Genomic DNA, 44,567 nt, shown 5'->3' on the forward strand with positions numbered 1-44,567 from the left:
GACTCAGCACCCTACCTGAACCGTTGCCGCCTGTCAAGATTTTCTTTCAAAAATTTTTCGAGGCATTTTGCAGTGGCTCGATCCGGAGATCGTGCCCGAAGGACTGTCAGAACACCGCGAGGTGCTTCTGTGGCCCTTCTTCCTGCCGGCTCAACTATTTGGTTGCAAAGAACGTCGTGACTGCGAAGCTCAACTTTATAGCAAAGGCCGTTTCGGCTGTCAATGCTTTTTTTGTTGGCCGCTGCCGGACAAAGTGTCTCGTTCGTCAGCGGAGGGTGGTTATAGCAAATGGCTTCGACTGCGTCAACGGGTTTGTTGTTTGTTTTTGTTAACAGTGACCGAAGCAACTGTTATGGCTGAAGGAGCGGCTTTTGGTGGACACTGGTGGACACTGGTGGACACTGGTGGACACTGGTGGACACTGGTGACACTGGTGGACACTGGTGGACACTGGTGGACACTGGTGGACCCGGTGGACCCGGTGGACCCGGTGGACCCGGTGGACCCGGTGGACAATAGTGGACCGGGCAAGCTAAGAAACAAAAAGGGCGATGCTTGCGCATCGCCCTTCTGCTTTTACTAGCCTGCCGCTGAGCTAGGCTTGGGCGGCGTTGAGCGCTTGCTCTATGTCGGCAATGATGTCCTTCACATCTTCTATGCCGACGGAGAGCCTGATGAAGTCGGGGCTGACACCGGTCGCCAACTGCTCGGCAGCACTCAGCTGCTGGTGCGTCGTGGATGCCGGATGGATGACCAGACTCTTGGCGTCGCCGATGTTGGCCAAGTGCGACAAGAGCTTCACGTTGTCGATGAACTTCTTACCGGCCTCCAGCCCGCCCTTGATGCCGAAGCCGATGATGGCACCGGCGCCGTTCAGATACTTCTTGGCGTTGCCGTGATCCTTGTGGCTCGGCAGACCGGGATAGTTCACCCAGCTTACCAGCGGGTTCTGATCGAGCCACTCGGCCACCTTCTGCGCATTCTCCACGTGTCGCTGCATCCTGACGTGCAAAGTCTCGATCCCCTGCAGGATCTGGAACGCGTTGAACGGAGAGATGCACGCGCCCATGTCGCGCAGCAACTCTACCCTCATCTTGATGATGTAGGAGATATTGCCTAGGGCATCCCAGAACTTGAGGCCATGATAGGACGGGTCCGGCTCGGTGAACTCTGGGAACTTGCCGTTGTTCCAGGGGAAGGTGCCGCCGTCGACCACGCATCCGCCGATGCTTGTGCCGTGCCCGCCGAGGAACTTGGTCAAGGAGTAGACGACGATGTCGGCGCCGTGCTTGAGCGGCTGAAACACAAACGGCGTGGCCGCCGTGTTGTCCACGATGTACGGGATGCCTGCGTCATGTGCCACCTTGGCAATCGCCTCGAAGTCGTCCACGTTGTTCTTGGGATTGCCGATCGCCTCGCTATATACCAGGCGGGTGTTCTCGTCGATTGCCTTGCGGATGTTCTCCGGATCGGAAGAATCGACAAACTTCACCGTGATGCCAAGTTTCGGCAGGGTGTAGTGGAACAGGTTATAGGTGCCACCGTACAGGTAGCTCGTGGAGATGATGTTCTGGCCGGCGCTGGCAATGTTCAAAACCGCATAGGTGGTGGCTGCCTGTCCGGAAGCGACAGCAAGGGCGGCGACACCGCCATCCAGTTCGGCGACCCTCTTTTCCAGCACGTCGGTGGTGGGGTTCATCAAGCGGGTATAGATGTTACCGAACTCTTTAAGCCCAAACAGGTTGGCAGCGTGCTCCGAACTTTTGAAGACATAGGATGAGGTCTGGTAAATCGGTACGGCACGGGACAGGGTGGTCGGATCTACAGTCTGGCCGGCATGAAGTGCAAGGGTGTCAAAACCTAATGTTTTTTCTGACATAGTTCTCTCCCGTCCTTTTCCGAAGCTTTTTTATAAAGAATACACACTGTATCCTCTATACAAAAACTGCAGCCGCACTGTCAACAAATTTGCCATTAAAAACTCTACCGATTTAGTCTGGCAGTCGTCCATAAAGCTCGGTAGCGCGTGCGAGTTTTGTGGCCAGCCGTCCGGAAAACGCATCGGCCGGGCAGCGCCAGCTCCAGTTGCCTCCCGCCACGCCGGGAACGTTCATCCGGCCACTGCTGGGGAGTTCCAAGAGGTCCTGCATGGGGATGATGGCGTAATCAGCCACGGAGGAGAGTGCACACTTCACCATCTGCCATACGATATCGTTTCCGTCCCGATCGAAATAAGAAAGCACGCCCTTCTGCTCTTTCGCCTTGAGGGAATGGAACCACCCGGCGGTGGTGTCATTGTCGTGGGTCCCCGTGTAAACCACGCACGACCTGACATGGTTGTGCGGCAGGTATGGGTTGTCCGGGCCGGACCCGAAGGCGAACTGGAGGATTTTCATGCCCGGCAGCCCGAACTGGTCTCTCAGCGCTTCCACTTCGGCGGTGATGATGCCCAGGTCTTCGGCGATGATGGGCAGGCTCCCGAGCGCGTTGCGCAGCGCGTGGAAGAGCGCTTCGCCCGGCCCCTTGACCCAGCGGCCGTTGATGGCGGTCTTCTCCCACATTGGCACTTCCCAGAAGGCCTCGAAGCCACGGAAGTGGTCGATCCGCACCATGTCGTAGAGGGAGAGGTCGTTGCGCAGCCGGGCGATCCACCACCCGTACCCCTGCTCGGCCATCTTGTCCCAGTTGTACAGCGGGTTGCCCCACAACTGGCCCGTCTTGCTGAAGTAGTCGGGGGGAACGCCGGCAACGACGATGGGGACCCCTTTCTCGTCCAGGTGGAAGAGGTGGGGATTGGCCCAGACATCGGCGGAATCATAGGCGACAAAGATGGGGAGGTCGCCGACGATGGAGATGCCGAGGACATTGGCATAGGTTTTCAGCTGCTTCCATTGGCGGGAGAACTGCCATTGCATGTACTTCTGTTCGCCTATGGCCGTACCCAGTTTTTCGCTCCAGGATGAAAGAGCTTCGGCGTCCCGGTTCGCCAGCGCGTCCGGCCACTCCTTCCAACTCACCTCCTTGAACTGTTCTTTCAGCGCCATGAACAGTGCATAATCGTGGAGCCAGAAGGTCGTGTCGCAGAAATGCCAGAATTCTTCCTTGCGCTTTTGTGGAGCCTCTACGAAGAATCGGGCAGCAGCCTCTTTGAGGCGGGCCTTCTTGTACGTTTCCGTGGCGCCGTAGTCCACGCGCTCGGAGTCGAGTTCCGCCCCTGCCTCTTCCGGCAACAGGTCGCCCTCTGCCTGGAGCATCTCCAGGTTGATCAACAAGGGATTGCCGGCGAACGCGGAGTAACAGGAGTATGGCGAATTGCCATAGGCGGTAGGACCAAGAGGTAGTATCTGCCACAGGGACTGCCCTGACTTGTGCAGAAAATCAACGAATCTCTTTGCTTCTTCACCGAAAGAACCGATTCCTCCCGGGCCAGGCAACGAAGTGGGGTGCAACAGGACCCCACTTTTTCTCTTTCTCACCATGTAGACCTCGATAACATTGAAATGGGCAGCAATGAGATGGTGCCGGAAATGAGTAGGCACTACTATGACATAAATCCCTTGTAATGCAATGATGCAAAGCCTTTACGGCGTCGCCGGCAAATGGTATAGTGCCGCCCATGGAAACCATTAAGACAGCATCGTTTGAGTCCCTGATTGAGTTGGCGGTACCCGATGGGGATGGGTACATCTTCACGCTGGATGGCGAGACGTTCCGGATCAAGGACACCCTCGAAATAACGGGGATCGCCAGCAGGAAGGGCTACATCATTATCTACTAGGGTGGACCTCTGACTGGTCTGACTGGTTGAACGGTGGACTGGTGCGCGCGGGCCGGTAACAGGTCAGGCGGTAGCCAGGATCTCGTCTACACGCTCGCCGTTTAGAGTCTCTTCTTCCAATAGGGCGTTGGCCAGGGCATTGAGCTTGCTGCGGTTGCCGCTGAGCAGTTCCGTCGCCTTCCCCTCCGCAGAATGGATCAGGCTCGCTATCTCCTGATCGATCAACCACGCCATCTCTTCCGAGAACGTCTTCTCTTCAGCAAGCTTCATCCCCAAAAACGGATGTTCCTCTCCGCGCGGAAAGGTCATGGCGCCGATCTTCTCGCTCATTCCCCATTGGCAGACCATCTTCTCGGCCAGTTCCGTCACGTGCTTCAGATCGCTCTGCGCACCTGAAGATACGTCGTTGAACACGATGCGTTCGGCCACGCGCCCACCCAGCGCCACGCAGAGACGGTTCACCAGGTAGGCACGCGGGTAGTGGTAACGATCATCCTCGGGGAGTTGCTGGGTCACGCCCAAGGCGCGCCCCCTGGGGAGGATGGTCACCTTGTGCACCGGGTCGGTGCTGGGCAGCAGCCGCGCCACCAGGGCATGCCCGGCCTCGTGGTAGGCAGTGATCCGCTTCTCGTCGTCCGAGATCACCATGTGGCGCTCGCCACCCATGAGGATCTTGTCCTTTGCCCGCTCCAATTCCTCCAACCCCACCACGAGCTTGTTGTCACGCGCGGCGAGAATGGCCGCCTCGTTGACCAGCCCCTCCAGATCGGCACCGGTCATTCCTGGGGTTCCCTTGGCGATTACGGAAAGATCGACTTCGGGGGTCAACGGGATGCGCCGCGTGTGAACCTTGAGGATCTTCTCCCGGTCCCGCCAGTCGGGGCGCTCGATCACCACGTTACGGTCGAAGCGGCCGGGGCGCAGCAAGGCCGGATCGAGCACGTCGGGGCGGTTGGTCGCCGCGATCACCACCACCTCGGTATGCGGGTCGAAACCGTCCATCTCCGACAGCAACTGGTTAAGGGTTTGCTCACGTTCGTCGTGGCCTCCGCCGAAACCGGCGCCGCGGCTTCTCCCCACCGCGTCCAGTTCGTCGATAAAGATTATGCTGGGGAGCATCTTGCGAGCGCTGGCGAAGAGGTCGCGCACCCGGCTGGCGCCCACACCGACGAACATCTCGATGAAAGCGGAGGCGGAAATGGAGAAAAACGGGACGCCCGATTCGCCGGCCACGGCCCTGGCCAGGAGGGTCTTGCCGGTTCCCGGGGGGCCTACCAGCAGCACCCCCTTGGGGACCTTGCCACCGATCTGCTGGAACTTCCTGGGATCTTTCAGATATTCGACTACCTCGCGCAGTTCCTGCTTCGCCTCTTCCATCCCCGCCACGTCGGCGAAGGTGACGTCGATCCGCTCGGAGGTGTAGGCCTTGGCGCCGGAACGGGCGAAGCCCCCCATCATGCCGCTCGGCCCCTGCTTGCGCATCCCTCTCATGACGAAGAGCCAGACCCCAATGATGATGAACCACGGCAGCAGGTACAGGACGATGGAACCCATGGTGGAGCCTTCGGTGGAAACGACGTTGACGTCGACGCGCCTGGCGCTCAACTCAGGCAACAGGGTGGGATCTTCGATGGATGGGAGGGTGGTACTGAAGTTGGTAACGTCGACGTCCTGCCCTTTCTGTTCGACGCTCACGGCCGGCACCTTGATGGCGGTGCGGAACTGTCCCTTGGCGCTTTTCCCCCTCAAGGTCAGCTTGATTATGTTATCGGCGGCAAGTTCGGCGCGGAAGCGACTGTAGGTTATTTCCGCCCCACGTTCCGCCGTCTGCTTCACCATCGTCCCGTAAAAGAGGTCGAGCAGCAAAACAAACAAGGCGGTTATCAGCAATGGCCTCCAGAATGTGTGTGCCATGACCATGCTCCTCCGACTCGGGCTGAAAAAGACACTTCCGAATTCTAACCAAGAAGGAGGCTATTACAAGATTCTAATTATCGAAGAAAGGCGTAGTTCCCCTACCCTTCCACGCGGTAGCAGCCGAAGCCGAACGAGGCGCCTTTGCCGAGATGGGTGGCGGTCCCCAATTGCAGCAACAGGTGGAATGGCTCCAGATCGCCGGCAAAGCGGGCAGTGCCGATGATGCCGGCCGGTCGGCCGGTCCAGGATACGAAGCGGCAGTCGGACTCGACGGTCCGTACCGCCTCGCTCTGTTCGGACAGCCACCGGTAATCGAGGGCGGGCTCGGCCCCTTCGTAGTGGTACGCGAGCGAGGAAACGCGGCGCATGAGGGTGCGTGCGAAGTCGGCAAAGGTGAAGGCCTTGAGCAGGCGGCCTTCCCGTACCAGCTTCAGTGGAGTCAGAAGGCGTAGCGCCACTGTCTCGGTCGGCAGCGGCCCCGTGAAGGCCGGATCGAGGGAGCCGAGCAGCGGCAGGGAAAGAGAACCGTCACCGGCATAATCGGCGCGCGCTCCCCCGGGAGACTCGGCGGCCACGCCGACGACGACGCCCCCCTTGCTCTCGATGAGGAGCCGTACCGCCGCGAGGTAGGCAGGCAGGTGCTGGACGGAGTTGCCGACCAGCGTGAGAGCAAGCTCGCAGCCCTGTCCACGGTTGGGGCTCGGCGGGAGCAGCGGGAAATTGAAGATGAACGGGAGGGGTGGTTTCTGGTGACGCCGAACCGCTTCCGGATCTTGCGCAATCTGCTGCGAAAAAGTCGCTGCAAAGGCGCAGTCGCCCCGCCGGCAGCCGGCACAATCCCCGCGCTTGCAGGAAACGGCGGTACGGAAAGCGGATTCGAAGTCGGCACGGGAGGCGTAGAAGGCGTACGGATCGCTTACATCATGCTTCAGGGTAAAGCTGAACCACAGCTTCGCGTAATGCAGTTCCACGGGTGTTTCCTCTTGGTCGCGGGATCACTCCGCGGCGTCGCGCAGCTTCCCGTCGAGGTGGCAGCTTACCTGCGCCAGAACATCAAGGACCTCCCGGTCCCGGGGAAGCATGGCGCGGAAACGCTCCAGCACGGACCGCTCCCGGATCAGCCGCAGCGTCGCGGGATAGTTGATGTCGTAGATCCAGGAGACCTGAAGCAATTTAAAGTCGTTGAGGCTTTTCAGGGTGGAGAGTTGCACCATCCGACCGGCGGCCACGGCAGCCAGAGGTTCGGCGGAGCAGCCGGGGAGATCTGGGAAGCCAAGGCCGGCACCGGAGGCGCGTTCTGCCTCGGGGGCGTTGAAGTACTCGATGAAAACGCGCCAGATGTCGAGTTTGTCGGCATCGCGCAGCAGCCTGAGCAGATCCTCGGTCACGGCGGGGAGTCCTTGCGGCACGAGGAAGGCGTTGTGCATGCGGACGGCGACCTCGATGCAGCCGCGCTCCTCATCGGGAAGAAAATCGAGCACATGGTGCTGCTTCATGATGTGCGCAGAGAGGTGGGCGTGGTTCAGCGATTCGCTGTCCTTGAAGGTGTGGTAATCCCTGAATTGCGGAAAGCGGCCGAGATCGTGGCAGAGTGCGGCCACCTCGGCCAGCATCTCGAACCGCGGCCCCATGCCGTGTGCGATGAGCAAGGCATCGCGGCAGACATTGCGGGTATGCTCTTGCTTCAGGTCGAAGTTGCGCTGCACCTCCAGGTCGGAAGTGCGGAAGGAGTCGCAGTAGGAGCTGAACCAGTCGCGCAGCGGCGCCAGGTCCGGCAGGGATGCAGCATCATTCATCATGCATCTTCTTGACCACGTACTCCGAGAATTCCGCCATCACCTTGGACTCGTCGCCACCCTGGTAGGAGATGATGCTGCGCAGGTGGGCAAAGGACTCGACGTCCATCTTGTCAAAGGCGCAGCCGAGGCCTCCCTCGACCAGGCGCGCCACCGTCCCTTTTACATTGATGACGACCGGGTCGGGAGCCGCGGAAAGGTAGATGGTCACCTCGACCGGCGTGCCGACCGGGATGCGCTCCTGCGTCTCCATGTAGAGGCCGTGCAGACTGACGTCCGTCACCTCCCCCTTGACTGCCACTCCCTCCGCCTGCAACAACGCGGAGACCCTGAAATCGACGCGTGAAAAGTTACGCCTTTCTGTCGTCATCGTATTCCCCCTTCAAAAAGCCAGCTACAAAAGGGGGCACGAGGCCCCCTCCTGATGTTTCTCAGCTTGATGGTGATGCTAGTCCTCGAAGTTGCCTTCGGGCCCTTTGTCTTTGGAAAGCCCCTGGGCCTGTTTGTGCAGTTGTTCCTTGGTCCACTCCGCCGGGTTCTCGATGCGCTTACCTTTGGGGCCCAGGTCGTAGGAACCGGCCTTGAGGATGGCATCGATGGCAAGCGGCGCGGTGTCGGCGGCGTTGAAGACGTTGGCGATCAGGTTGTAGGCGAAATCCTCAACCCTCTTGCTCATGCGCTCGCGCACTTCCTTGGTCTGTGCCAGCAGCTTGTTCTCGAACGGGAGGTTGAGGTTCTTGTAGTCGCCCTTTTTCCACCCCTTGGAGTCGGCGAAGGCCACCATCTCGGCCCACAGCTCCTCGGACATCCCCTCGCCCTTCACCTTGATGAAGTTGCCGTTCTCGTCGAGCTTGGCATTGCCGTAGTCGTTGACCTCGAGGCCCCAGGAGACGAACTGCAGGGCGGTCGCCACGTTGGCCTTGGTGGTGCGGGTCTTCCGGGCGATCTCGCGCAGGCGGTCGTAGCTGTTGCCGGAGGTGCCGTGCTGGGCGCCGTTGACGCCGTACTGCTTGATCGCCTCGTGGATCTGTGCGGTCAGCTCCACCTGGATGCCGGCGTCGGAAGCCTCGATGCCGTGGGTGGTGCCGTTGTTGAGGGCGATCCAGTCCGGGAAGATGCCGTGGGCGTTGAGGCCGCGGATCAGGAAAAGCGCCTCGGGAACGGTGGAGAGCCCCTCCTTACCCTTGATCTCGCCCACCTCGGTCTCGAGGCCGGCCCAGGCCGGGATGATGTTGTTGAGCTCGATGTTGGCGAGGAGGTTTTCCTCGTCGGGGAGGTGGGAAGCGTCGATGGCGATGGAGGTGATGCCGGCATCGAACATGCTCGGGATCTCGACCTTGGCCGACTTCACGTCCGCCTCCCCCTTGATGCCGTAGTGGTCGGCGTGGATGGCAACCGGGATGGTGATGCCGAGCTCGTTGGCGACGGCGTCCACCTGGCGGGCCATGTTCCAGTAGTTGACCGGGCAGTATGCCTTCTGGCCGCCCTCGCTCTTGGCGATCTCGATGATGACGGCGGCGTTGGCCTTCTGGGCCGCGGCGAGCACACCGCGGATGACGAAGTGGTTACGGCCGTTGGCTGCCAGGGCCAGGGCATGTCCCTTGGCGTTCATGGCACGGTCGATGACCTTGCCGCTGACCAGGAGTGCTTTGGAGTTGGGGAAGAGTTTCGCTACGTTGGGGGGACGCCCTACTTCCAGCGCTTTGACGAAGTCTGAAGATGTTGCAGTCATATCTCCTCCTTTTGGTGGGAATAACAGATCACATGGCAAAAAGCCGCTTCCTTATAGCATCTTAATCATACAAAGGCAAGGATGTTCGCTACTGCCCCAGGGAGAACCCGGTGCTCCCTCCCCCGGAGAACGGGGCGCTGCCGATATACTCTCCCTTCCAGTACAAGGCGGCCTCCCCGGGTGGCAGCCCCGCCTCGACGGGTGCGAAAGAGAAGCGCTCCGGAGGCTGCGGCCCGACGGCAGCGGTGGTATTGAGCGGGTAGCGGGCAAGAACCGGAAAATCACCCCGCGCCGGCTCGACTGCACCGGGCTTCGCCGTCGTCCCACGCACCACCTGGTACTGCACCCCTTTCTCGCGCGGCGGCAGCTTCGCGTGCAGCAGCAACTCGGCGTTTCCCTCCCCGGAAAAGCGGAGGTCGTACCTGGGGGTCCAGCGCTCGTTGCCGACCAGGTAGGAGACCTGCGCCTTGCTGCCGGTGACCCAGATGCGCGCCGAGGCGACCCCCTTGGTGGCCGTTGCCAGCTCCCGTTCCACGGCATCCAGCGCGAGGCGGCATTTACGCTTGCTGCGGTAGACCACTTCCATCTGGTTCAGGGCGAATTCGGTTCCCTGCTGCAGCGTCACCACCGGATCGGGATTGGCCTTGGTCTTCCTGGGCGCCTTGCCGCTTTGCGACCTGGCGGCAGCGGAAAAGATCTCCTCGCGCCGGTTCAGGGCGTCCATGCGGTCCTGCAACTCGCCCCGGCGTTCCCGCAGGCGCACCAAATCGGCCGAGCGTCGCCGGTCCTGTTCCGCGGGGACCAGCTCAACCCTCTGCACGGTCCCTCCCGGCGCCTTCACCCGGAGCGACCCCGATGCGTAAGCGTCCGGCAAAGGGAGTTCCAGGTAGCCGCCGGAGACGGGAAGTTCCTGCTCCACCCGCGCACCGTCCAGAAACAGGGTGACGCTCTTCTGTCCGGCCAGGGCCTGGGAACAGACCAGCACCGGGAACAGCAAAAAGGCCAGCGGTAACAGGCGCATGGGGCACCTCGCAACGGGGACCGGGGCTGAAAAAACGCAAAGGACAACTTTACAGCGCCCCGGCACCATTGCAAGCAGCCGGTATGATTACTTCTCTACGTCGAGAAGCTCCACTTCGAAGATGAGGGTGGCGTTGGGGGGAATCACTCCGCCGGCGCCGTTGGCCCCGTAGCCAAGCTGCGGCGGAACGACCAGCTTCCTCTTCCCCCCCACTTTCATGGACATGACACCCTCGTCCCAACCCGGGATCACTTCACCGGCGCCGATCCTGAAGATGAAAGGCTGGCCGCGGTCGAGCGAGCTGTCGAACTTGGTGCCGTTTTCCAGGGTGCCGGTGTAGTGCACCTTGACCCCCTTGCCCGAGGTCGGGGACGGCCCGGTCCCGACCACGAGGTCGGTATAGGAAAGGCCGGAGGGGGTGGTCACCGCCCCGGCAGCGGCCTTGGCTGCGGTTTTCTCGGTTGCCGGCTGCTTGGCAGGATCCTTCTGGGAGCAGGCGGGAATGGCTATCGCCGCCATGAGCAGCAAAAGCACGAGGAACTTCTCAACGTTGCGCATCAATTTCCTCCGTCAGGTTTCTATGAGTTGTTAATCCAACAAGTGGATGAAGAGGCCACTTCTGAGCTTCGGTTCGAACCAGGTCGACTTGGGCGGCATGATCTTGTCCACGTCGGCCAGCGCCATCAGCTCCTCGATCGAGGTCGGGAACAGCGAGAAGGCGACCATGTACTCGCCGGAATTGACCACCCGCTCCAGTTCCTCAACGCCGCGGATGCCGCCGACGAAGTGGATGCGCTGGTCGGTGCGCGGGTTGCGCACGCCGAGGACCGGGCTGAGCAGGTTGTCCTGCAGGATGGAGACATCCATGGAGGCGACCGGATCGTCCTCGGGGAAAGAATCCTCGCGCGGGGTGAGTTCGTACCACTTGCCCCCCAGGTACATGCCGAACTGGTGCCGCTCACCGGGCTTGACCGCGGCGGCAACCGGGGTCACCTCGAAATGCTCGCCGACGCGCGCCATGAACTCGGCGACGCCGCGGCCATTCAAGTCCTTGACCACCCTGTTGTAGGGCATGATGGTCATCTCGTTGTCCGGGAAGATCACGGTGAGGAAGTAGTTGTACTCTTCGCGGCCGGTGTGCTTGGGGTTGGCGTCCTTTCTAAGGTCGCGCACCCGGCTGGCGGCGGCGCTGCGGTGATGGCCGTCGGCGACGTAGAGGGTCGGGATGGCGGCGAAGCTCTTGGTGAGGGAATCGATCAACTTCGGGTCGGCGATGTCCCACAGCGCGTGGGAGACGCCGTCGTCGGTGGTGAAGTCGTACAGCGGTGCCGCCTTGGTGACCTTGTCGATGGTCGCAGTGAGGGCCGGGTCGTTGCGGTAGGTGTAAAAGACCGGCTCGTCGTTGGCGTTGAGCGCGTCGATGTGCTTGACGCGGTCCTCTTCCTTGTCCGCCCTGGTCAGCTCGTGCTTCTTGATGGTGCCGGTCTGGTAGTCGTCCACGCCGGCGCAGACTACGAGGCCCGTCTGGGTGATGTTGCCCATCTTCTGGCGGTAAACGTAGTAGCGCTCGGTCTCGTCCTGCTGCAGCACGCCCTCCGCCAGGAATTTTGCCAGGTTGTCGCGCCCCTTCACGTACACCGGATCGGAATGCACATCGATGTCGCGGGGGAGATCGATCTCCGGGCGGGAGATGTGCAGGAAACTCACCGCGTTGCCGGAAGCCATCTCGATGGCCTCATCCGTGTTCATCACGTCATAGGGAAGAGCCGCGACCTTCTCGGCCAGCTCCTTTTTGGGGCGTACCGCCTTGAACGGCTTGATAAATGCCATAACTGCTCCTGTCTCTTTGTAATTCGAGTTCTACGTTCTATGTTCTACGTTCTACGTTAAAGGCTCAGGCCCGAGGGGACTGGCTCCGAAGGTGCCTGTCCCCCTTTTACTCTGTGTCCGCCTTTGCTCTGTCCCCTTTGCCCTACCTTTGCCCGGCTTGGACCTTATCGGCGCGGAGGGGCGAAAGTATTAAAAATACCGTTTGGCTCCGACGAACCTTTTTTGGAAGTAGGAGTCGTCCATCGAGCTCACCTTGATGTCATCGCCGCGGCGCGGCGCGTGAACGAAACGGCCGTTGCCGACGAAGATGCCGACGTGATTGATCTCGTCAGCGGAGGCGCCGAAGAAGACCAGGTCGCCGTCTTTCAACTCTTCACGTCCGACCGCATCCCCCACCCGGTACTGCTCGCGCGAGGTGCGCGGGATGTTGATGCCGCACAGGTTGTAGACTGCGCGCACGAACCCGCTGCAGTCCATGCCGTCGACCACGGTGTCCCCGCCCCAACGGTAGGGGATGCCGACGAAGCGCTCGGCGGTGCGGGCGGCGATGTTGCCCATGTCACCGCGGTCGCGTTTGACCGGCTCCTCTTTCTTCTTGCCGGGCGGCACGGGCTTGGTGGGCTTGGTGATGGAGGGGGCCGGGGCCTTCTCGATCACGGTCTCCCGCACCAGCACGGTGCGGTCGGGCTGCGGCGGCGCGATGAAGTAGGAGCCGATAGTCTTCTCCTTCACCAGCTTCTGGGCCACCTTGCGCGCGTCGTCCCGCTTGGCGAAGTCACCGAAACGGACGGCGTAGATGCCGTTTTCCCGTTTGAAGTAGAAGGCCTCGATGCCCTGTTCCTGCAGTTTCCTGGTGAGGCGCTCAGCGTTTTTCACGTCCGAGAAGGCGCCCACCTGGATGGCGAAGCCGACGCTGGAAAGCCCGGCGCGCTGTGCCGCGCAGCCGGTGGCCGCCGGCGCGAGCAGGAGGAGATATATGATCAACAGTCTTACTGCTTTGTGCATTGTCTATCCTTGTTCCCTAAATATCCTTGGTCTCCCGACGCACTCCCATCAGGTACGGGACCACGAAGTCGTCCAGCGCGCCGTCCAGGACGTTGTCCGGGTTGCCGCTTTCCACGCCGGTACGCAGGTCCTTGACCATCTTGTAGGGATGCAGCACGTAAGAGCGGATCTGGCTACCCCAGCCGATCTCCTTCTTCTCGCCCGCGATGTCGGCCGCCTTGGACTCGCGCTCCCGGACTTCCATCTCGTAGAGCTTGGAGCGGAGCACCTTCATGGCAGTGGCCTTGTTCATGTGCTGGCTGCGCTCGCTCTGGCAGGCCACCACGGTCCCGGTGGGAAGGTGGGTGATCCTGATGGCCGAGTCGGTGGTGTTGACGTGCTGTCCGCCGGCCCCCGAGGAGCGGTAGGTGTCGATCCTCAGGTCGCTCTCCGGGATCTTGATCTCGATGTCGTCCTCCTCGATCACCGGGAAGACAAATACGGAGGCGAACGAGGTGTGGCGCCGGGCGCTGCTGTCGAAGGGAGAGATGCGCACCAACCGGTGAATGCCCGCCTCCGCCTTGAGGTAGCCGTAGGCGAACTCGCCGGTGACCGCGAAGGTCACCCCCTTGATCCCGGCCCCGTCGCCCTCCTGGTAGTCGGTGATCTCGGTCTTCCACCCCTTCTTCTCGCAGTAGCGCAGGTACATGCGCAAAAGCATCTCGGCCCAGTCCTGGGACTCGGTGCCGCCGGCGCCGGAGTTGATGGAGAGGAAGGCGCCCGAGGCGTCGTGGGGCCCGGAGAGCATCCTGCGGAATTCCGCCTGGCTCACCCCGGTCTCCAACTGCTCGTTCATGGCATGAACCTCGGCGAGGGTCGCTTCGTCCTGTTCTTCACTCCCCAGCTCGATCAGTTCCTGGATGTCACGGGCCTGGCGCTCCAGATTCTCCCAAGTGGTGACGTCCTTCTCCATCGCCATCCTGTCTTTGAGCACCTTCTGCGCCTTGTCGGCGTCGTTCCAGAAGTCGGGGCGGGAGGTCTGCTCCTCGAGCTCCTGCATCCGCTCCCTCTTGTCATCTACGTCAAAGAGACCCCCGGAGTTTGTTGATTCGCTCGGCAAGGTCCTCTATTTTGGCAATTTCTTCTCTGAACATCTGAAAACTCCTTATGGTCGCATCGCCGGTGCGGCGATCATTGTTATTGGCAAAAAGTCAGCTGCGGCGCCCGCGGTAGCAGGCGATGCCCATGCCGATGCTGCCGGAGAGGCAGATCAGGGCGAAGAGGTCGCCGAAGCGGTTGTAGAAGGTCCGCCCGGTGCCGGGCCTCACCTCGCCGCTCAAGGTCACCTCCTGGAACAGCGGGGTCATGCCCCGGATGTGCCCCTTGCTGTCGATCACCGCGGAGATCCCGGTGTTGGCGGCCCGCACCAGGGGAACCCGATTCTCCACGGCCCGGAACACGGTCATGGAGAGGTGCTGGTAGGGGGCGGAACTGCGTCCGAACCAGGCGTCGTTGGTGATGTTCACCAGCACCTGCGCTCCCTTTGCGACATAGGCGTTGGCCACCTCCGGGAAGATCCCTTCGAAGCAGACCAGCACGCCCAGTTTCCCGGTGGAAGCCGGCAGCACCACGGCCTCCTTGCCCGGGGAGAAATCGCCGATCCCGGTCACCACCTTGTTCACGAACGGCAGCAGCGGCGCCAACGGCACGTACTCGCCGAAGGGAACCAGGTGCAGCTTATCGCTTCTCCCGGCGATGGTGCCCTGCTCGGTGAAGAGGAACGCGCTGTTCAGGTAGCGCACCATCCCCTCCTGCTGTTCGTAGGCGGGGCTCCCCACCACCAGCGGGCTCTTCAGCTCGACAGCCAGGGCGCTGACCCGGGCCGCGTAGGCCGGCTCGCGCTGCAGGAAAAACGGCAGGGCACTCTCCGGCCAGACCACCAGGGTTCCCGGTTCCTTGCACCCCTCCCGGGTCAGACGCTCGTAGGTCTTCAGCGTCGCGTCCTGGAAAGCGGGGTCCCACTTCTGGTCCTGCGCGATGTTGCCCTGCACCAGCAGCACCCTGCGCGGCTCGCCCCTGTCGCTGCGGGTCAGGGCGGCGACGCCGTAGACCATGGTGGCCGCCATGAGCAGCACCAGGAGCAGCAGGGCACGCACCGGGTAGGGTTTGCGGTGGCGCATCGAGACCCAGATCCGGTAGAAGACCACGTTGGCCAGGGCGATCAGGAAGCTCACCCCGTACACCCCGGTCAGGTCGCTGATCTGGATCAGCGGCAGGGTGCGGTACTGAGAATAGCCGAGGCTTGCCCAGGGAAAGCCGGTCAGCACGTAGGAGCGGATCGCTTCACCGGTCACCCACAAAAGCGGGAAGGAGCAGAGCAGCGGAATCCGGCTCCCTTCGCAGCGGCGCACCAGCCAGAGCACCGCGGCGGGATAGAGCGCCAGGTAGCCGACCAGGATGAGGTAGAGCGTCACACTCACCGTCCAGTGCAGCTTCCCGTAGTTCATCATCACCACGTTGAGCCAGTACAGGATCCCGGCATAGGCCACGCACCCGGCCGTGAAGCCGAGCCGGAAACCGAGCCGAGGGGTGGCGCGGTCGGCCGCCAGGAAAAGCGGCACGAAGGCAACCCACGCCAGGACCGACACGCCCGGCAGCGGGAAGGAGAGTGCCAGCAAAACACCGGAAAGCAGCGCCAGCAGGTAGCGCCCTACCGTCGCCTCGCCGGCCATGGCCGATCGCGCGGTCACGATTCCTCAGACTCCCCGACCGGCTCCTGTTTCTTGGCGATGTGCACCTTGGCGATGCGCCTCTCGTCCGCCTCCAGCACGGTGAGCACCAGCGAGTCGCTTTCGATGACGTCGCCCGCGACCGGAATACGCCCGGTCAGGTGGAACAGGAGCCCCCCCACTGTCTCGAAGTTGTCCTTTTCGATATCGACGTCGAACTGCTCTTCCAACTCCTCGATGGGAAGCCTGCCGTCGGCGACGATGGAGCCGTCCCCCTGCACCGAGAGGCGCTCGGTCTCCAGGTCGTACTCGTCCTGGATGTCCCCCACGATCTCTTCGAGCAGGTCCTCGATGGTGACCAGGCCGGCAGTGCCGCCATACTCGTCGATGACCACCGCCATGTGCACCCGCCGCTTCTTGAAATCGTGCAGCAGCTCCTCGAGATTCTTGGTCTCCGGGATGAAGAACGGGGGACGGATCAACTTCCTGAGCTCGATGGCCTCGTCGGGCTCACCCCAGTACCTGAGCAGGTCCTTGGCGTAGATGAGGCCGATGATGTTGTCGATGGTTCCCTCGTAGACCGGGAGCCGGGAGTGGCCCGAGGCGATGATAGACTTCAGCACCTCGCGCACCTCGAGTTCGATGGAGACGCAGGCCATCTCCATGCGCGGCAGCATGATCTCGCGCACCATGGAATCGCCCAGGGTCAGGATGGAACGGATCATCGCGTTCTCCTCCTGGTTGATGACCCCTTCTTCCTCGCCGGCGTCCATGATCTCCTGGATCTCCGCCCCGGTGACTTTCTTTTTGCCGTACAAGAGCCGGGTCAGGGATTCCATGAGTCCCTGGCCCTTGCGTCCGTTACCCTCTTCCAAGGATGTGTCTCCTTAATGTTTCAGCATTGTCCGTCACAGCCCGCCCTGCCAGAACACGCGGAACAGCAGGTGCACTGCGAAGGTGATGCCCACCCCCACTACCGCACCCAGCACCACTTCCCGGGGACGGTGGATCCTGAGCAGCAGGCGCGAGTGGCTCACCATGGCGGCCAGGATGAAGCAGAAAAGCGCTATTAGCGGGTCCTGGGTGTGCAGCGATATCGAGGTGGCGATGGAGAAGGCAACCGCCGCGTGGCCGCTGGCGCCCCCCCCTTCGAGGGGCTTCCCGGTCCCGGAGCGCGCCTTGAGGATCACCACCACGATCAGCACCAGGACCGCAGACACCACCATGCCCAGTTCCGACTCGGTCCCCACCATCTGCAGCCCCAGCCTCTGCCAGGGAAGCACGTACTTGGAGAGCACCAGGTACCCCATGATGGCGGTGCCGAAGGCGGCCACCAGCACCGCGCCCGCCGCCACGTCCTTGGCGAGCTTGGCCATGGGGTGGTATTCCGGCGAGATCATGTCCACCACCACCTCGATGGCGGTGTTGAGCAGCTCGGCGAACAGCACGAAGCTGATGGCCAGGGCCAGCAGCATGAACTCCATGGAGGAAACCCGCAACAGCAGTGCCGCGAACAGCACGGCAAGCGCCGCCAGGAAGTGGTAGCGCATGTGCTTCTGCGTGCGCGTGGTGTGGAGGATCCCCTCAATGGCGCAGTTCACGGAGTCGATGAAGCGGGTCGGCTTCATAGCGAGCCTCCGGCCTTCGCCAAGGCTTCGGCCGGCAAGCCCCTGCCCCGGCTAGACAAGCCCTTCCTCGACCAGCAGGGAGAAAATCTCCCGCTCCTTGGCCTCCATGCGGGCGGCCTCGGCCTCGCCGCTTCTTTCATGATCGTAGCCGGTGATGTGCAGGATGCCGTGCATAAGCAGGAAGTAAAAGCGCTCCAGGAAGGTCTGCCCGGACTCCTCGGCCTCGCGGGCCGCGGTGTCGACGGAGATGACCACGTCGCCCAGGACGTCGGGATTGACGGCGCCGAACTCCCCCTCCTGCATGGCGAAGGAAATCACGTTGGTGGCCTTGTCCCGCCCCAGGTACTCCCGGTTCAGGACGCGGATGGCCCGGTCCCCGACGATGCTGACGGAGAGTTCCGCCTCAGGACATCCCAAGGCGTCTAAGATCCTCTGCGCCACCTTTCGCAGCTGCGTCTTCGCGACCGGTATCCGCCTTTGGCGGTTCGCTATCGATATCCTCTGGCTTCTTGGCAATCGTCTTCTCCTTGTAGGCAGGCTCGGGGTAATCGATGCGCTGGTGATAGATCCCCGCAAGTATCTGGTTGAAGCTCTTGGCTATCTCATGCAGGTTCTTCAGGGTCAGCTCGCACTCGTCCAGCTGGCCGTCGATGAAGATGTTGTTGATGATCTTCTGCACCAGCCCCTGGATCCTGGCCGGCGTCGGGTCGGTGAGGGTGCGCGAGGCGGCCTCCACGCAGTCGGCCAGGAGCACGAGGCCCGCCTCCCTGGTCTGGGGCTTCGGTCCCGGGTAGCGGAAGTCGCGCTCATCCACCGGGGGTGAGCCGGGTGTCTCCAGCCCCTTCGCCTTCAGGTAGAAGTAGTTGATCAGCGAGGTGCCGTGGGACTGCCGGATGATCTCGATGATCGGCTGCCCGATGCGGTGCTCCTTGGCGAGCTCGACCCCATCCTTCATGTGCGAGATGAGGATGAGGGCGCTCATGCTGGGGGAGAGCTTGTCGTGGCGGTTCTCGCCGTCGCGGATGTTCTCGATGAAGTACTGCGGCTTCTTCAGTTTGCCGACGTCGTGGTAGTAGGCGGCGACGCGGGCCAGAAGCGGGTTGGCGTTGATCGCCTCGGCGCCCGCCTCGACCATGTTCCCCACCAGCACGCTGTGGTGGTAGGTGCCGGGGGCGCGGATCATCAGCTCGCGCAGAAGGGGCGAGTTGAGGTTGGCAAGTTCCAAAAGCTTGACGTCGGTGGTGTACTGGAACAGCGCCTCGATGAGCGGGATGGTGCCGGAGACGTAGACCGCGTTGATCAGGCCGCCCAGGAAGGCGAAGATGATGCAGTACAGCGGCTGCAGCGAGAGCGGACTGTCGTTGTAGACGTGGAAGCAGACCGCCAGCGCCATGTTCACCGCGCTCACCTTGAAGCCTGCGCTGTAGATGGTCCCCCGCTCCTTGCACTGGCGCACCCCGTGGGCGCCCACGATGCCGCCCAAGAGGGCGTAGACCACCACCTGGAGCGAGTTGTTCAGCATGATGCCCGTCAACGGAGCCGTGATGGCGCAGTAGACCAGGGCCACCTCGGAGTTCAGGATGATCCTGACGATGATGGCGGAGGCCGCGAACGGGAAGAGATAGAAGTAACTCGCCGTGTCGATGGAGGGGAAAAGTCCGCCGAGAGCGGTGGAAACGGCAGAGACCAGCTTGAGGACGGCGAAGTTGGCCACCGTCAACAGCGACAGCAGCAGGATGTCCTTGTTGGTCGGGTTGAACTTCCTGATGTTCTTGCGGCCGAAGCGGTACGGGGCATAGCAGAGCACCAGGATCAGACCGAAGATCCCCAGGCCGGTGAGGATGGGGGTACTGTTCTTGGTCTTGAAGATCTTCTCCAGCTTCATCGCCTGCTCGGAGCTCACCCGCTCCCCGACCCGGACGATCATCTCGCCGCGCTTCATCTTGAAGAGCACCGGGCGCACCGCGGCGCGCGCCTCGCTCTTCTTGGCGTCGGTGCCGTTGCGATCGAAGGAGAGGTTGGGCGCGATCATGCGCAGCGCCAGGCCTTTGAGAATTTCCAGGTCGTGGGTCGCCGCCCCCTGGGTCAGGGTGGCCTGGGAGAAGATACGGCGCGCGGCAGGGAGGTCGATGCTCGCGCTGTAGTCCCCGCCGGCGACGTCCTGCCTGGTGGCATCGTCGACCACCACGATGCCGTGGCGCAGGTCCGCGGCGAAGTGGGCGCGGTCGGAGACGATACGCTGCCGGTACAGGGGCGCCAGCTGCCGTCCCAGGTCGGCGAGGAAGGCCCTCTGCTGCTTGACGCGGGAGAGCGCGGCGAGTTCCTGGGGCGAGATGTCGACGCCGAGGACGGCGACTGCCGCCTTGCGCCTGGCCTCCCCGTGCAGGGTCGGATCGTCCACGACGTCCATCGCATCGTCGAAACGGCGCACCAGCTCGATGTTGCCGTTGGCGGCGAGGGTATAGACGAAGGGCGCGGCCCCCTCTGCCTCCGCCCGCTTCTTCTCGGTCAGCAGCAGGTCCTCGATGAGGTAGTCCTGGGTGGCACGAATATCGGAAGTGGCGATATCACCTTCGCGATACTGCACCGACAGGAACTGCGGACTCGGAATGATGAGCAGGGTGAGGAATAAGGCGGTGAGGAACAGCATGATGAAGCGGCTGCGTTTCTCATTCCTGTCACAGGTGAGACCTTGGGCAACCGCTTCCATCCAGCTGTCGCAGAGCCGGATCAGCGAACTCTTCTGAATTGTCTGTTTGTCGCCGCTTTCGGTGGGCATTATCTTCAATGGTTCCCGTGTCGTAAGGACAGAGACTGCAAGAATAGCAGCAAGGGGACAATATATCCCGTTTATTCCAGCACTGTCAATCTAAACCAAATGTGTTGGGAACCGTTGTGGCTTCGCCATGTTAGCAAAAATTTACAAAACCTTCTTCCCTTTGGGGGCAGTTATGTTATATAACGAAGGCTCCATTAAGACGGGCGGCGTAGCCCGTTCACAATTAAATTTCATTCCAGGGGGGTAGAGATGAGCCAGATAACCGACGTTTACGCCAGGGAAATACTTGATTCCAGAGGGAATCCGACACTTGAGGTCGAAGTGTTCCTGGATTCCGGTGCTATGGGTAGAGCCGCGGTTCCCTCCGGCGCCTCCACCGGCGAGCGCGAAGCGCTGGAACTGCGTGACGGCGACAAGGGGCGCTACCTCGGCAAGGGCGTTGAGAAAGCCGTTGCCAACGTGAACGACATCATCGCCGACGAGATCACCGGCATGGACGCCACCGACCAGGTCGGCATCGACAAGAAGATGCTGGAGCTTGACGGTACCGAGTTCAAGAGCCGTCTGGGCGCCAACGCCATCCTCGGCGTCTCCCTCGCCGTGGCCAAGGCCGCAGCCGACGAAGTCGGCCTGCCGCTATACCAGTACATCGGCGGCTCCAACGCCAAAGAACTGCCGCTGCCCATGATGAACATCATCAACGGCGGCGCCCACGCCGACAACAACGTCGACATCCAGGAATTCATGATCATGCCGGCCGGTGCCAAGAGCTTCAAGGAGGCCCTCAGGATGGGCGCCGAGATCTTCCACGCGCTGAAATCGGTCCTCAAGGCCAAGGGTTACAACACCGCCGTCGGCGACGAGGGTGGCTTCGCACCGAACCTGAAGTCCAACGAGGAAGCCCTCGAGGTGATCATGGAGGCGATCGTGAAGGCGGGCTACAAGCCGGGCGAGGAAGTGCTCCTCGCGCTCGACGTCGCCTCTTCCGAACTCTTCGAGAACGGGGTGTACACCCTGGAGAACGAGGCCGAGTCCAAGAAGACCGCCGACCAGATGGTCGACTTCTACGAGAACCTGGTCAACAAGTACCCGATCATCTCCATCGAGGACGGCATGGCCGAGAACGACTGGGACGGCTGGAAGAAGCTCACCGACCGCCTGGGCAAGCGCATCCAGATCGTGGGTGACGACCTGTTCGTGACCAACCCCTCCATCCTCAAGGAAGGGATCAAGAAAGGGATCGCCAACTCCATCCTGATCAAGCTGAACCAGATCGGCACCCTTACCGAGACCCTCGACGCCATCGAGATGGCCAAGCGCGCCGGTTACACCTGCGTCATCTCGCACCGCTCCGGCGAGACCGAGGACGTCACCCTGGCCGACCTGGCCGTGGCCGTCAACGCCGGCCAGATCAAAACCGGTTCGCTCTGCCGCACCGACCGCATCGCCAAGTACAACCAGCTCCTGAGGATTGAGGACGAGCTGGACGAAGTCGCGCTGTTCAGGGGCGCCGACGTCTTCTACAACGTGAAAAAGTAGGGGGCGAATAATCATTCGCCCGCCTTGGATGTTTAAAGGGCGCACCCCCACGAGGGTGCGCCCTTTTTTCGTCCCCCCCTCGCCCTCCGGGAGAGGGGCAGGGGTGAGGGCACTGCAAAGAAATGACATCGACGCCCGTAGCGAGAGCCCTCACCCGGCCGGTACGTACCCTCTCCCGGAGGGCGAGGGTACGTACCGGCCGGATTCCCTTGCGCCTTCTTCCTCATGAAGGTATACTCCGACCCATGTTAACCTACGAAATATCGGCCCAAGACCACCTGCGGCGCGTGGACAGTTTCATGCGCAACCTCCTTCCCAGCGCGCAGTTTTCCTACATCAAGAAGCTGATCAACTCGGGACACCTCAAGGTGAACGGCGCCCCCGCCGAACCCGGCGACCTGCTGCGTTACGCCGACCAGGTGACGCTCAAGGAAAGCTCCAAGACCGCCGCCTTCCTGGCCCGACTCACCCCGGAACTCGACATCCTGTTCGAGGACAGCTGGATCATCTGCTTCAACAAGCCCGCCGGCCTCGCCGTGCACCGCACCGAGGACCCGGAAGAGATCACCCTGGTCGACCTGGCCGAAACGCTTTTGAAAAAACGCGACGGCGTCGGCAGGCTGCGTCCCGTGAACCGGCTGGACAAGGGGACCTCCGGGGCCATCATCCTGGCCAAGAGCGCGGTCGCCGCGGGCATGTTCGGCAAGATGGTGCAGGAGGAAGGGCTCGGCAAGCTGTACCTCGCCATGGTGGAGGGGAAACTGCAGAAGCAGGGGACCATCGATGCGGCACTGGACGGCAAGGAATCGCAGACCAGTTACGTGAGGCTCTTCCAGGGGGGCGGCGTCTCCCTGCTGGCGGTGTATCCCCTCACCGGGCGCATGCACCAGATCAGACAGCACTTCAAGTTGATCGGGCACCCGATCCTGGGTGACAAGCGCTACGGCGGCAGGAAGCTTTCCGGCTTCACCGGCCACGCGCTGCACTCCTTCAGGACCACGCTGGTGCACCCCGCCACCGGTGAAGAGATCGACATCCCGGCACCGTTGCCGGAATCGCTACTGCGGCTCGCCACCCGTTGCGGCGCGGTGAGCGACGAGTCCTTCCTCAAAACCCTGAACGACGTCCCCGCCGCCGAGACGCTGGCACTCTCCTAGTCCTCCCACCCCTGCGCACCGATCAGCGGTACGAATCGGACCGCGCAGAGGGTTTCCCCGTGCAGGCTGCCGCTGCGGTCCCTGCGCACCCGCACCAGGTCCTGCAGGTGCGGCGTAGGGCCAACCGGGATCACCAGCCGCCCCCCCGGGGCCAACTGCCGTGCCAGCTCTTCAGGCACGTCGGGCGCCCCGGCGGTCACCACTATGGCATCGTAGGGGGCATGATCCTGCCACCCCAGCGTGCCGTCGCCGACATGCACCGTCACGTTGCGGTAACCGAGCTCCCGCAGCCGCTGCGAGGCCAGGTACGCCAGGGACGGGAGCCTCTCTACCGTATAGACCTGCGCCGCGCACAGGCTCAGGACGGCTGCCGCGTAACCGGAACCGGTACCGATCTCCAGAACCTTCTCGCTCCCTTGCAGTTCGAGCGCCTCGATCATGTAGGCAACGATGTAGGGCTGCGAAATGGTCTGCCCGTCCTGGATCGGCAACGGCCCGTCCTCGTAGGCAAGGTGCTCCATGCCCGGCGGCAGGAAGTCTTCGCGCGGCACATCGCGCATTGCCCTCAGCACCGCCTGGTCTACGATGCCCCGACCCACCAGGTGCTGGCCCAACATGCGCTCCTTCCTTTCAGCCAATTCTTTTGTCGCAGCGCTGTTCATGGCTCCTCCAGAAAGTTCAATGCTACCACGGCACCTATCGGCCACAAGCCCGGTGCCGGAGCGGGACCATCCGCATCCAGGATTCTCAGTACAGTAACAGCGGGCCGCCTATGACATTAAAGCCCTCCAATACAGTATCAAAAGCACCATACATCAACCTGTTGACTCTTATTCGGGGCAGGCGTACACTTAAATCGTAGCAAAGAGTTGTTCTTTGAAAACAGCTCTGGGGTACAGGTAGAGGTGGCGTGAGGTACCCTGATTATTCCACACTTCGTATTTCTCAGGTTTCAGACGTGGTGTGCAGGTCCAGATGCTTCCAAGGAACTGCCTAAAGCGTTTTCCGGGGAAATGATTTACAAAAGAGCGTGGTCTCACATAAACCTGTACGGCACTCTGGAGCTCGTAGCTGGCGCTTAAGGAGATCAAGCCGATTGGCCTATAATAATCTCATCCGTCATGCGCGTAACAACCGCTTCAAAAAGGGGAAGGAACCGCGAGAACGGGTGACATGGTCCCGCCGGAGCATGTCTCTACGCCGCGAGGAACGACTTCCACCGGCGGATAGGGGTAAAGGATCTCAAGATTTAAGCGCCAGTTACATTTTTCAGGAAAGGCCCGGTTGCATCAGCATCCGGGCCTTTTTCATGTCCGCGGTCTGCATGACTAGCAATGCCGGGACCGCGTCCCCTTGATGACATTCTTTCCACCCAGTATCGGCTTCCCCTGTTAGGCGGGAGTGCTATACTTAGCCCGTGTTAATTTCGACCAATCAAAACAACGGAGGTCGCCATGCCACGCGGATCCAGAATAACCATGGAAGAGAAAGGAAAGATGACCACCCGTAGCGTCGAGCCGTACCTTCCCAAGCGCGGGCTGCCGGAGGGGACCGTGTGCAAGGGGTGCGGCATCGTCTACCACAACAAACGCTGGCAAATCGAAGGCGCATCTACTGCAGCGCCCAAGGGTGAGATACTCTGCCCCGCCTGCCAGCGCATCGTGGGCGAGGATCCGGCAGGCGTGGTCACCCTCAGCGGGTCCTACCTGGCGCAGCACAGGGAAGAGATCCTGAACACGGTGAGACGGCAGGAGAGCAAGCACCGGGAGAAAAACCCGCTGGGGCGGATCATGGAGATCAAGGAGGAGAATGGCGGCATCGTCGTCACCACGACCGAGGATAAACTGGCCCAGAAGATCGGGCGCGAACTGTACAAGTCGCAGCGCGGCGAACTGCACTACAAGTGGAGCCACGACCAGCGCATGGTCCGGGTGGAGTGGAGCCGCTGAGCGCTGGCCTCTCGGGCGTGAAATGCAAAGCCCCCCTTGCCTTGCGGCAAGAGGGGCTTTTTGTTTTGGAGTGGCTAGCGATCAGCGGTGCAGCAGCGGACCAAACAGGTACTCAAGGCCGTTGGCCTTTATTTCGTACATAGACTCGAGCATGGCTCCCAGTTCACCTTCGGGGAACCCCTTCTGCCGCATCCAGACCAGGTACGGCTCGGGGAGATCCACCAGCAGTGACCCGGCGTACTTGCCGTAGGGCATCCGGGTGCGGGCCAGCTTCAGCAGTTGGGCGGGGTCGGGGAAAAGATCCTCCAACGCTTAGCCCTTCAGCTTCGCCTTGAGCAGATCGCCCAAGGTACCCATACCCTTGGGGGCCTCGGCCACAGTCTTCTTGTAGGCGTCCATGCTCTGGGCCTGCTCCTCGGCGGCGCGGCTGACCGAGGCGAGGGCGAGCGAGATCTTCTTGGCTTCGCGATCCACCGCCTCGACCTTCACTTCGACTTCCTGCCCTTCGGAGAGAACCTCTTTCGGGTGCTGGATTCTCTTGCCCGCACCGAGCTTGGAGATGTGGATCAGGCCGTCGACGCCGCTGGCGAGGGTCACGAAAGCGCCGAACGGGGTGAGCCTTGCCACCTTGCCGCTCTGGTAGGAACCCTCGGGGAACGCGCTCGCCGCTTCTTCCCAGGGATCAGCCAGGGTGTCTTTCAAGGAGAAGGAGATGCGGTTCTTCTCCCAGTCGATCCCCTTCACCACCACTTCTACTTCCTGGCCGGCGGTGAGGACCTCGCTGACGTGGTTGACACGGGCCCAGGCAACCTCGGACACCGGCAGGAGCCCTTCGACGGCACCGATGGAAACGAAGGCACCGAAGTCGCGCAGCGAGGTGACGGTACCTTTCACGCGGTCGCCAACCTTGAGGGTCTCTTTAAGGGCATCCTTCTGCTGCTGCAGTTCTTCCTCGAGCAGAGCCCGGTGGGAAAGAACGATGTTGCGGCCTTTCTCGGAGTACTCCGTGATCTTGAAGGACATCTGCTTGCCCAACAGGGCCGCGGTGTCCTCCACCCTTCTCAGGGCGATCTGGGAGAACGGGCAGAAGGCGCGGGAACCGGCCACCTTCACCTCGAAACCACCTTTTACTTCCTTTTCGACCACGCCCTGCACCGGGATGCCGGCGGCGTAGGCCTCTTCGAGTTGCGCGTTGCCGGCGGAGTGGCTGCTCCCTGCGCCAAGCTTGGTGGTGAAACGCATCTCGTTGTTGCGCGAAGAGACGAACCAGGCGGTGACCTTGTCACCGACCTTGACGCTCACGTTGCCATCGGCGTCAAGGAGTTCCTTGATATCGAGGATCCCTTCGCCTTTGCGGCCGGTATCCAGAAAGACCCAGTCCTTGGCGATCTGCAGTACGGTCGCCTCGACCTTGGCGCCCGGCTCCAGGCGGCCGGCATCCTTCTGGCTCCGCTCGAACAGATCGGCAAAGCTCTCCTCTTCGGTTTCCATCTCTTCCCTGTGATCGTTATCCATTTAAGTACCTCTTCAACGTAGTTGTTGCGCGCTTTAGCACCCATGGAGCATACAGGGGACCCCGTACCCTTGTCAACTACTTGAGCCGCTGACATTCGATGTTTGTGACTGGTACTGACAAAACTTTCTTCAGGTCGCGACGAAAGATTCCGATAGGTATTGCATCTGTAAAGTTCACGGATGGATACCGGAGGAGACAACAATGGGCGTACTGGTCTGCTATGACGACTTTACCTACGACGTGATCAACGACTACTTCCTGGACCACCTGGTATCGACCGGGTGCATCGTCGGTTTTGACAGGTCCGAGCATTGGGTGAAAAAGGAGGACACTACTCAGCCCTCCCCGTCCCTGTCACGTCGCCTTCCGGCCTGACATACCGCCACCAAGAGCAACGGCAGAAGCTGCCCACCTTACTGCCAGGAGACGGGCCGCCACAAACCGCTCGCCCCTTTCCCCGCCCTCCTCAAAACCCGCCACTCCTCCCGCGAAGCAACTTCAGTTGTGGTAACATCTCCGGGTGCTTCGCCATCTGACGCAAACGGAGGTCCTATGAACGAGCCAGCTGCGCTGAAACGGATCAGCGAAACGATATGGGAACTGCCGGTGAGCCACAAGGAAGGGATGCTGGTCCCCGCCAGGATCGTCGCCAGCGAGAAGTTGATCCACGAGATGGACGCCGGGGTGTTCGAGCAGGTGAGCAACGTCGCCACGCTCCCCGGCATCCAGCGCTACGCCTACTGCATGCCCGACGGCCACTGGGGCTACGGCTTTCCCATCGGGGGAGTCGCCGCCATGGACCCCGGCTCCGGGGTGATCTCTCCCGGCGGCATCGGCTTCGACATCAATTGCGGCATGAGGCTCGTGCTCACCAACCTGACCGCCGAGCAGGTCCAGCCCAAGCTGCACCAGCTGGTCGATCGCCTCTTCGCGCGCATCCCGACCGGCGTCGGGTGCCACGGCTTCATCAAGATGAAGGGGGACGACTTCCGTTCCGTAGTGCAGCAGGGGTCGCGCTGGTGCCTCAAAAACGGCTTCGCCACCCAGCAAGACCTTGACATGACCGAGGAAGGAGGGTGCTTCGCAGGAGCGGACGCCTCCGATGTCAGCCAGAAGGCGGTGGAGCGCGGCTACAACCAGTTGGGGACACTGGGTTCGGGCAACCACTACTGCGAAATCCAGGTGGTGCAGCCCCAGAACATCATGGACCAGCAACTCTCCGAAGCCTTCGGACTGACCACCGTCCCGAACCAGGTGGTGATCATGTTTCACTGCGGCAGCCGGGGCTTCGGCCACCAGGTAGCTACCGATTACCTGAAACTCTTCCTCTCGGTCATGGAGCGCAAGTACGGCATCAAGATCGTGGACCGGGAATTGGCCTGTGCCCCCTTCCACTCCCCCGAAGGTCAGGCCTACTTCAGCGCCATGAAATGCGCGGTCAACATGGCCTTCGCCAACCGCCAGGTCATCCTGCACCGAATCCGGGAGGTATTCTCCGACCTGTTCCACGCCTCGCCGGATGAACTCGGCATGCGCATGGTCTACGACGTCGCCCACAACACCGCCAAGCTGGAAAGGCACCTGGTCAACGGCAGCCGCAAGGAGTTGCTGGTGCACCGCAAGGGTTCCACCCGCGCCTTCGGACCTGGGCTCCCGGGGCTCCCGGAGTGCTACCAAAAGACCGGACAGCCGGTGATCATCGGGGGAAGCATGGAAACCGGCTCTTACCTCTTGGCCGGCATGTCGACAGGGGGGGACGCCTGGTTCACCACGGCGCACGGCAGCGGCAGGACTATGAGCCGGCACGAAGCGAAGAAGAACTTCCGGGGTGACCAGCTGCAGCGCGACATGGAGCAGCGCGGCATCTACGTGCGCACCGACTCCTTCGGGGGACTCGCCGAGGAAGCGGGTGCAGCCTACAAGAATATCGACGAGGTGGTTGAGGCAACCGAGCTGGCGGGGCTCAGCAAGCGCGTGGCGCGCCTGGTGCCCATCGGGAACATCAAGGGTTAGGAGGAAAGGCCATGCCGTTCGAGTACCGCAGCGACATCGCACATGCCGACGTCGCCTTCGACGCCTGGGCGCCGACACTGGAAGAGCTGTTCCGGGAGGCGGCACGGGCCACCATGGAGGTGATGGTGGAAAACCTGACCGAGGTGCGCCCGGCCCAGACACTTGAGGTGAAGCTGGAACAGGAAAACGAGGAGATGCTCCTCTTCGACTTTCTCAACGAACTGATCTTCTACAAGGATGCGCGCAGGCTGATCCTGCTCCCCGGCGATATCGAGATCTCACCCAGCGACAGCGGACTCGCCGTGCGGGCGACGCTGTCGGGGGAGGAGATCACCCCGACCCGGCACGAGATGAGGACCGACGTCAAGGCGGTGACCATGCTGCGCTACAAGGTGGAGCAGGTGCCGCAAGGGTGGCGGGCGACGGTGGTGCTGGACGTGTAGGTTCAACCAATGGTGAAAGAAGGATCGATGATACGTTCGCTGCGGCATACCGGGCAGCGACCCGGCTTTTTCAGGCGCGCTCTCTTCTGAAATGAAAAACCGCACTCCAGGCAGCGGGGCGGGGTCATGTCCAGCCTGCCGTGGAGTGCGATCCTTAGATGCTCCAGGTGCTCCAGCACCTCCTTTTCCGAAATCCCCACCAGCCCGGAAAGTTCCTTCGCAGTCAGGCTCTCTCCCCGCAACAAGGCGGCAAGTTCCTGGCGCACGGTGTCCTGCCGCCGCGGCGGGACGAAGGGCTGCCCGGGGCGCTCCTTCACCCCGTGACCACCAGGTTGTTCACCACCTCACTCACCCCCAGGACGTACCAGGCATCGGACTCGGCGGCAAGCTTGTTGTTCGGGGTCGGAACCGCCCCATCCATGGTAACCACGCCATCCTTGCTGTGGATGGAGACCTGCGCCGCGTTCACCAGCGGGTCCTTCTCCAGGACAATCCTGATCAGGTCCACCAGTTCATCCTCGTTCTCATCCGGGTCGGACCACACTTCGATCCCGTTGACCACGTCCCTGCTGCCCGGCACCCACCAGGCAAGGACGCCGGCCAACCGCTTGTGCGAGATGCTCTCCGCCCTGCCGTTCAGGATCACGACGCCATCGTTCACCTCGACCTCGATGACCCGCTCCAGCCCCCGTTGCGCGGTGCCCCGCACCTCTTCCAGGTCCTGCTTGACGATAGCCTGGACCGCGTACTGCATGAAGGCGGGCTCGCTGGAGAGCGCGTTGCAGACATGGTCGCGGATGGCACCGTCCTCCATCTGCTCGGACGGCTCGACGTGCAACCGGTCCACGATGCCGCTCACCGGCGCAGGCGACGCAGCGATCTTAAGAGCAAGCTTCTTGGCGGCAATCCCCCCAACCTCCCCCGCAACGGTTACCACACCATCGGCAAAGTCCAGTTCAATGGGATGGCCGTGCAGGTTCACCCGCGGCTCCCGCTCGAGTGCAGCCCGAATGGTTCCGATGACCTCATCCGCTCTGATCATGCCTCTCCCCCTTCCCAGCTCATTCTTAGGAAGAATCGTTCCCATGTGAACGGCCGGAGCTAGAGATTAATAAACGTCACGAAAACAACGGATACATTGTAGCATGGGGAGGAATGTTGTCGAACGTGGGCGGGATAGGAGAACGGGGCGAAACAACGATGCTGAGTTGCCGGAAGAAAGAGTGGAGAAACAAAAGCGGCGGCAGGAGTGCTGCCGCCGCTGGTGCTAGAGGATGCGGTTCAGGAAGGATTTGATGCGGTCGTGTTCCATCTGGTTGGCGAAGAAGTCCTCAGGGGTACCCTGGGCCACGAAGGCCCCCTTCTCCATGAAGATGACCCGGTCTGCCATCTCCTTGGCGAAACCCATCTGGTGGGTGACGATGATCATGGTCATCCCCTCTTTGCCGAGGTCGCGAATGGTATCGAACACCTCACCGATCAGTTCCGGATCGAGAGCCGAGGTGGGCTCGTCGAAGAGCATCAGTTTGGGGCGCATGGCGAGCGCGCGCGCGATGGCGACGCGCTGTTTCTGGCCGCCGGAAAGGGTGGCGGGATAGACGTCGCGCTTGTCGGAGAGGCCGACCTTGGCCAGCATGTCCAGGGCGATTTCGCGCGCCTGCTCCGGGCTCTTCTTCTGCACTGTGAGCGGTCCTTCCATCACGTTGCCCAACACGGTCATGTGCGGGAACAGGTTGAAGTGCTGGAACACCATCCCGATCTCGGAGCGCAGCGCACAGATCTTGTGCGGCACGTCCAGGTGCCGGCGCCCGTGCTTGCTGGTCACGTAGCCGATCTCGTTCCCCTCGAAGACGATGGTCCCCTCCTCGATCTCCTCGAGGAAGTTGATGGAGCGCAACAGGGTGGACTTCCCTGACCCGGAAGGGCCGATGATGACCACGATCTCGCCGGGGCAGACGTCGAGGTCGACGCCGTTGACGGCGGTGAGCGAGCCGAAGTGCTTGGTGATCCCCTTGAGGCTTAACAACGGTTGGTTAGCGGTTTTCATAGATGCCGGCCCGAACCTCGATCTTTTCGAAGACGAAGGTGAAGATGGTGGTGAACAGCAGGTAGATGAGCGCCGCCAGGATCAGCGCCGTAACGTTGAAGTAGGCGTTGAACATCTGGTCCGCGGAGCGCATCAGTTCGACCATGGCGATGGTGGAAACGAGCGCCGTGTCCTTGATCAGCGCGATGAACTCGTTGCCGATGGGGGGCATGAGGCGCTTGTAGGTCTGCGGGATGATGACCCGGCGCATCGCCTGCCAGTAACTCATGCCGATGGCCTTGGCAGCCTCCATCTGGCCGTGCTCGATGCTCTGGATGCCGCCGCGGATGATCTCGCCCAGGTAGGCCGAGTAGTTGAGACCGAGACCGAGAATGGCGGCGGTGAAGGGTTTGAAGGTGATGCCCAGGGACGGGAGGCCGTAGTAGATGAAGAAGAGCTGCAGCAGCAGCGGTGTGCCGCGGAAGAGCCAGATGAAGAACCAGCAGATTGCCGACACCGGCTTGAAGGTGCTGATGCGCCCAAGCGCGATGAGGAGGCCGCCGATGGGCGAAATGAGGATGATGCACACCACGAGGGTAATGGTCATCACGGCACCCTTCAGCAGCTGAGGCAGGAAGCGAAGGCAGTCCTCGATGAACACCTTGTAGCGCGGCTTCTGCTCCTGCTTGACCGAGGCGAGGAAGTTCAACGCCTCGCTGTTGTCGGGGTAGACGGCCAGGACTTCCTTCGCAGCGGAGCTTGCCTGCTCCATGTCCTTCAGGGCGAATTGCAGTCTTGCAATCTGCATCCTGCTCCTGACGAAGGCGCCGCTTTCGTCGCCCTTCTCGAACTCGACCTTCTTCAGCAGGGCAATGGCGGCGGGAAGATCCCCCTGCGCCATGGCGTCGTTGGCGTCGGTGAAGAGCTGATCGTAATCCTTGGCGAAGCAGACCGAAGCCAGGAGTAACAGCAAGCATGAAAAAAGCAGGATCGCTCTTTTGACGACCCTGCCGGTAAAAAATTTCATCGGCACACCTGATTTAACTGTGGCAGTCCCCCCTCCCCGCGGAGGGGGAGGGGGAAACGTTAACTATTTCCACTTCTTCGGGTTGGTGATGTCCTCGCCGAACCACTTCTTGGAGATCTTGGCCATGGTGCCATCCTTGACCATCTTGTCGAGGGTCTTCTGAACGGCTTCACGCAGCTCCACGTCTTCCTTGCGGAAGGCAACGCCGAACGGCTCCTTGGTGATGTTGCCCGGGAGGATGCGGAACTTGCCGGGGCGCTTGGCGATGAAGTCGCGGCCGGTGGCGTCGTCGATGATGACGGTGTCGAGACGGTCGGATTCGAGGTCGAGCAGCGCCTTCGGGTTGTCTTCGTACTCACGCACCTCGGCAGGGGCTGCCGGAAGCTTCTTGACGGCCTCGACGGCGGAGGAACCCTTCTGAACACCTACCTTGGCGCCTTTCAGGTCAGCAAGCTTCTTGTGCTTTTTGTCGGCGAAACGGACCACAGCGACCTGGCCGTCCATCTTGTACGGCTTGGTGAAGGCAACTTCCTTCTTACGCTCGTCGGTGATGGTCATGCCGTTCCAGATGCAGTCGAACTTCTTGGAGTTGAGAGCGTGGATGACGCCGTCCCATGCGGTCGGCTGCCAGTTGATCTTGATGCCGAGACGCTTGCCGACTTCTTCAGCTGCATCGATGTCAAAGCCGACCAACTGCCCCTTGTCGTTGCGGTAGCCCATCGGGGGAAATGCATCATCGAGGCCGATGGTCAGAGCACCCTGGCTTTTGACCCTTTTGAAGGAACCGTCGCCGGCAAAGGCAGAGACGGCACAGGCAAGGACAAGCAGAGACGACAGGACAACCCAGATCTTTTTCACGTTTACGCTCCTTTTCTATGCTGTGGTCGGTGATGGTGAAGCTTAGAAATATTTGATGTAAACAAACAGGCGTTTAGACCGGCGGATTATTGCAGAATATGGCGGAAGCGTCAAGAAGATAACAGGACTTGCCCCAGGCAGAACCATAAGGTGACAACGTAGTTCGGCAGGCACAGCGACTGCGCCTTTTTGTCAGCTCCGGGCCCGGTACCGTATACCATGTTGCCCCTATTTTTCCAAAAAAGTATAATCCGGGTGATAGGTACCAACACGTAAGAAAGGCCACGAGGCTTAGACATATGTGTAAAAAGATTTTCATTGCTGCCACCGGCCAGCATTGCGGCAAGACCACCATCAGTCTGTCGCTGCTCCACCTGGCCAAGCAGAGATACGCCCGCGTGGGCTTCATAAAACCGATCGGTCCCAAAGTCTTCATGCTGGACGGCGTGGAGATGGATATGGATGCGGCGCTCATTGCCTCCATCTACGGCATGGAGGCGGACCGCAAGCTCATGTCGCCCGTTGTCGTCGGGAAAGGCTATACCAAACGGTACCTCTCCGGCGAGATCGCACCCGAGGCTCCCCTTGAGGCTATCAAGAAAGCCGTCAGCGAATTGGAAGCCAAGAACGACTTCCTGATCATCGAGGGGTCCGGTCATGGCGGCGTCGGTTCGGTGGTGGGTATCAACAACGCGCAGATCGCCCGCACCCTCGATGCGCCGGTGATCATGGTCGCCAGCGGCGGCATCGGCTGCGTCATCGACTCGGTGCAATTGAACCTCTCCCTGTTCCAGCAGCAGGGCGCGCAGGTGAAGCTGGTCCTGGTGAACAAGCTTCTGGCCAACAAGCGCGAGGAGACCCTGGGGTACCTGAGAGCATTCTTCGAGAGCCGCCAGCAGAACGTGGCGGGGGCCTTCGACTACTCGCCCACCCTGGCCAACCCCACCCTGCTCGACCTCTCCAAGCTTCTGAAGCTGCCGCTGCAAGGGGACCAGGAAGGCAAGAACCGGATCATCAACCACATCCAGTTGGGGGCCGCTTCATCGCAACGGGTCATCGACACCCTGCAGGACTCCACGCTGCTGATCACCACCAGCTCGAGGGACGAATTGATCGTCACCGCGTCAGCCCTGTACAACATCCCGGCCTACCGCAGCAAGCTGGCGGGGATCGTGGTCCCGGGTTCCGCGCCGGTGTCGGCCATCACCCAGCGGATCCTCGACGACAGCAACATCCCGTACCTGCGCACGTCGCAGAATACCGCGGAAACCTTCATCACCCTCACCGAGCATGTCTCGAAGATCACGGCGGACGACAAGGAAAAGATCGACCTGATCAAGTCCACCGCCGAGAGCGTCTTCGACTTCGACGTCATCGACGCCATGAGCCGTTAAGAGAGAACCATAAAAACAAAAAGAGCCGGAGGGGACGCATCCTCTCCGGCTCTTTTCTTTCTGCCTTGCGTTTTTACCCCAGACGCTGCACCAGGGCGTCGTAGATCCCATACGGAGTCGACTCGACCACCTGCACCTCCGCCCCCAGCTGCTGCTCCACGTCGGCCAGGGTCAGGTCGTCCAGAAAAACGCCCTCCCCCTCCTTCAGCATCACGTCAGGCACGAGCACCACTTCTCCCAGTTCCATCCCCTGCAGGGCTGCCACGACGTCTGCGCCGCACACCAGCCCGGTGACAGTGACCGTCGGGCCGAAGAGCCTGTTGCGCACCGCCACCGGCTGCATGGTCACCCCGGTCGCACCGGAAAGCTCTTTCAGGAAATCGGACAGATAACGGTAGGGGGATTCGCCGGTGACCACCGTCAACTTCGCCGGCTTGAGGGCTTCGGCCTCCTCAAGCACCTGTTCCGCCTCCGAGAGGAACAGCGGGATCATGCCGACGCCGTTCTCCAACTGCGGCAGGTCGCCGTAATTGTCCAGTCCTGGAAACGGCACGTCGCCCTTGATATAGAACTCGTCGGCGAGGAACAGGAAGGGAGCACCCAGGCGCTCTTCAAGCTGCCGGGACTCCGGGTACCACCTGCCGATAAAGTCGGCGGCGAACTCCTTGGTCACCGGGGCCAGTGCCGGCAGGTTCTGCCTGTGCTCGGTCAACCCCACCGGCACCACCGCCAGCGATGCCACCCATGGGTACAGATCAGCCAGGTCGGCGACCGTGCGGGCGAAGGCCTCCCCGTCGTTCCAGCCCGGGCAGAGCACCACCTGGGTGTGCATGGTGATGCGCGCCTCGGCCAGCTCCCGCATCACGTCCAGGATCGGAAGTACGCCGCTTTTCCCCAGGAGCTTCTCGCGCAACGCAGAGTCGGTGGCGTGGACGGAAATGTAGAGCGGGGAGAGCCGCTGTTCCTTGATGCGGTCCAGTTCGGCGCGGCCGATGTTGGCCATGGTCACGTAGTTGCCGTAGAGAAAGGAGAGGCGGTAATCCTCGTCCTTCACGTACAGGGGACCGCGCAGCCCGCGGGGCAACTGGTGCACGAAGCAGAACACGCAGTTGTTGCCGCAGCGCGCCGGCGCCGGGGCCTGAAAGGAGATGCCCAGCGGCTCCCCTTCGTCCCGCTCAACCTCGAGGTCCCAAAGCTCGCCGTCCGCCTTTTCGACTTCCAGCTCAAGTTCGTCGTCCGAAGCAAAATAGTTGTAATCGATGACGTCCCGCAAGGGGTGGCCATTCACCGACAGCAGCCGGTCGCCCGGCTCGAGCTCCAGCTCTTCGGCTATGCTGCCGGGCATTACTTTATCGATAGTCAGTCCTGACATGAAATCCCTCTTGGTGCGCGCCCCGCGGCCGAAGTGGAGATTTTCGGGCTGCGGGAACAGCTGTCGCAGGATAACCGGCGAAGCAACTGGCGTGAGAGCGGCGGCGCGCAGAATTTAATGATAGGTGGAGAAGGAGGAATTTGGCAACAGATAAAAAACGAGCCGGCCCTTTGGAGCCGGCTGGGAGGAGTTACTGTCGTGACGACGCAGTGACGTCCGGATTGAACCTGCTAACCCGGAAGCCTGCTTCCTGCACAGGTAGTGATGCTACTGGTGCAGGCGGAAAACGCCATCTACGGAGGTGATGCTGCAGATCGCGTGCTTATAGATGAGGATATCGCCATGAACTTCCATGAGAACAGAGAAGTTATCGAACGATTTGATATGCCCTTCCAGTTTTTCACCGGACATGAGCTGCACCAAGACCTTTACACGCTCCTTGCGAGACTGGTTGAGGTACTGGTCCTGGATGTTAAAAGGCGTTTTAGGCATGATTCCGCTCCTTTACCCAAAAAATTCAATCACATGACCAAGGATACTAGCAAATGCTGCGGGATATTCAAGCCAATAAATATCATTTTCCTTACCGAACCAAGTCATCTGTCGCTTGGCATAACGGCGGCTGTCACGCTTGATCAGCGTAACTGCCTCATCCAGCGTCATTTCGCCAGCCAGATGTGCAGTTATTTCCTTGTATCCGATGGAACGCATTGACTTCAATTCGCGGCTGTAGCCTTGGGCCAGGAGTCCCCGCACCTCCTCCACCAGCCCCAATTCCAGCATCCGGTCCACCCTGATCTCTAAACGCCGGTAGAGTTCGGCGCGGTCCACGGTGATCGCCATCTTGAAGGCCCGGTAGTGGTCGCCCGAAAAGCCATGCTCGGCACGAAAGGCGGAGATGGGGCGCCCGGTCTGTGTGTAGACTTCGAGCGCGCGCACCAGGCGCACACGGTCGTTAGGGTGCAGCCTGGCCGCGGTCTCGGGGTCGACCTCGGCCAGGCGTCGAAGCAGCTCCTCTCCCGGGATATCGTCGAACTGGCGGCGCAGTTCCGGGTCGCCGGTCGGAGAATCGAGCAGCCCCTCCAAAAGGGCGCGCAGGTACAGCCCGGTGCCGCCGACCACGATCGACTTTTTCCCGCGGCGGGCGATGTCCTCGATGGCCGCCGCGGCCTCGCGCCTGAAGTCGGAAGCCGTGAAGTCCTGGTCCGGCGCGACGATGTCGATCAGGTGGTGCGGCACCCGGGCCAACTCTTCCGGTGAAGGTTTTGCGGTGCCGATGTCGAGCCCGCGATAGATCTGCACGGAGTCGGCGTTGACGATTTCTCCATCGATCTCTTCTGCCAACCTTAAGGCCAGATCACTCTTGCCGGACCCGGTCGGTCCTCCCACCACCAGCAGCTTTATCTTCTCTTCTGTCATGTTGTCTCATCTACTGCGGCCGCACCATCTGCTGCCGTGCCGGCTCTACACCCGCTTGAACATCTTCTCCACGTCGGTCAGCGTCAGGGTCTGCATTACCGGTCTGCCGTGCGGGCAGTTGCTGGAAAAGTCCGTCTCGTCCATCTGCCTGAACAGCGCGGTAATCTCCTGGGCCGTGAGCGTCCGCCGGCCGCGCACGACGCTGTGGCAGGCTATCCGCGCCAGGAGATCTTCCTGGATGTCGGTGAAGGTCCGGCTGCGGCTCAAGCTGGAGAGTTCCTCGAGAATATCCCGGATGGTGCGCAGGTAGTCAGTGCCGGATAGCAGCTGCGGCACACCGTTCAGAAGCCAGGTGTTGCCGCCGAACTCTTCGAAAGAGAAGCCCAGGCGCCGCAGTTCCTCGAGATTCTCCCTGAGCACCGCCGACTCCCGGAACGAAAGCTCCAGGGTTTCCGGGAAGAGCAGCCCTTGACTGTCCACCTCTTTACCGGCGAACTCCGCCTTAAGTTTTTCAAAGGCCACTCGCTCGTGCGCGGCATGCTGGTCAATCAGCACCAGGTCCGTGCCACGCTGGCACAGGATGTACGAGGCGTTGAACTGGCCGATCACCGCCAGCGACGAGAAATAGCCAGGCGCCTCGCTCTCCTGCGGACAAACAGGCACGGGCTCTTCGGTGCGAAGTTGGGTGGCAGGCTCCTGGCTAAGAGGCGGGGATGCCGGCTCCTCTGTCTTCCGCGTCGGCGCCTCGAAGTGGTAATGGGGGCGCAGCGCGGGCTGGGGCTTAGGCTGATATCCCACGAGCAGTTCGCGGATCTCGGCCACCTTCGCATCGCTCACCGACGGCAGTGCCGACTCTGCCGGGAGCACCGGCTCCTGCGCCGCTTTAGCCGCCGCGGCAGAAGGGGCCGCCTGAGGCGGTGCCTCCATGGGTACAGCTGTCGGGGCGGAAACGGGGCGCGGCTCAGACGGAGGGACGGTGCCCGTGGCAACTCCGGTCACGCCGGCAGCCTGCGTCATCGAAGCAGTCGAAGTAGTTGAAGCCGGCGCCGTTGGCCGCTTCAGCCAGGGGGTCTGCTTGAGTACGCTTTCCACCGCATATTGGATGGCGTCGTGCACCTTCCCCTGTTCGCGGAACCTCACCTCGTGTTTGGTCGGGTGAACGTTCACATCGACCTCCCCGGGTGCGATATCGATGAAGACGGCGACCACCGGATAGCGGCCGCGCTCCAGGAAGTTCCGGTAGGCCTGTAGGATAGCGTGCTGCACTACCTTGTCCCTGATGAAGCGACCGTTTATGTAGGTATAGAGGTGACTGGCGGCGCTGCGGCTACACTCCGGTGCGGCCACCAGGCCGGTCACCCGCACGCCCCCCGGCTCTTCATAGGAGACTGGATAGAGAAAAGAGGCGATCGACCGCCCCAGCAGGGTCGCCACCCTTTCCTTCAGATCGGCGTCCAGGGCGCGAAATACCGTCTTCCCCTCGTTTTTGTAGGTGAAGCGGACATCGGGTCGGGAAATCGCCAGCCGGGTCAGCAACTCGCCGACATGTCCCCCTTCAGTATCCGCGCTCTTCATGAACTTGAGCCGAGCCGGCGTGTTGAAGAAGAGGTTGCGCACAGCGATCACCGTCCCGGGAGCCATGCCGCACTCCTTGACCTCCTTGATGCGCCCCCCCTCCACGTAGATCTCGGTCCCCTCCAGGCTGTCGCTGGTGCGGGTGGAGATGGTAAGCCGGGACACGGAGGCCACCGATGGCAGCGCCTCGCCGCGAAAACCGAGGGTGGACAGGGCGAATAGGTCCTCGTCACTGGCGATCTTGCTGGTGGCATGGCGCTCCAGCGCCAAAAGCGCATCCTCACGTGACATGCCGCTACCGGAATCGGTTACCTTGATGAGCCGCCTGCCACCGGACTCGATCTCCACGACCACCTCTTTGGAGCCAGCGTCCAGTGCATTTTCCACCAGTTCCTTGGCCACGGAGGCGGGGCGTTCCACCACCTCACCGGCGGCGATCTTGTTGGTCAGATTCTCGGGAAGTATTCGTATCTTGGTTGCCAATGTGGACCTCACGCTGCGGTAATCGAAGTGAGCAAGATACCTTAAGGGGCGACACTTTGTAAATCCAAGATTCGCTGTAACAGGCAGCGCGCCCCCTTCGCGCTGCACTCAATTGCGGGAGCGGGAAACAATGCTATAACATGCTGCATGAAAATTTTCTCATCTGTTAAAAATTCTGTTCTTCTGGCGGCAGTTATCACCGGCCTTGCCCTCCCCCAGGCTACCACTGCACGCTCGTACCACCCCGCCACCTCCTACCTGGTGAAGGTCAACGGCCAGGTATTTCGCCAGCAAAATGCGGGTATCCGCCGGGCCCCGGCCAGTCTCACCAAGATGATGACAGCGCTGGTGGTCATGGAGCGCTGCGGCCTGGACGAGGTAGTCGTGGTCAGCCGCGGAGCAGCGCGTGAAACCGGCAGCAGGATAGGGCTGCGACGCGGCGAGAAATTACGGGTGCGCGACTTGCTGGCCGCCACCTTGATCGCCTCTGCCAACGACGCCTGCCGGGCCCTCGCCGATCACGCCAGTGGCAATCAAACCGATTTCGTGGTACAGATGAACACCCGGGCTCGGGCGCTTGGCCTGGAAAACACCCACTTCGCCAATGCCTGCGGCCATGACAACAGGGGACTGTACTCCAACGCGCACGACCTGGCGCGCCTCGCCGAGAGGGCGATGCAACTGCCGCAGTTCGCGAAGATCGTGGCCAGGCACGACATGCGCATCACCACGCTCGACGGCAGGCGCAGTTATTATCTCAGGAACAAGAACAGGCTGATCGGAAGGTACCCTGGGGCCATTGGAGTGAAAACGGGCACCACGCCCAACGCAGGGCAATGTCTGGTCGCCGTGGCGGAACGGGAGGACACAAGGGTCCTTCTGGTCATCATGCACTCCAGGAACAGGTGGGCAGCGGCACCGGCCCTGCTCGACGCCGCGTTTGCTGCCTCGGCACCGCACCATGCCGCAAAAACAATTCCTGAATCGACGACACCAGTAAGGAGAGAAGATGAAGCATCACCGGAAGGAACTGTGGTTCCAGATCAAGAGTAGGCGCGGTTTCGTCAACATCACCCGTGACGTTCAGGCGGCCCTGGACGAAAGCGGCATACGCGAAGGGCTCCTGTTGTGTAACGCCATGCACATTACGGCCAGTGTCTTCATAAACGATGATGAATCCGGGCTGCATCAGGATTTCGAAGAATGGCTGGAAGGGTTGGCACCGGAAAAGCCGCACAGCCGATACCGCCACAACCATGGAGAGGACAACGGGGACGCACACCTGAAAAGGACCATCATGGGACGCGAGGTTGTCGTCGCGGTCACAGGGGGGAAACTGGATCTCGGGCCTTGGGAGCAGGTATTTTACGGAGAGTTCGACGGTTTGCGCAGAAAGCGCGTCCTGGTAAAGATCATCGGCGAGTAGTATTTATTGTCCCGCACACTTATAGCCCCCGCAGCACCAGGACAGTGATGTCGTCGGGCTGCGGGTCTGGCTTCCCGGTCAGAGCGATCAGGGCATCAGCCATCTCTTGAGCGCTCTTCTTTCCTGCCAGTTGTCTGGCAAGCGCCTCGTGGGTCAGTTCCAGTTCAGGCCTCGCATCAACCAATCCATCGCTGTACAGGACCATCACATCACCCTTCGCAAGGCGCACCGCTCCCTCCTGGTACACTTCGTCACCCTGCACCCCCAAGGGAAGCCCACGTGGATTGAGGGTTTCCACAGAACCGCTGTGGCGCCTGACGAAGACGTAGCCATGGCCGCAGTCGACGAATGAGATTGTCCGCGTTGTGGAATCCAGTTGAGCATGGAAGAGGGTCACGAAGCTTTCCGAGTTCTCGAGATCCTCGTTGAGCGCCTTCTCGGCCAGGTGCACCGCCTGCGCCGGCCGGTTGTACAGAGTGACGGCATGGAGAGCAGCCCTGACGGTGGCCATCAACATGGCAGCAGCCATCCCCTTCCCCATCACGTCACCAAGAGTCAGGTTTATGAGCGTGGGCGACACCTGTTGCCAGTCGTAGAAGTCCCCCCCGACCTGTTTCGCCGGAAGGCAGCGGGCGGCAACGTCGAAGCCTGCGATTTGCGGATATACCCGCGGCAGCAGCTTGGCCTGGATCTCGGCGGCGTACACCAGTTCGAGCTGCAACTGCATGCGACGCAGTTCACTCTCCCTGAGGTCAGCCTCTGCCTTTTTCCGCTCGCTGATGTCCCTGAAGATGGAGATGTTACCGGTCACGTTGCCAAAGCGATCCAGGCGCTTCATCGCGTACAACTCGCCGATGAAGATTTCGCCGCTTTTCCTGCGGAAGTGTAGTTCCACCAGCTTCCCCTTCACGGAGGTTTTAACGTCGAAGACTTCCTTACCGGTACGCTCGTAATCCTTGTCGTTGGCGTAGAGAATTCCGCTGCTCAGGCCGATGACCTCTGAGGAGTCATAACCGAAGATGTCATTCAGAGCGGGCTGGTTCACGTGCAAAATGGTCCGATTATGGTCGGCGACCACGATCACGTCCCGGATACTGTTAAAGAGGTTGCGGTAGTCTTCGGCCCGCTTCTCGATCTCGGCGTGAGCAACCTCGAGGTCACGCTCGGTTTGTCGCTGCTTGGCCCGCTCTTGTGCCTCAGTGAGCGCACGCTGCACCGCCGGGACCAACCTGGACAGGCGACTCTTCAATACGTAATCTGTGGCACCGCTTTTGAGTGATTCGATGGCTGCTTCTTCGCCCAGTTTTCCGGAAACAAACACAAACGGCAGGTCTGGCAGTTTCTGACGCACCATTGCCAATGCGGTCATGCCGTCGAAAGCAGGAAGCGCAAAATCGGCCAGGATGAGATCCATGCCGCCGCGCTCCAAGGCGACACTGAACTCGTCCCGCCTCGACACCACCTCGACTTCGCAATCAACTCCCTCGGAGGTAAGTGTCATCAGGACCAGTTCCGCATCCATCGGATCATCTTCGAGATGCAGTATGCGCAGGCGCTCCTGTTTCATTAGCGATTGCCCTTATGAGATGACGGAGGCGGCTCATTGATGATGGCCCAAAACGCACCGAGTTCCTTGACTGCGGTGATGAACTCGGAAAAATCGACCGGTTTTACCACGTATGCGTTGACGCCTAGCCGATAGCTGTCGACAACGTCCCTTTCCTCCCGCGACGAAGTCAGCACCACCACCGGGATGCACTTGAGCTTGTCATCACCTTTAAGTGTGCTGAGAACCTCCAGCCCGTCCACCTTCGGCAATTTCAGGTCCAGCAGTATGACCGCCAGGTTCGGCCCAGGTTCACCTGCGTATTTCCCCCGGCGATAAAGATAATCCAGGGCCTCGGCCCCATCCCTGACCAGATCCACCCCGTTGACCAGATTATGCTCTGCCAGCGCTTCCAGAGTGAGTTCAGCATCGTTGGCGTTATCTTCAACCAACAATATGCGCTTTAGCTTTAACATCCCTGTATCTCCTTTAGGCCTCCACCCCATAGCAGAGAAAGACATCAAATGACTGCGTCGGACACACAGATTTTACCACGTCTTTATAGCGATACACCAATAGGGCTACGCAGGTTGCTCTCCCCCACTGCACGAGAGCCGTCGCACGTGGGCAGCAGCAAACTCAAACAAATTATAGGAAAGCCACATCTTCCATTGAATCAGGGAGTTCTCCTGCTCTGAAGCTTGAAATAGCTGCGGTTATGAGCGAGACGACATTTTTCTGCTATATCTTAATGTAAAGTCCGTTTAAGCCCACCTGCTAAAAGGAGAAGCAATGAGACATACCATCATCGTGGCCTTTGCATTGACCGCTCTTTCCATCACCTCGCTGTATGCTGCCCAGGAAGGGCCCAAATCCGCGCCCACATCAGGCAAAAATCTTGGCAGTGTCACAGGGGGCGTCTTCAAGGAAGCACACCTGGTAATCGACAAGAAGTGCGTGTCATGCCACACCGCCGAGCGCATCGAAAATGCTATCGCGGCAGGGAAAGATATGCAGAAGATCCAGCACCGCATGGAATTAAAAGGAGTAAAACTAACTGCGGATGAGCAGTCGGTACTGGGCATCTTCTACAAGGACAGTCCGTTGAAGCCCAAGAAGTAGACGTTGCAAACCTGATGGCGGGGGGCTTGCCCCCCCTCACTTTCGGTCGGTCCATGTTATTTCGACGGGATACCCACTGTTCTGGTAGTAGGCGCGAACCAGTTTCCCCATGTCGATTCGGTGCAGCAAGTTCCGGTCAGCCATCACGTGCAGGATCTCTCCCACACCTGTAGTGTCTCTCTTTTGGCGATGGAACTCGATGAATACCCTTCCATCTTTGATCCCCAGTTTCACAGGCTGGTTTACGATCCTTACCCCCATCCCTTTTTGAACTTTCACGAAGAGAGCCGCCATGTCTGCTGGATAAAGGCGCAGGCACCCATGGCTCGATCGCCTGCCAATGCCATAGGGACGGTTGGTACCATGGATTAGGATATCCTGCCGTGACAGGCGCAGCGCATGCCGTCCCAAAGGGTTACCCGGTCCTGGAGCAACTACGGAAGGTAATTGTGGGCGCTGTCTGCGGATCGACTTCGGGACATGCCAGTACGGGTCCACGATTTTTTCGACAACCTGAAAGGATCCCAGCGGAGTGTCTGTGCCTTCATCTCCGATGCCTATAGGAAAGGACTCGATCTGGGTGGTGCCGCCCTCAGGAAAAAAGAACAAGCGCAATTCAGCAAGGTTCACGACAATGCAAGGTCGCTCTTGGACTGGCGGGGGGATCCACGCCGCAGGTATCGTAACAACGGAGCCAGGTTTAGGAAGCACCGGCTCGACGTCTTGATTAGCGTCCCGAATCTCGTTGTACCCCAGATCGAACCTTTTTGCGATTTCGATGAGAGATTCCCCTTGGCGTACCTTGTACTGGCGAAGTTCTCCAACATACCCACCGTCATAGGCTGGCGGAATGGAAATAGCCGACTGAGCGTGGCGTGCAGAGATCTCCAGTACTAGAAACGCGGGCGCCGCCATACCAAAGAGGAGAGCCAAGAGCCTAGCCATGGCGATAGGCGTTGCTATTTCTTCTGCCCCAGCTCGAAGATCTTTTCTGCTCTGTCAGCGGCCTGTGTAGCAGAGGCCGCGGCAGCTTCGGCTCTTTGCGCGCTATCGGTGGCCCTTGCGGTAGCGTCATCGAGCATGGCCTTGTTGGCAAGTTGTGCCTGGGAGACTTGACTCTCCAGCGTTGCGAGCCTGCTCTCAAGAGATATGACACGCTGGTCGAGGGAAGCATTCTTCGTCTCCAGGATGTCAACGCGGCAGGAGATCGGGTCGAGTTGCTTACTGACGTAGCCTTTGGTAACACAACCGGACAGCATGAAGGCGACAACAGAAACGGAGAGTAAGGAGAGTTTCAAGAGGAACCTCCTGGTTGTAAAATTAACACTCGCCAATTTTATCCGGCATGCCGGCATTTGCAACGTAAAGGTTAGGTGGAAGGGGAGTTGAAACGAGAAAAAGGAATAGAAGAAATAGGGGACCAGGAACCTGAACGCGAAAAAGCCCCGTCCGGTAATCAGACGGGGCTTTCTCTATTAAATTCCCTGCGGCGACCTACTCTCCCACAT

43 protein-coding genes and 1 pseudogene are annotated in these 44,567 nt (G+C 60.9%); 11 read left to right on the top strand and 33 right to left on the bottom strand.

All coding sequences use genetic code 11. The features are described from left to right. Window positions 1-67: 67 nt before the first annotated feature. A complete protein-coding gene (locus JFN91_RS20635; protein ID WP_199391036.1) occupies window positions 68-583 on the top strand; it encodes a hypothetical protein in 516 nt (171 codons plus the stop codon). A gap of 12 nt (window positions 584-595) precedes the next feature. On the opposite strand, the gene JFN91_RS20640 is transcribed toward JFN91_RS20635, so the two are convergent. From JFN91_RS20640 to JFN91_RS20720, 17 genes are all read right to left on the bottom strand, one after another. After that, window positions 596-1,879 carry an O-acetylhomoserine aminocarboxypropyltransferase/cysteine synthase family protein gene (locus JFN91_RS20640; protein WP_199391037.1) on the bottom strand — a complete coding sequence of 428 codons (1,284 nt, stop codon included), beginning with the start codon at window positions 1,877-1,879 and terminating at the stop codon, window positions 596-598. Window positions 1,880-1,991: 112 nt separating this feature from the next. Continuing rightward, a complete protein-coding gene (gene malQ / locus JFN91_RS20645; protein ID WP_199391038.1) occupies window positions 1,992-3,479 on the bottom strand; it encodes a 4-alpha-glucanotransferase in 1,488 nt (495 codons plus the stop codon). 362 nt (window positions 3,480-3,841) lie between these two features. Continuing rightward, window positions 3,842-5,692 (bottom strand): ATP-dependent zinc metalloprotease FtsH, encoded by a 1,851-nt coding sequence (gene ftsH, locus JFN91_RS20650; protein ID WP_199391039.1) that lies wholly within the window; start codon window positions 5,690-5,692, stop codon window positions 3,842-3,844. A 101-nt stretch (window positions 5,693-5,793) separates the two neighbouring features. After that, complete coding sequence (cas6, locus tag JFN91_RS20655; protein ID WP_199391040.1) at window positions 5,794-6,666, bottom strand: CRISPR system precrRNA processing endoribonuclease RAMP protein Cas6; 873 nt, start codon at window positions 6,664-6,666, stop codon at window positions 5,794-5,796. A gap of 24 nt (window positions 6,667-6,690) precedes the next feature. Continuing rightward, entirely contained in the window at window positions 6,691-7,494 is an 804-nt protein-coding gene (locus tag JFN91_RS20660; RefSeq protein ID WP_236015293.1) for an HD domain-containing protein, read from the bottom strand. Further along, window positions 7,484-7,861, bottom strand: coding sequence for a PilZ domain-containing protein (locus tag JFN91_RS20665; RefSeq protein WP_199391041.1), 378 nt, complete (start codon window positions 7,859-7,861; stop codon window positions 7,484-7,486). Before JFN91_RS20665 ends, JFN91_RS20660 begins: the two co-directional genes overlap by 11 nt. A 78-nt stretch (window positions 7,862-7,939) precedes the next feature. Beyond that, window positions 7,940-9,223, bottom strand: coding sequence for a class II fructose-bisphosphate aldolase (locus JFN91_RS20670; RefSeq protein WP_199391042.1), 1,284 nt, complete (start codon window positions 9,221-9,223; stop codon window positions 7,940-7,942). 88 nt (window positions 9,224-9,311) lie between these two features. Then, window positions 9,312-10,244 carry a DUF4140 domain-containing protein gene (locus tag JFN91_RS20675; RefSeq protein WP_199391043.1) on the bottom strand — a complete coding sequence of 311 codons (933 nt, stop codon included), beginning with the start codon at window positions 10,242-10,244 and terminating at the stop codon, window positions 9,312-9,314. Between the two features lie 87 nt (window positions 10,245-10,331). Continuing rightward, the gene (locus JFN91_RS20680; protein WP_183348471.1) at window positions 10,332-10,802 is read right to left on the bottom strand and encodes an FKBP-type peptidyl-prolyl cis-trans isomerase; all 471 of its coding nucleotides are present in this window, start codon (window positions 10,800-10,802) and stop codon (window positions 10,332-10,334) included. 30 nt (window positions 10,803-10,832) lie between these two features. Further along, complete coding sequence (locus JFN91_RS20685; RefSeq protein WP_199391044.1) at window positions 10,833-12,074, bottom strand: DUF1015 domain-containing protein; 1,242 nt, start codon at window positions 12,072-12,074, stop codon at window positions 10,833-10,835. A gap of 189 nt (window positions 12,075-12,263) precedes the next feature. Then, window positions 12,264-13,079, bottom strand: a complete 816-nt coding sequence (locus JFN91_RS20690) for an NlpC/P60 family protein (RefSeq protein WP_199391045.1) — start codon at window positions 13,077-13,079, stop codon at window positions 12,264-12,266. A 16-nt stretch (window positions 13,080-13,095) separates the two neighbouring features. Beyond that, a protein-coding gene (gene prfB / locus JFN91_RS20695; protein WP_199391046.1) for a peptide chain release factor 2 occupies window positions 13,096-14,212 on the bottom strand; the annotation gives its coding sequence in 2 pieces (ribosomal slippage) (window positions 13,096-14,142 and window positions 14,144-14,212; 1,116 coding nt in all). Window positions 14,213-14,269: 57 nt separating this feature from the next. Next, window positions 14,270-15,790 carry an apolipoprotein N-acyltransferase gene (lnt, locus tag JFN91_RS20700; RefSeq protein ID WP_199391072.1) on the bottom strand — a complete coding sequence of 507 codons (1,521 nt, stop codon included), beginning with the start codon at window positions 15,788-15,790 and terminating at the stop codon, window positions 14,270-14,272. Between the two features lie 14 nt (window positions 15,791-15,804). Beyond that, the gene (locus JFN91_RS20705; protein WP_199391047.1) at window positions 15,805-16,662 is read right to left on the bottom strand and encodes a hemolysin family protein; all 858 of its coding nucleotides are present in this window, start codon (window positions 16,660-16,662) and stop codon (window positions 15,805-15,807) included. Window positions 16,663-16,695: 33 nt separating this feature from the next. Continuing rightward, window positions 16,696-17,415, bottom strand: a complete 720-nt coding sequence (locus JFN91_RS20710; protein ID WP_199391048.1) for a diacylglycerol kinase — start codon at window positions 17,413-17,415, stop codon at window positions 16,696-16,698. 51 nt (window positions 17,416-17,466) lie between these two features. After that, on the bottom strand, window positions 17,467-17,832 hold the full coding sequence (ybeY, locus tag JFN91_RS20715; protein ID WP_236015294.1) for an rRNA maturation RNase YbeY: 366 nt from the start codon (window positions 17,830-17,832) through the stop codon (window positions 17,467-17,469). Then, window positions 17,819-20,194, bottom strand: a complete 2,376-nt coding sequence (locus JFN91_RS20720; RefSeq protein WP_199391074.1) for an HD family phosphohydrolase — start codon at window positions 20,192-20,194, stop codon at window positions 17,819-17,821. The genes ybeY and JFN91_RS20720 overlap by 14 nt, the downstream gene beginning before the upstream one ends. Before the next feature lie 249 nt (window positions 20,195-20,443). Between JFN91_RS20720 and eno the strand changes: the two genes are divergently transcribed. Together eno and JFN91_RS20730 are read left to right on the top strand one after the other, a co-directional pair. Next, a complete protein-coding gene (eno, locus tag JFN91_RS20725) occupies window positions 20,444-21,733 on the top strand; it encodes a phosphopyruvate hydratase (protein ID WP_199391049.1) in 1,290 nt (429 codons plus the stop codon). A 245-nt stretch (window positions 21,734-21,978) separates the two neighbouring features. Continuing rightward, window positions 21,979-22,890: an RluA family pseudouridine synthase gene (locus JFN91_RS20730; protein WP_199391050.1), complete on the top strand. Its 912-nt coding sequence runs from the start codon at window positions 21,979-21,981 to the stop codon at window positions 22,888-22,890. Here JFN91_RS20730 and JFN91_RS20735 read toward each other — a convergent pair. Next, entirely contained in the window at window positions 22,887-23,552 is a 666-nt protein-coding gene (locus JFN91_RS20735) for a protein-L-isoaspartate(D-aspartate) O-methyltransferase (RefSeq protein WP_199391051.1), read from the bottom strand. The genes JFN91_RS20730 and JFN91_RS20735 overlap by 4 nt on opposite strands. 792 nt (window positions 23,553-24,344) lie before the next feature. Between JFN91_RS20735 and JFN91_RS20740 the strand changes: the two genes are divergently transcribed. Beyond that, window positions 24,345-24,839, top strand: coding sequence for a BCAM0308 family protein (locus JFN91_RS20740; RefSeq protein WP_199391052.1), 495 nt, complete (start codon window positions 24,345-24,347; stop codon window positions 24,837-24,839). Window positions 24,840-24,920: 81 nt separating this feature from the next. On the opposite strand, the gene JFN91_RS20745 is transcribed toward JFN91_RS20740, so the two are convergent. Further along, entirely contained in the window at window positions 24,921-25,148 is a 228-nt protein-coding gene (locus JFN91_RS20745) for a DUF3820 family protein (protein ID WP_199391053.1), read from the bottom strand. A 3-nt stretch (window positions 25,149-25,151) separates the two neighbouring features. Then, entirely contained in the window at window positions 25,152-26,354 is a 1,203-nt protein-coding gene (gene rpsA / locus JFN91_RS20750; RefSeq protein WP_199391054.1) for a 30S ribosomal protein S1, read from the bottom strand. A 202-nt stretch (window positions 26,355-26,556) separates the two neighbouring features. Here rpsA and JFN91_RS20755 point away from each other — a divergent pair, with 202 nt between their 5' ends. The 3 genes from JFN91_RS20755 to JFN91_RS20765 all read left to right on the top strand — a co-directional run bounded on the left by JFN91_RS20755 (window position 26,557) and on the right by JFN91_RS20765 (window position 28,811). Continuing rightward, the gene (locus JFN91_RS20755; RefSeq protein ID WP_199391055.1) at window positions 26,557-26,730 is read left to right on the top strand and encodes a GSU3473 family protein; all 174 of its coding nucleotides are present in this window, start codon (window positions 26,557-26,559) and stop codon (window positions 26,728-26,730) included. Between the two features lie 177 nt (window positions 26,731-26,907). Continuing rightward, entirely contained in the window at window positions 26,908-28,368 is a 1,461-nt protein-coding gene (locus tag JFN91_RS20760) for an RtcB family protein (RefSeq protein ID WP_199391056.1), read from the top strand. A gap of 11 nt (window positions 28,369-28,379) precedes the next feature. Next, entirely contained in the window at window positions 28,380-28,811 is a 432-nt protein-coding gene (locus tag JFN91_RS20765; RefSeq protein ID WP_199391057.1) for an archease, read from the top strand. 2 nt (window positions 28,812-28,813) lie between these two features. Here JFN91_RS20765 and JFN91_RS20770 read toward each other — a convergent pair whose 3' ends face one another. The 5 genes from JFN91_RS20770 to JFN91_RS20790 form a co-directional block, all read right to left on the bottom strand. Continuing rightward, the gene (locus JFN91_RS20770) at window positions 28,814-29,128 is read right to left on the bottom strand and encodes a transcriptional regulator (RefSeq protein WP_199391058.1); all 315 of its coding nucleotides are present in this window, start codon (window positions 29,126-29,128) and stop codon (window positions 28,814-28,816) included. Beyond that, on the bottom strand, window positions 29,125-29,853 hold the full coding sequence (locus JFN91_RS20775; protein ID WP_199391059.1) for a BON domain-containing protein: 729 nt from the start codon (window positions 29,851-29,853) through the stop codon (window positions 29,125-29,127). Before JFN91_RS20775 ends, JFN91_RS20770 begins: the two co-directional genes overlap by 4 nt. 225 nt (window positions 29,854-30,078) lie before the next feature. Beyond that, window positions 30,079-30,858 (bottom strand): amino acid ABC transporter ATP-binding protein, encoded by a 780-nt coding sequence (locus tag JFN91_RS20780; protein WP_215907478.1) that lies wholly within the window; start codon window positions 30,856-30,858, stop codon window positions 30,079-30,081. Continuing rightward, complete coding sequence (locus tag JFN91_RS20785; protein WP_199391060.1) at window positions 30,845-31,864, bottom strand: ABC transporter permease subunit; 1,020 nt, start codon at window positions 31,862-31,864, stop codon at window positions 30,845-30,847. The genes JFN91_RS20780 and JFN91_RS20785 overlap by 14 nt, the downstream gene beginning before the upstream one ends. 63 nt (window positions 31,865-31,927) lie before the next feature. Beyond that, complete coding sequence (locus tag JFN91_RS20790) at window positions 31,928-32,722, bottom strand: amino acid ABC transporter substrate-binding protein (protein ID WP_199391061.1); 795 nt, start codon at window positions 32,720-32,722, stop codon at window positions 31,928-31,930. Window positions 32,723-33,021: 299 nt separating this feature from the next. Between JFN91_RS20790 and JFN91_RS20795 the strand changes: the two genes are divergently transcribed. Continuing rightward, window positions 33,022-34,116, top strand: coding sequence for an AAA family ATPase (locus JFN91_RS20795; RefSeq protein WP_199391062.1), 1,095 nt, complete (start codon window positions 33,022-33,024; stop codon window positions 34,114-34,116). A 73-nt stretch (window positions 34,117-34,189) separates the two neighbouring features. On the opposite strand, the gene JFN91_RS20800 is transcribed toward JFN91_RS20795, so the two are convergent. The 4 genes and pseudogenes from JFN91_RS20800 to mutL form a co-directional block, all read right to left on the bottom strand. Then, window positions 34,190-35,488 carry a DUF512 domain-containing protein gene (locus JFN91_RS20800; RefSeq protein WP_199391063.1) on the bottom strand — a complete coding sequence of 433 codons (1,299 nt, stop codon included), beginning with the start codon at window positions 35,486-35,488 and terminating at the stop codon, window positions 34,190-34,192. 267 nt (window positions 35,489-35,755) lie between these two features. Further along, window positions 35,756-35,980 carry an RNA chaperone Hfq gene (hfq, locus tag JFN91_RS20805; RefSeq protein ID WP_012529414.1) on the bottom strand — a complete coding sequence of 75 codons (225 nt, stop codon included), beginning with the start codon at window positions 35,978-35,980 and terminating at the stop codon, window positions 35,756-35,758. A gap of 12 nt (window positions 35,981-35,992) precedes the next feature. Beyond that, the gene (miaA, locus tag JFN91_RS20810) at window positions 35,993-36,907 is read right to left on the bottom strand and encodes a tRNA (adenosine(37)-N6)-dimethylallyltransferase MiaA (protein ID WP_199391064.1); all 915 of its coding nucleotides are present in this window, start codon (window positions 36,905-36,907) and stop codon (window positions 35,993-35,995) included. Between the two features lie 45 nt (window positions 36,908-36,952). Then, window positions 36,953-38,974, bottom strand: a pseudogene (mutL, locus tag JFN91_RS20815) (DNA mismatch repair endonuclease MutL); the annotation flags it as partial. A gap of 138 nt (window positions 38,975-39,112) precedes the next feature. Here mutL and JFN91_RS20820 point away from each other — a divergent pair. Both JFN91_RS20820 and JFN91_RS20825 read left to right on the top strand, forming a co-directional pair. Then, window positions 39,113-40,018, top strand: coding sequence for a D-alanyl-D-alanine carboxypeptidase family protein (locus tag JFN91_RS20820; protein ID WP_199391066.1), 906 nt, complete (start codon window positions 39,113-39,115; stop codon window positions 40,016-40,018). Further along, window positions 39,975-40,391 (top strand): secondary thiamine-phosphate synthase enzyme YjbQ, encoded by a 417-nt coding sequence (locus JFN91_RS20825; RefSeq protein ID WP_199391067.1) that lies wholly within the window; start codon window positions 39,975-39,977, stop codon window positions 40,389-40,391. The genes JFN91_RS20820 and JFN91_RS20825 overlap by 44 nt, the downstream gene beginning before the upstream one ends. A 19-nt stretch (window positions 40,392-40,410) precedes the next feature. On the opposite strand, the gene JFN91_RS20830 is transcribed toward JFN91_RS20825, so the two are convergent. Continuing rightward, complete coding sequence (locus JFN91_RS20830) at window positions 40,411-41,958, bottom strand: SpoIIE family protein phosphatase (protein ID WP_199391068.1); 1,548 nt, start codon at window positions 41,956-41,958, stop codon at window positions 40,411-40,413. Continuing rightward, complete coding sequence (locus JFN91_RS20835) at window positions 41,958-42,413, bottom strand: response regulator (RefSeq protein ID WP_199391069.1); 456 nt, start codon at window positions 42,411-42,413, stop codon at window positions 41,958-41,960. Before JFN91_RS20835 ends, JFN91_RS20830 begins: the two co-directional genes overlap by 1 nt. Window positions 42,414-42,729: 316 nt before the next feature. Here JFN91_RS20835 and JFN91_RS20840 point away from each other — a divergent pair, with 316 nt between their 5' ends. Beyond that, a complete protein-coding gene (locus JFN91_RS20840; RefSeq protein WP_199391070.1) occupies window positions 42,730-43,059 on the top strand; it encodes a cytochrome C in 330 nt (109 codons plus the stop codon). Between the two features lie 36 nt (window positions 43,060-43,095). Here JFN91_RS20840 and JFN91_RS20845 read toward each other — a convergent pair whose 3' ends face one another. Further along, on the bottom strand, window positions 43,096-43,689 hold the full coding sequence (locus JFN91_RS20845; protein WP_328747806.1) for a L,D-transpeptidase: 594 nt from the start codon (window positions 43,687-43,689) through the stop codon (window positions 43,096-43,098). A 329-nt stretch (window positions 43,690-44,018) separates the two neighbouring features. After that, window positions 44,019-44,357 carry a hypothetical protein gene (locus tag JFN91_RS20850; RefSeq protein WP_236015296.1) on the bottom strand — a complete coding sequence of 113 codons (339 nt, stop codon included), beginning with the start codon at window positions 44,355-44,357 and terminating at the stop codon, window positions 44,019-44,021. Window positions 44,358-44,567: the final 210 nt, after the last annotated feature.

The sequence above is a fragment of the Geomonas anaerohicana genome, assembly GCF_016458305.1.
Taxonomy (GTDB): domain Bacteria; phylum Desulfobacterota; class Desulfuromonadia; order Geobacterales; family Geobacteraceae; genus Geomonas; species Geomonas anaerohicana.

Coding starts and splice junctions, on each gene's coding strand:
- eno (WP_199391049.1), top strand. CDS start 20,444: ATGAGCCAGATAACCGACGTTTACGCCAGGGAAATACTTGATTCCAGA.
- malQ (WP_199391038.1), bottom strand. CDS start 3,479: ATGGTGAGAAAGAGAAAAAGTGGGGTCCTGTTGCACCCCACTTCGTTG.
- JFN91_RS20755 (WP_199391055.1), top strand. CDS start 26,557: ATGGGCGTACTGGTCTGCTATGACGACTTTACCTACGACGTGATCAAC.
- JFN91_RS20785 (WP_199391060.1), bottom strand. CDS start 31,864: ATGAAATTTTTTACCGGCAGGGTCGTCAAAAGAGCGATCCTGCTTTTT.
- JFN91_RS20675 (WP_199391043.1), bottom strand. CDS start 10,244: ATGCGCCTGTTACCGCTGGCCTTTTTGCTGTTCCCGGTGCTGGTCTGT.
- JFN91_RS20830 (WP_199391068.1), bottom strand. CDS start 41,958: ATGAAACAGGAGCGCCTGCGCATACTGCATCTCGAAGATGATCCGATG.
- JFN91_RS20665 (WP_199391041.1), bottom strand. CDS start 7,861: ATGACGACAGAAAGGCGTAACTTTTCACGCGTCGATTTCAGGGTCTCC.
- JFN91_RS20775 (WP_199391059.1), bottom strand. CDS start 29,853: ATGATCAGAGCGGATGAGGTCATCGGAACCATTCGGGCTGCACTCGAG.
- JFN91_RS20795 (WP_199391062.1), top strand. CDS start 33,022: ATGTGTAAAAAGATTTTCATTGCTGCCACCGGCCAGCATTGCGGCAAG.
- JFN91_RS20825 (WP_199391067.1), top strand. CDS start 39,975: ATGAAGCATCACCGGAAGGAACTGTGGTTCCAGATCAAGAGTAGGCGC.
- JFN91_RS20660 (WP_236015293.1), bottom strand. CDS start 7,494: ATGATGAATGATGCTGCATCCCTGCCGGACCTGGCGCCGCTGCGCGAC.
- JFN91_RS20690 (WP_199391045.1), bottom strand. CDS start 13,079: ATGCACAAAGCAGTAAGACTGTTGATCATATATCTCCTCCTGCTCGCG.
- hfq (WP_012529414.1), bottom strand. CDS start 35,980: ATGCCTAAAACGCCTTTTAACATCCAGGACCAGTACCTCAACCAGTCT.
- JFN91_RS20840 (WP_199391070.1), top strand. CDS start 42,730: ATGAGACATACCATCATCGTGGCCTTTGCATTGACCGCTCTTTCCATC.
- miaA (WP_199391064.1), bottom strand. CDS start 36,907: ATGACAGAAGAGAAGATAAAGCTGCTGGTGGTGGGAGGACCGACCGGG.
- JFN91_RS20710 (WP_199391048.1), bottom strand. CDS start 17,415: ATGAAGCCGACCCGCTTCATCGACTCCGTGAACTGCGCCATTGAGGGG.
- JFN91_RS20735 (WP_199391051.1), bottom strand. CDS start 23,552: ATGAACAGCGCTGCGACAAAAGAATTGGCTGAAAGGAAGGAGCGCATG.
- JFN91_RS20730 (WP_199391050.1), top strand. CDS start 21,979: ATGTTAACCTACGAAATATCGGCCCAAGACCACCTGCGGCGCGTGGAC.
- JFN91_RS20760 (WP_199391056.1), top strand. CDS start 26,908: ATGAACGAGCCAGCTGCGCTGAAACGGATCAGCGAAACGATATGGGAA.
- JFN91_RS20820 (WP_199391066.1), top strand. CDS start 39,113: ATGAAAATTTTCTCATCTGTTAAAAATTCTGTTCTTCTGGCGGCAGTT.
- JFN91_RS20670 (WP_199391042.1), bottom strand. CDS start 9,223: ATGACTGCAACATCTTCAGACTTCGTCAAAGCGCTGGAAGTAGGGCGT.
- JFN91_RS20800 (WP_199391063.1), bottom strand. CDS start 35,488: ATGTCAGGACTGACTATCGATAAAGTAATGCCCGGCAGCATAGCCGAA.
- JFN91_RS20685 (WP_199391044.1), bottom strand. CDS start 12,074: ATGGCATTTATCAAGCCGTTCAAGGCGGTACGCCCCAAAAAGGAGCTG.
- rpsA (WP_199391054.1), bottom strand. CDS start 26,354: ATGGATAACGATCACAGGGAAGAGATGGAAACCGAAGAGGAGAGCTTT.
- JFN91_RS20740 (WP_199391052.1), top strand. CDS start 24,345: ATGCCACGCGGATCCAGAATAACCATGGAAGAGAAAGGAAAGATGACC.
- JFN91_RS20680 (WP_183348471.1), bottom strand. CDS start 10,802: ATGCGCAACGTTGAGAAGTTCCTCGTGCTTTTGCTGCTCATGGCGGCG.
- JFN91_RS20720 (WP_199391074.1), bottom strand. CDS start 20,194: ATGCCCACCGAAAGCGGCGACAAACAGACAATTCAGAAGAGTTCGCTG.
- ftsH (WP_199391039.1), bottom strand. CDS start 5,692: ATGGCACACACATTCTGGAGGCCATTGCTGATAACCGCCTTGTTTGTT.
- JFN91_RS20640 (WP_199391037.1), bottom strand. CDS start 1,879: ATGTCAGAAAAAACATTAGGTTTTGACACCCTTGCACTTCATGCCGGC.
- JFN91_RS20835 (WP_199391069.1), bottom strand. CDS start 42,413: ATGTTAAAGCTAAAGCGCATATTGTTGGTTGAAGATAACGCCAACGAT.
- JFN91_RS20765 (WP_199391057.1), top strand. CDS start 28,380: ATGCCGTTCGAGTACCGCAGCGACATCGCACATGCCGACGTCGCCTTC.
- JFN91_RS20780 (WP_215907478.1), bottom strand. CDS start 30,858: ATGAAAACCGCTAACCAACCGTTGTTAAGCCTCAAGGGGATCACCAAG.
- lnt (WP_199391072.1), bottom strand. CDS start 15,790: ATGGCCGGCGAGGCGACGGTAGGGCGCTACCTGCTGGCGCTGCTTTCC.